This window comes from Kocuria sp. CPCC 205263 (assembly GCF_040981075.1).
GTDB lineage: Bacteria > Actinomycetota > Actinomycetes > Actinomycetales > Micrococcaceae > Kocuria > Kocuria rosea.
On the sequence record NZ_JAVKPV010000007.1, the window covers coordinates 110,717 to 167,228 of the forward strand.

Here is a 56,512-nt window from a genome sequence, read left to right on the forward strand (position 1 = left end):
TCGAGGTCGGCGTCCACCGCGTCGGCGAAGCGGCGCAGCAGCCGGGCGCGGTCGGCGGGGGCGACGGTCCGCCAGGTCTCGAAGGCCCGCCGGGCCCGTTCGATCGCCGCGTCCGTCTGCTCCAGGGACGTCAGCTCGACGGTGCCGACGACCTCCTCCGTGGCGGGGTCGATGATCTGCGTGGTGGTCATGGGATGCGGGTGTCCTCTCGCTGTGGAGCGTGCTCTGCCCGGCCGGTCCCCCCGGGGCGGTCCTGCCGGGCGCGGTCCTGCGCGTAGCCGTGGGCCACGCGGACGAACCCCTCGAAGAGCCTTGAGTCCTTCCGGTTCTCCTCGGGGTGGAACTGCACGCCGAGCGTCCAGCCGCCCCCGGTGGTCTCCACGGCCTCGACCGTCCCGTCCTCGGCGCGGGCGGTCACCGCCAGGCCCTCGGCCACCGTCTCCAGGGCCTGGTGGTGGTAGCACGGGGACCACGCCGTCTCGCCCAGCAGCTCGCGGCAGCGGCTGCCCGGCTCGGTGGCGAACTCGACCTCGCCGTACCGGCCCGGTCCGGGCTGGTAGCGCGCGGCGTTCTCGTTGACGTCCGGCAGGTGCTGGATCAGCGTGCCGCCGAGCGCCACGTTGAGGATCTGGGCGCCGCGGCAGATCGCGAACAGGGGTACCCCGCGCTCCAGTGCCGCCCGGGTCAGGGCGAGGTCGTGCTCGTCGCGGGAAGGCTGGGACGAGGTCAGCTCGTGCCGCTCGGCGCCGTAGAACCGCGGGTCCACGTCCACGCCGCCGATGACGACCAGCCCGTCCACGAGCTCGAGCACCCCCGGGTCCGTGCCCACCGGGGGCAGCAGCAGGGGCGTGCCCCCGGCCGCCGCGACGGCCTCCACGTAGGCGCCCGGGACGATCGCCGCCACGGAGTTCCAGACCCCCCAGGAGCCCTCCTGGTAGTAGGTGGTCAGGGCGATCCGCGGCCGGTACCCGGCGCCGTCCGGCTCAGAGGCGCTCGAAGCCACGGCGCAGCTCCCAGTCGGTGACGGCGGCCTCGAAGGCCGCCAGCTCCACGTCGGCGTAGTGCACGTAGTGCTCGACGACGTCCTCGCCGAACAGCTCCCGCGCGAGCTCCGAGCCGGCCAGCAGGTCCCGGGCCTCGCGCATGGTCGAGGGCACCACGGGGGCGTCGGACTCGTAGGCGTTGCCCTCGGTCATCGGCTCCAGCTCGAGCTCCTGCTCCACGCCGTGCAGCCCGGAGGCGAGCATCGCGGCCAGCGCCAGGTACGGGTTCACGTCCCCGCCGGGGAGCCGGTTCTCCATCCGGGCAGACTGCCCGCTGCCCACGAGGCGCACGGCGCAGGACCGGTTGTCCACGCCCCAGGCCACGGAGGTGGGGGCGAAGCTGCCCTCGACGAAGCGCTTGTACGAGTTGATGTTGGGGGCGTAGAACAGCGTGAACTCGCGCATGGTCCGCAGCACCCCGGCGATGAAGTGCTCGTAGGTGCGGGACCGGGCGTTCCGCTCGCGGTCCCAGAAGACCAGTTCGCCGTCCGGCCCGCGCAGGGACATGTGGATGTGGCAGGAGCTGCCCTCGCGCTCGTTGGGCTTGGCCATGAAGGTGATGGACTTCCCCTGCTGGTGGGCGATCTGCTTCGAGGCCAGCTTGTAGACCACGTGGTTGTCCGCGGTGACCATGCCCTCGTCGTAGCGGAACGCGATCTCGTGCTGGCCCAGGTTGCACTCGCCCTTCGCGGACTCCACGGTCAGCCCGGCCGCGTACATGGCGTTGCGGATCTCCCGCAGCAGAGGCTCGACCCGCTGGGAGCCCAGCACGGAGTAGTCCACGTTGTACTGGTTGGCCGGGACCAGGTTCCGGTAGCCGGCGTCCCAGGCGTCCTCGTAGCTCGTGTTGTAGACGCAGAACTCCAGCTCGGTGCCGGTGACCATGGTGAAGCCCATGTCCCGGGCGCGGTCGAGCTGGCGGCGCAGCATGGACCGCGGGGACATCGGGATGGGCTGCCCGCCGTGGCCGGTGAGGTCGCACTGGATGAGGACCTGGCCGGGGTTGTGCGGCATCAGCCGGATCGTGTCCAAGTCCATGGCGAACTCCATGTCCCCGTAGCCCGAGGACCAGCTGCTGATCGAGTACCCGCCCACGGTGTTCATCTCCGTGTCCACGGCCAGCAGGTAGTTGCAGCCCTCGGCGCCCTCGTCGAGCACCGAGTCGAGGAAGAACTGCGCGTGGTTGAGCTTGCCCTGGAGCCGGCCCTGCATGTCGGTGAAGGCCAGGACCACGGTGTCCACGAGTCCGTCGGCCACGTGCTGCCGCAGCTGCTCGACGGTGAGCATCCGGTCGTTGCGCGGGTGCTGGGGAGTCTCGGTCATGGGTCCGGTCCTTCGTCGCTGGGATCGCTGGGATCACTGGGGTGCTGAGGTCGCTGGGCGGGAAGTCGGGCGGGGCGGGGTCAGTGCAGGTCCGCCTCGGCGGTGCGGATCTGCGCGAACTCCTCCTCGGGGGCGTGGCCCACGAGGCGGTGGCGGCTGTAGAACCAGTAGTAGGCGAGGAAGACGACGAACACGAGGGCGGTGATGGACGCGGCGAGCACGTCGACCAGGAACGTGGCGACGACGGCCACGAGCGCCAGCACCAGGGCGATGCCGGTGGTGACCACGCCGCCCGGGGTGCGGTAGCCGCGCGGGAGGTCCGGCTCGCGCAGCCGCAGCACGATGTGGGAGAGGTTCAGCAGCACGTAGGAGACGGTGGCGCCGAAGACCGCGATGTTGATGAGCAGTCCGCCGTCGCCGGTCACGGCCGCGAGCACGAAGCCCACGGTGCCGGGCACGATGAGGGCGACCCACGGGGTTCTGCGCTTGCCGGTCAGCGAGAGGAAGCGGGGCAGGTACCCCGCCCGGGAGAGCGCGAACAGCTGCCGGGAGTACGCGAACATGATGGAGAAGAAGCTCGCGACCAACCCGGCCAGGCCCGCGTAGTTGACGATGTCCGCCATGACGCTGTCCGCCCCGGCGACCGTGCGGATGGCCTCCGGCAGCGGGTTGTCCGAGGTGCTCATCGCCTCCGACCCGGCCGCCCCGGGCACCAGGACCAGCATGAGCGCGCCGGAGACCAGCAGGAAGGCCATGGCCACGATGATCCCGCGCGGCATGTCCCGGCGGGGGTCGGCGGTCTCCTCGGCGGCCAGCGGCACGCCCTCGATCGCCAGGAAGAACCAGATCCCGTAGACCAGGGCCGCCATCGCCCCCGCGTAGCCCATGGGCAGGAACGCGCTCGCCCCCACGGCGTCGTTCGGGACGATGTCGAAGAGGTTGGCGGCGTCGAAGTGCGGCACGAGCGCGACGACGGTCACCCCCAGCGCGAGGACCGCGACCACGGTGATCCCGAACATCAGCTTGAGCGCCTCGCCCACCCCGTACATGTGGATGCCCATGAACACCAGGTAGGTCACGAGGTACACGGGCCAGGAGTTGGTGATCCCGAACAGGCCCAGCGCCTCGATGTAGCCGCCGATGAACGTGGCGATCGCCGCCGGGGCCACGGCGTACTCGATGAGCACGGCCATCCCGGTGGCGAAGCCGCCGAGAGGGCCGAGGGCCCGGCGGGCGAACCCGTACCCGGCGCCCGCCGTGGGGAGGGTCGAGGAGAGCTCGGCGAGGCCGAAGACCATGCAGGTGTACATGATGCCCATGAGCACGAAGGCGATGAGCAGCCCGCCCCACCCGCCCTCGGAGAGCCCGATGTTCCAGCCGGAGAAGTCCCCGGAGATGACGTAGGCGATGCCCAGGCCCGCGAGCAGGACCCACCCGGCGGCGCCGGAGCGGAGCTGGCGGTGCTGGAAGTACTCGTCGGTGCGGGTGGGCTGTGCTGAGGATTCGGGCATGGGACGATCCCTCCGGGATTCCACAAAGGTCTGAAAACAGACGTTTGGCGCGAGTGGTCACAGTCTGTGGGCTGTCCCGTGCCCCGTCAAGACCCCGCGGCGCGCCGCCGGGCGGCCGCCGGGCCGGGCACGGGACCGCGTCGCGGTGGAGCCGGCCCCCCGGATGCCGCAGAATGGTGGGCATGAACCAGACCACGTCCTCAGCCACTGACCGCCCCGGCCGCGCCCGCTCCTGGGCCCTCATCGCCATCACGGCGGGCTTCCTCGTCTCCGCCGCCCTGATCATCGCGGTGGGCGTGGTTGCCATCGATCTCACCCACTAGGACCTCGGCCGGCCGTCCCGGCCGGAGGCAGCGGCGCGCCGCCCGGACCGGGCGGCGCGCCGCTGCTGCTCGTGGCCCGGCCCGGCGCGGTGGGCGGGGTCCCGCCGGAGGCGGTCCCCGGGGACCGTGACACCATGGGCGCACGTCGCACCGCAGGGAGGAGCGCCACCGTGAGCGATCCCGTCCAGCACCCCCGCATCCGGCCCGTGCGCCAGGGCAACGCCTTCGAGGAGGCCGTGGAGCGGATCCTCGACTCGATCCGGCTCGGCCTGTTCCGCCGGGGCGAGCGGCTCCCGCCCGAGCGGGAGACCGCGGCGATGCTCGGCATCTCCCGCGCCACGCTCCGGGAGGCCCTGCACGAGCTCCAGGTCGCCGGGGTCCTGGAGGTGGTCCGGGGCCGGTACGGCGGGACCTTCGTGACCGGTCGCACCGCTCTGCCGGACGAGACCCTCCCCCCGGTGGACCCCGCGGACGTCGAGGACGTGCTCGTGTTCCGCGCGGTGGTCGAGCCCGCCGCGGCGGAGCTGGCCGCGGCGGCGTCCCTCAGCGCGGCCGCCCGGGAGCACCTGCTCGCGTGCCTGCGGCAGGTCGAGGAGAGCGCCCCGGAGGACTACCGCCCCGCCGACGCACGCTTCCACATCGCGGTGGCCGAGCTGGGCGGCTGTCCCAGCCTGGTCCGCGCCGTCGCGGAGGTGCGCTCGCGGGCCAGCGACCTGCTGGACCGGATCCCCGTCCTGCCGGTCAACCTCGAGCACTCCGACCGTCAGCACCGCGAGCTCACCGACGCCGTCCTGGCAGGTGACGCCCCCGCCGCCCGGGCCGCCTCCCTCGCGCACCTGGAGGGCACGGCCGCGCTGCTGCGCGGTTTCCTCGGGCACGCCGGGCAGTCCGACGACGACGCCCCCGGGGACGACCGCGGCCCGGTGTGACCCGCCGCCGTGCGAAGAACGGGCCGGCCTGCGGGACCGGTGCTTATACTCGTCCGCAGTGACACGGGGTGCCGGCGCCGCACGACGAGCCGGCTGAGATGACACCCGTCGAACCTGATCCAGTTAGGACTGGCGAAGGGATGTCCTGCCGGGACCGGCCGTGACCGGCCCGCGTCTCCTCGCCCTGACCCCAGGGAGACCCATGCAGATCGCAGAACAGATCGTCCTCGTCACCGGCGGAGCTCGAGGGCTGGGCCGCAGCGTCGTCGAGGCCTTCGCCGCCCAGGGCGCGAGGGTCGTGGTCAACTACCGCGCGTCCCGGAAGGCCGCGGAGGAGCTCGCGGAGCAGCACGGCCCGGACCGGGCCGTGGCGCTGGTTGCCGACGTCACCGACGCGGAGCAGGTCGCAGACATGCTCCGCGCGGCCCGGGAGCACTTCGGCTCCCCCGTCACCACCGTGGTCAACAACGCGCTGGCGGACTTCTCCTTCAACGGCGACGCCCGCTCCTCCGCGGAGGAGATCCGCTGGGAGGAGTTCCACGCCCAGTTCGCCGGCAGCGTCCGCGGGGCGCTCAACACCGTGCAGCAGGCCCTGCCCGGCATGCGGGAGCGGGGTTTCGGCCGGGTCGTCAACGTCGGCACCAACCTGTTCCAGAACCCCGTGGTCCCGTACCACGACTACACGGCGGCGAAGGCCGCGCTGCTGTCCCTGACCCGCACCCTCGCCAAGGACCTCGGCGCGCACAACGTCACGGTCAACATGGTCTCCGGAGGTCTGCTGCGCACCACCGACGCGAGCGCCGCCACCCCGGACGAGGTCTTCGACTACATCGCCTCCACCACGCCCCTGGGCCGGGTCACCACACCGGCCGAGTTCGCCGACGCCCTGCTGTTCTTCGCCTCGCCGTGGGCGCGCTCGGTCACCGGGCAGAACCTGGTGGTCGACGGCGGGCTGGTCCTCGACTGATGGGGGGCGCCGTGACCGCGCCGCGACAGCTGCACCTCAACGCCTTCCTCTTCGGCGCGGGCCATCACCAGGCGGCCTGGCGGCACCCGGACTCCCCACTGGAGCAGCTCGGGGACATCGCCCACTGGGAGCGCCTCGCCCGCACCGCCGAGCGCGGCCTCCTCGACGCCGTGTTCTTCGCCGACGGGCACAGCGCCGGTGACGTGGCGGACGGACCCCGGTGGTTCCTCGAACCGCTCACGGCCCTGTCCGCGATGGCGCGGGCCACGGAGCGGATCGGGCTGGTCAGCACGGTCTCGACGACCTTCTGGACGCCGTTCCACGCCGCCCGCCTGCTGGCCTCGCTCGACCACATCAGCCGCGGGCGGGCCGGCTGGAACGTGGTCACCTCCATGTTCGACGCCGAGGCGCGCAACCACGGCCTCCCAGGAATGCCACCGCACGCCCAGCGCTACGCGCGGGCGGCAGAGTTCATCGACGTGACCCATCGGCTGTGGGACTCGTGGTCCCACGACGCCCTGGTCGGCGACCGGCAGGGCCTGCACGCCGACCCCGAGCGGGTGCGCCGGATCGACCACGCCGGCGAGCACTTCCGCGTGGACGGTCCGCTGACCGTGCCGCGCCCGCCCCAGGGGCGTCCGGTCCTGTTCCAGGCGGGCGCCTCCGGGCCGGGCCGGGACCTCGCCGCCCGGCACGCCGAAGCGGTCTACGCCGTGGCCTACGACCTCGAGAGCGCGCGGGAGTACCGCACCGATCTGAGGCAGCGCGTCGCCGCGGCCGGACGGGACCCGGAGGGCGTGGCCGTCATGCCGGGCCTGGTCGCCTACGTGGGCTCCACGGAGGAGGAGGCCCGGGCCAAGCAGGCGGAGGTGGACGCCTTGCTGCCCTCGGAGCAGTCCCTGGCCCAGCTGTCCGCGTTCGTCCAGCAGGACTGCAGCGACTGGGCGCTGGACGCCCCGGTCCCGGAGCTGCCGCCGCTCGAGGGCTTCACCGGACCCCAGGGCCGGTACGCCACGATCCTGCGGATCGTGGCCGTCGAGCGGCCCACGGTGCGGCAGCTGCTGGGCCGGCTGGCCGCCGGGGGCGGGCACTGCACGGTGGTCGGCACCCCGGAGACCGTCGCGGACCGGATGGAGCGCTGGTTCCGCTCGGGCGCGTCCGACGGCTTCAACCTCATGCCGCCCCGGCTGCCGGACTCCCTCGACGACTTCGTGGACCACGTGGTCCCCGTCCTCCAGCGCCGAGGACTCTTCCGCACCCGGTACACCTCGTCCACGCTGCGCGGGCACCTGGGGCTGCCGCGGCCCGGCGGCGCTCAGTGACGTGCTGCGGCGCCTGTTGCGGCGGACGACCCCGGCGCCCCAGGATGGTCGGTCAGCACGTCGTGGACCGGTCGGCGCAGGCTGTAGGGGAGCTTCGGACCGTGGCCGAAGCGCACCGCCAGCTGAGCGCGCTCCTCGGTGAGACCGAGCCATGTCTCGAACCGGGGGCGCAGGCCGGGGCCTCGATCGGCTGATTGATGAAGGCCGTCCGGAGGTCGAGCGCTTCGGCCTGCGCCTGCGACTGGCCCGGATCGGGATCGAGCCCGGCGCCACCGTGAACGTCCACGGCTGCGTGTTGTGGCTCGACGCGGCCAGCGTCGCCAGCCGGACCAGTTCGTGCTCCGGGGACGCGTGCGGGTCCGGTCGCCGCAGCGTCGTCGCGGTGTGGTCGTACTCGCGTGCGGAACGCCCCGCCGGCCTCGCCCCGGAGCGGAAGCCGCGGGGCTGCTCGTCCTCGCGGGGGGCAGGCACGGGTCCGGAGGGGCGCTGGGCCAGTCGTTTGAGGTTGCGGAGCATCTCCTGGCTCATCACGAAGCTGATCGGCTCGACCAGGGCCCGGGAGGCGAACAGCCGCTCCTGCCTGGTGGGCCCGGCCGAGAAGCTCAGCCGCTCCACCAGCCGGGCCCCCCTCCGGGGCCGTCCGCAGGTGGAAGGACCACCTGCCGCCCGTGACGTGCGAGCCCTCCGTCGCGGGGCCCGGGGACGCGGCCAGCACGAGGTCCCGGCCCGGCTCGACGCGCATCACGGCCAGCGCGGCCTGCGGGGCGAGACGGATCTCGGGGACGGTCGAGAGATCCTGGTGCTCGGGCAGGATTCGGTCGGTGTTGCGCACCCGGCAGCCGATGAGGTTCTCGAAGCGTTCGAAGCTGTAAAGCCCCCGCGGCCCTGGTCGAGCTGGGCCAGCCACGGCCACACCCGCTCGGCGGGCGCGTCGACCGTGACGGCGTGGGTGACGGTCCAGGACGGGTCGGGGAACAGTTCGTCGCCGGTCCACGTCGAGGAGGTCTCCGCGGGTGTGGCTCCCCAGGACGTCCGGCGCCGCCGCAGCAGCGGGCCGGCCAGGATGTGCCCGGCCATCCGCACGGCGGCGAACAGGTTGCGCCCGCCGCGGTCGTCACCGAGGGACACGATCGGCACCACCGAGGAGGAACGGTCATGGGTCTACCCGGCCCCGGTGGGAACAGGCAGGTCCGGCCGGTCGTCGTCATGATCGCCGGTCTGGGCGCGGTGCTCGGCCTGGCCGCTCTCCGGTTCGTCCTCCCGGCGGGCACCCCGCCGATCCGGGCCGTGGGACCGTCCGGCACGACGAGGTCGGTCGCCGCGCTCGAGAAGGTGTCCGTCGGCGGCAGTGAGCAGTGGATCCTCGTCCGTTCCCGGGACCTTCGCAACCCGGTCGCCCTCTTCCTCCACGGAGGCCCCGGCACCTCGTAGCCGACGTCGAACCGGCGGAGCACCCGTGACCTCGAGAAGCACGTCACCGTCGTGAACTGGGATCAGCGCGGCGCCGGGAAGTCCTACGCGGCCATCGTCGACACCGGCAGGATGACCATCGGCCAGTTCGTTGAGGACACCGGCGAACTGACCCGGCGCCTGCTGGAGAGGTTCCACCAGGACCGGCTCGTGCTGGTCGGCTGGCAGCAGGCGGTCGTCACCCAGCGGCGCCTGCTGGGGCGCTTCGGCGGAGAGGTCCACGGCAGCCGGTCCGGGGCGCTGCGCCTGGTGCTGGGCGGCCTGCTCTTCTCCCGGGAGCACACCCTGGGCGACCGGATCGACCTCTTCCGGTGCGTCATGGGCTCCATGGAGCTGCTGTGGCCCGAGCTGCTCGAGGTGAACCTGCAGGAGACGGTCCCGGAGCTGGCGGTGCCGGTGTTCTTCGTGGAGGGACGGCACGACCACGAGTCCCCCGCGGAGCTCGCCGAGGAGTACCTCGACGCCCTGTCCGCACCCTCGAAGGAACTGGTGTGGTTCGAGCACTCCGCCCATCTGCCCCGTGCCGAGGAGAGGGACCGGTTCACCCGGTTCATGGTGGAGAAGGTCCTGCCCGTCGCCACGCGACACGCGCCACGCGCCACGACGGGCGGCGCCCCGACGGGGACGCCCCCCGGACCTGCCCCGGACGGACCGGAGCGTCAGACGAACAGCGCGGTCACCCGCGTGAGGGTCATCGTCACTCCGTAGGCGAGCGGGACCCCGACGAGGACCCAGCCCAGTGCCAGTCGTGCACGGCTCATGTCATGCCTCCTTCGGGGAGAGATCGGTGTCGGACGTGCGCGAGGACTCGGTGCCGGCCTTCCCTGAGGCCTCGGTGCCGGACGCCGCGGTCCGGCGCTCGGGCTCGTGGTACTTGGCGTCCACGGGCTTGACCAGGAGGTTGGCGACGAAGCCGACGACCAGCAGGCCGACCATGGTCAGCAGCGCCGGCTGGTACGCCTGCGCCGTGAGCTCCCCGGGGGTGCCCTGGGCGTCGAGGAACGCGTTGACGATGAGGGGTCCGGCGATGCCCGCGGCGGCCCACGCCGTGAGCAGGCGGCCGTGGATGGCCCCCACCTGGAAGGTCCCGAAGAGGTCCCGCAAATAGGCCGGCACCGTGGCGAAGCCGCCGCCGTAGAACGAGATGATGACGAAGGCCAGCAGCACGAACAGCAGCGTGGAGGTCGAGCCGAACAGCGCCAGCACGGTGTAGAGGACCGCCCCGACACCGAGGTAGACCATGTAGATGCGCTTGCGGCCCAGGACGTCCGAGGTGGTGGACCACACGAAGCGCCCGCCCATGTTGCCGATGGACAGCAGGCCCACGAAACCGCCGGCCACGGCCGCCGTCACGAGGGACGCGCCGTCCGCCTGGCGGAAGAAGTCCTGGATCATGGGGGCAGCCTGCTCGAGGATGCCGATGCCGGCCGTCACGTTGCAGAACAGCACGATCCACACCAGCCAGAACTGCCGGGTGCGGATGGCGTTGCGGGCCGAGACGTGGTTCTTGGTGACGAGGGCCTTCGACTGGACCTTCGAGGGGTCGAACCCCTCGGGCTTCCAGTCCTCGGCGGGAACCTTGATCGTGAACGCGCCGAAGAGCATGTAGGCGAGGTAGACGACCGCGAGGGTCAGGAACAGCTTGCCGACGGCGTTCCCGCTCGCCACCCAGCCCTCGGTGCCGGAGTTCGGGTCGTAGAAGTTGAGCAGGGCCGCGGAGAGGGGGCTGGCGATCAGCGCGCCGCCGCCGAAGCCCATGATCGCCATGCCCGTGGCGAGGCCGGGGCGGTCGGGGAACCACTTGATCAGCGTGGAGACGGGCGAGATGTAGCCGATTCCGAGGCCGATGCCGCCGATGACCCCGTAGCCCAGGTAGACGAGCCAGAGCTGCTCGGTGAAGATGCCGAGCGCGCCGACCAGGAACCCGCCGGACCACAGCAGCGCCGCGGTGAACATTGCCCGGCGCGGCCCGCCGGTGTCCACCCACGTGCCGAAGACGGCGGCGGACAGGCCCAGCATGACGATGGCGATGGAGAAGATGATGCCGATCTGAGTCAGGCTCGCGTCGAAGTGCGCCACCAGCGCGTTCTTGTACACGCTGGTGGCGTAGGCCTGACCGATGCACAGGTGCACCGCGAGGGCGGCCGGCGGTATGAGCCAGCGGTTGAATCCCGGTGGAGCCACCGAGTGCTGCCGATCAAGCCATCCCATGCCCCGACTCCTCATCTGGTGCGGACACTGCGCGAAGGGCGCGTCCGGGACGGAATTCGCACGGCCCGGCCCGGCACCCAAGGGTGAAGCATGTCACACGGACGGGAGAACTGGAAAGCAACCTGCCGACCGGCCGCGCCGGAGCGGGCCGCTCATCCTCCGCGCAGGGACCGCCACGCACGCCGCCAGAAGGCGAGGAAGCCCTTCTCCGCCACGACCTGCTCGAGCCGTTCGATCTGCCGGGTCTGGGCGCGGACCACGTCCAGGAGCTCGTGCGCGAGCTCCTCGGCGGTGTCCAGCCTCCGGTGCAGGGCGCCGGCATCCTCCGCCGCCGCCCGCCGCAGGTAGAGCGGCAGGCCGATCCCGTGCTCCGCGCTCCACTGCCTGAGGTGGCGCTCGCGCACCGCCGCCTCGCCCCGCGCCGCGGTGAACCCGTCGGTCCGGTCCCGCTGGGCGGTCGGGCGCGCGGGGAGCAGGCCCACGGTGAACGTCTCCAGGAAGCGGAGCACGAACTCCCAGCGCTCCGCGGCGCCGATGGTCTCGTCGTAGTCGCCCAGCACCCCGTGCACCGCGCGCCGGTACAGGAACGGCGCGTCGACCGCGGTGCGGTCGCCGTCCAGCACGTCGGTGAGGGTGAGTACCTCCCGGTCCGTCCGCACGAGATCCCGTCCCGGCCGGCCGGCCGGTACGTCTCGGCCGGCCCCGGGCGGATTCTCGGTAGGCACCACGACCCCGTCGTCGGTCACGAGGGGATCCTCGAGGTGGGCCACGCCCCGCTGCAGGAGTTCGGGCGGCCAGGGCTCCGAGCCGTCGTGCAGGACGACGAGCTCCGACCCCCCTGCCTGCAGCCCACGGTTGGCGGCCGCCGCGGCGCCGAGGGCCCTGCGGTGGTGGAGGACCGTCGCGCGCCCCGCGAGCTCGTCCCGGCGCGGCGCCAGGACCGCGTCCACCTCGGCGGAGTCCCCGCCGTCGTCCACGAGGACCAGTCGCCAGTCGGTGAACGTCTGCGACAGGAGGTCGTCGACGGCCCGGCCCAGGCGCGCCGGGGCGTCGTGGTGCCGCAGCAGGACCGCGACGGTGGGCCGCTCGGACGGCACCGCGGGAACGCTGTACCGGCGGCGGAGGGCACGCACCACCGGGGCACCGACCCCGCGCGGCGCCGCCACCGTTCCCACCGCGGGCCGGGGCTCCTGACCGCGGAGCGCCCCGGCCACGTCGTCCCACCACCGGGCCGCCGCTTCCCGGACCGCCGGCTCGGCGTCCGCCAGCGCGGCGCGCACCGCCCCCCGGTGCTCCACGGCCTCCGCCGCCCACTGCTGGAGGGCCGCGCGGGTGTCCCACGCCACGTCGCCGGGGGTGAGCAGCGCCGCCAGGGGCACGACGGCACCTTCCAGCCCCCAGCGGCTCAGCACGCCGTTCATGTCGTCCATGGAATATTTGTCCGGACCCACCGGGAGGACGACGGCCCGCGCCGCGAGGCCGAGGGCCGCACCGCGGGAGCAGGTGGTCAGGACCCAGTCCGCCCGGAGCGCCCCCGCGTCGGCCTCTCCCGGATCCGCGTGCACCCGGTGGACGTCGTCCGGCAGCAGCGCGGCCACGTCCGCCGCGAACTCCTCGTCGGCCGGGGCGCCCCCGCATGCCAGGAGGGTGACCGCTGCGCCCGTCCGGTGCACCAGGGCGTCCAGCAGGGCGGCGAGCACGGGGGCGACCTGCTCCGGTGGGAAGGGACCGGCCGGCAGCCGCACCGCGGCGAGGATCCGCGGCGGCCCCGCCGGCACCCCCGGCTCCCGCGGCTCCCGCGGCTCCTCCGCCGACCCGCCCAGCTGTTCCTGGCGCTCGGTTCGTCCGTCCGGATCCTCCGTCTCCGCGGTCGGCCTGTCCCGCTCCTCCTGCTCCCGCCCGGTCGGGGCGCCCCGCTCTCCTGGGCGACGTGTCGGCCCGTCCTGCTCGAGCGGTCGCGCCGGGGCGGCGGGACGCGGGAGGAGGAGCGCGTCCTCCCAGCCGACGCGCAGGCCGGGGTGCTCGGGGCACAGCCGGCGGGCCACCGCCAGGGACGTCTCGTCCCGCAGCCCCACGAGGGAGGCGACCGGGAGGAGCCGGCGCACGACCTCCTCCGGGACGGCATCGGGGTCGAGGGCCAGGCCGATGACGACGACCGGCCGGCCCGCCGCCGCAGCGGCCCTCGCCAGGTCGAGCCGGAGGAGCAGCCCGGTGTCGTCCACGGGAGCATCCACCCCGAGGCCGACCAGCAGGAGCGCCTCCGCCTCGGACCGCGGTGCGGGAACGCCGCCTGCGGGTCCGAACTCCCGGAGACTCTCCTCCCCGGCGGTCGTGAGCACCGGATCCGCCCCCGGATCGAGGAGCCGGGGGGCGAGGCCGCGCAGGGAGAGCTCCTCGAGGAGTCCGCGGAGCTCGCGAGCCGCTCCCGGCCGGAGGTCCTGCCCTCCCGATCCCGGGAGAACGTCGATGTGCATGACGGTACGGACCTTTCCTCGACCGGTGCGGGCTCCCCCATTCTTCCAGCCGCACCGCTTCCGCCGGCCCCGCGTGAGCAGGAGAGGACATCTCACCGCCCGGCCTCCGGCACGACCCGACGGGCGGCGTGCGGTGTGCGAAGTTGCAGGTCCGCACGGAATCGCCTTGCCCGCGCGCGGGCGGATCCGCCACTGTGGAGGAACACACTGCACCATCTCCGCCGGCGGCACCCGCCCGGAGGACCCCCTGCCCCGATGGCCCCCGCCACACCGCCGTATATTCCACAAAGGACATATGGGCGTTCGGCGCCGGTCCCGCCGCAGGACACGGCCCTCCCGCTGCCGGAGCGGACCGGCGATCCCCGGCCGCGGAGATCCCGCCCACCTCACAGCGGGAGACGTCGAGGAGCCCCACCATGTTGAACGCCGCCGTGATCAGCCCCCAGCCCATGACGCGCATCGCGATGCAGCGTGAGGCCGTCGAGCACCCCGAGCACGGCGTGCGCGTGAGCGCGGTGGCGGGCAGCGTCCCGGAGTTCCTGGCCGAGAACCCGGCCGAGGAGATGGTGGTCCTGCTGAGCCTGAACACCCTGGACGGCCGCAACCTCGTGCAGAACGTCACGGACCTCACCGCACAGGAGCACACCGTGGTGGTACTGGTGCCCCCGGACGACCTCGCCAGGGTCCGGTCCGCCTTCGCCTGCGGGGCCGCCGGCGCCGTGGGCAAGTGGGAGCCCATCCGGACCGTCTTCCGCACCATGCGGCTCTCCCGGCAGCTGGGCCACTTCGTGAGCGACGTGCTCCAGTCGGCTCTGGCCGAGCTGCCCAGCAGAGCTCCCGCGAAGCTCTCCGCCCGGGAGCGCCAGGTGCTCGCGCTCTACGTGGACGGACTCCAGGAGCAGGAGGTGGCCGCGCTGCTGGAGATCGCCGAGTCCACGGTGGAGGAGCACCTCAAGCGGATCCGCCGCAAGTACGCCGCGGTGGAGCGGCCGGCCCGCACCAAGCTCGAGCTCTACAAGCGGGCCATCGAGGACGGGATCATTCCCCCGGTGCTGCCGCTCGCCTGAGCGCCGGATCGGGCGTTCCCAGCGTCCACGGGCCGTCCCGTCCGGCCCACGCCCGGCCGAACGGTGCCCGGACAGGTGCGCCGGAATCGTTGTGCCCGGACCGTTGTGCCGAGCCGGGGACGCTCCTACCCTGGAGGCAGCACCACTGCGCGCTGTTCCGCATCCCCCCGCACCGGAACTCCAGCCCCGGCGGGGCCGAGCGCCCGGACCGCTCCGAGTCCGCCCGTGACCCTTCCGGCATCGCCGACGACGGTCCGCGCACCGCCGTCGAGCACGAGCAGCAGCCCGGGGGCGCGCGCCCCCGCCCACAGGAAGCCAGCCCCATGAATGCCGTGGACCGCGGGGAGCACGACCAGGAGATCGCCCGAGAGCTCGAGAAGCTGCGCACCCATCTCGCCGGGACGCTGGTCGAGCCCGACGACCCGCTCTACGACGAGGCGAGACGGGTCTGGAACGGCATGGTCGACGTGCGGCCCCGCGCGGTCGTGCAGGCCGGCGCCGTGTCCGACATCGACCCGGTGCTGGCCGCCGCGCAACACACGGACCTGCCGCTGGCGGTCCGCGGCGGCGGGCACAACGTGGCCGGCCACGGCACCGTGGAGGGCGGGCTCGTCCTGGACCTCGGCGCGCTGCGGCGGGTCGAGGTGGACCCGGGGACCCGGCGCGTGACCGTGGAGCCGGGCGCCACCCTGGCCGACGTCGACCGCGAGACCGTCCCGCACGGTCTCGCGGTGCCCCTCGGCGTGGTGAGCGCCACCGGGGTCGCGGGCCTGACCGTGGGCGGGGGCGTCGGCTGGCTGACGCGCAGCAACGGCCTGAGCCTCGACAACCTCGTGGACGCCGAGGTGATCACCGGGACCCGGGAGCACCTGCACGCCAACGCGGAGCACAACCCGGACCTGTTCTGGGGGATCCGCGGCGGCGGGGGGAACTTCGGCGTCGTGACCTCCTTCACGTTCCAGGCCAGGGAGCTGCCCGCGTCCGTGCTGGGCGGGAACCTGCTCTACCGGCGCGAGCACTGGCGCGCGGCCCTGCAGGCCTTCGCCCGCTGGACCGACGACCTGCCGGACGAGATGAACGGCATCATGTCGATCCTCCGGCTGCCGCCCAGCTTCGAGATGGGCGACGAGCCCTGGCTGATCATCGGCTTCGCCTGGATGTCGCCCGACCACGCCGAGGGCCTGCGCCTGGTCGACCGGCTGCGGGCCGACGCCCCGCCGGACGAGGAGGAGGTCGGCCCGGTGCAGTGGACCGAGTGGCAGTCGGCCATGGACGAGCTCTTCCCGAAGGGGGCCCGCGGCTACTGGAAGAACGCCTCGTTCTCCCGTCTCGACGACGAGGTGGTCGACGCCCTGCTCGGCGCGGCCTCGGAGATCACCTGGTTCGGCACGGGCATCGACATCCACCACATGGAGGGGTTCTTCGGGCGGGTGCCCGCCGGCGCCACCGCCTTCCCCAACCGGTCCGCGCGCTACTGGCTCAACGTCTACGGCTACTGGCCGGATGCCACCGACGACGCCCGCCTCACGGCGTTCGCCCGGAAGGCCCACGCCGCCGTGGAACCGTTCGCCGACGCCGGCCTCTACGTGAACTTCCTCGGTGCCGAGCACGGCCCCGTCACGCCCGAGACCGCGCGGCAGGCCTACGGGGAGCGGACGCACCGGCGTCTCGTCGAGCTGAAGAACCGCTACGACCCGGGCAACCTGTTCCGGCTCAACCACAACATCCTGCCGAGCGTCGCCTGACGGCAGGCGTGGTACGCCGGCCGCACGGGCGGCGCCGGGGGCAGCGGCCGAACGCCGGGGCACCCGCAGCGAGGCGTCAGGGCGCGCCGAGCAGCCGGAGCACGGCCGCCGCGACCGCCCCCAGCACCACCACCAGCAGGAACGGGGCCCGCAGCATCAGGGCCGCTCCCGCCACGAGCAGCGCGCCCAGCCGGGCGTCCAGCACCAGCTCCTGGCCGGAGCCGAACGCGTTCATGACCACGAGCGCGGCGAGCAGGCCCACGGTGACGGTGCCGGCCATGCGCCCGACGCGCGGGTCGTCCAGCACCCGGTCCGGCACGAGGTAGCCGACGAGCTTCAGGGCGTAGGCGAGCGCGCACGCCCCGAGCACCCATAACCACATGCTCACGCCCCCGCCTCCTTGGCGCCGGGGCCGGGCGCCGCGCCGGACGGGGCCGGTCCGGGACCGCGGGAGCGGCCCAGGAACGCCGCGACCACGGCGGCCACGAGGATCGGCAGGCCCGCCGGCAGCACCGGGATCGTCAGGGCCGTGACGAGGCCGCAGACCACCGCGACCGCCACGGGCTCCCGGGCGCTCAGCCGCGGCCACAGCAGGCCCAGGAACGCGGCCACCGCGGCGCCGTCCAGGCCCCACCGCGCGGGATCACCGAGGGCGTAGCCCAGCAGGGCGCCCAGCACGGTGAACAGGTTCCAGAGCACGAACACGCCCAGGCCCGCGGTCCAGAAGCCCCGCCGCTCCTCGACGGGGTGGACCTGGGAGGACGCGGCCGCGTTGGACTCGTCGATGGTCACGTGCGCGGCGAGGAGACGGCGCCAGCCCTGCGGGCGGACGAGGGCGTTCATGCTCATCCCGTAGACGGCGTTGCGGATCCCGAGCAGCGTGGCGGCGCCCAGTGCCGAGGCCCCGGCCCCTCCGCCCGAGACCACGCCGATGAAGGCGAACTGGGAGCCGCCCGTGAACATCAGCGCGGACAGGGCGACGGTCTGCCAGAAGGTCAGTCCCGCCGCCACGGACAGGGCGCCGAAGGAAATGCCGTACAGCCCCGTGGCCACGGACACGGACAGCCCGATCCGGACCGCCGGCGAGGACCGCCAGTCGACCGGAGCCGCGTGGCTCACGAGGCGCCTCCGGCCACGGCGGACGACCCACCCGTGCCCGCCCCGGCCGCACCCGGGGTCTCGGCCAGGGTCTCGGCCGGGCTCTCGTGCGGCGCCGCCGGGGCGCGGCGCCCCTGGGCGGCGTCGAGAGCGTCCAGGGCCTGGACGAGGGCGAGGTGGGTGAAGGTCTGCGGGAAGTTGCCGGTCATCCGCCGCTGCTCGGGCGACCACTCGGTGGAGAGCAGCCCGAGGTCGTTGGCGCGGGACAGCACGGAGTCCACGAGCTTCCGGGCGCTGTCCGGGCGGCCCGAGCGCGCGTACTGGGCGGCGAGCCACAGGGACGCGCCGAGGTGCGGGTTGTCCTGGCCAGGGAAGCCGTCCACCCCGATGACCCCGGCGTACGCGTCGGGGTCATCGGGGTCCACCGGGCCCAGGACGTTGCGGTAGCGGTGGATGAGCCCGCTGGGGTGCCGCAGCTCCTCCTCGATCCGCCGCACGGTGCCGAGCATCCGCTCGTCGTCGTAGGCCACGAACCCCACCTGCGGCAGCTGGAGGAGGGAGGCGTCCACGGTCTTCGCCCCGTAGTACTGCACGAAGGAGCCGACCTCGGGGTCGTAGCCGCTGGTCCAGATCTCCTCCGCGAGCGCGTCCCGCAGCTGCTCCCACAGCTGCGCGTCGCCGGGCAGGCCGTGCACGCGCACGGCGTCCACGCCGCACTGGAGCGCCGCCCACATCAGCACGCGAGAGTGCGTGTAGTACTGCCGCTCGCCGCGCATCTCCCAGAGGCCCTGGTCCGTGACCTCGTAGTTCTCCACGACCGAGCGCAGCATCGCCTGCTGCAGGGGCCAGGAGAGGTGGTCCTCCACGGCGCCGCGCCGGCGGAGCTTCTCGAACACCACCATGACGTGCCCCACGGCGTCCGCCTGGTGCTGGCCCGCGGCGCCGTTGCCCTCGCGGACCGGCCGGGAGCGCTCGTAGCCGGGCAGGTCGAGCTGGTGCTCGCGCCCGCGGCGCTCCCCCGCGACCCCGTAGATGTTCTGCAGGTCGTGCGGGTCGCCCGCCACGGCGCGCAGCAGCCAGTTGCGCAGCTGGGCGGCCTCGCGGTCGTGGTCGTGGTCGAGCATGACCTCGAGGGCCATCGCGGCGTCCCGCAGCCAGGCGAACCGGTGGTCCCAGTTGCGCTCCCCGCCCACCACGTCCGGCAGGGACGTGGTGGGGGCGGCCACGAGCCCGCCCGTCTCCTGGTGCATCAGCGCCCGCACCACGAGCAGCGAGCGCCGGACCACGTCCGAGCGCCGGGCCACGGCGTGGCCGCGGACCGGGACGATGTGCACCGGCTCGTCCTCCCCGACGGCCGGCGGGGAGTACAGCCCGGACCAGTCCTGCCACAGCTCCACGGTCCGGGTGAGCTGCTCGTTGACGTCGACCGGCGCCGGGGGCGTGCGGTGGGACGGGAAGTGCGTGAGGACGAAGTCCCGTGCCTGGCCGGCGGAGACGGTGAAGGTCCCGCGGTGGCGGCGCTCGTCGTCGTCGTCCGTGGACTCGGGGAGGGGCTCACCGCGCAGGACGAGGGCGTCCGGGCCGGCCATGGCCACGAGCATGGGGGGCGCGGGGTCGCCGCCGCCGGGGTCCTCCTCCCCCTCGAAGCGGCTGACCCAGGGGACCACGGCGCCGTAGCCGAAGCGCACCCGCAGCTCGTGGTACATCTCGACCTCGCCGGTGAGGCCCTCGACGCGGCGGACCACGTCCGTGCGGGAGGTCAGCGGGAGGAAGTCGGTCACGCGCACGGACCCCGAGTCGGTGACCCACACGGTCTGCAGCACGAACGTGTTCTCCACGTAGAACCGCTCGGCGACCTGGGCGCCGCTGTCCTCCTCGTCGAGGACCTCGCCGTCGGCCCCCTCCGCGACCGTGCACGCGGGGGCGAGCAGCCACCGCCCGTGATCGGGCTCCCCGAGCAGGGCGCCGAAGACCGAGGGGGAGTCGAACCGGGGCGCGCACAGCCAGTCGATGGACCCGGTGCGGGAGACGAGCGGACCCGTGCGCATGTTCGAGAGCAGGGCGTAGTCCTCGATCAGTGAAGCCATGCCTCAAGATTGGCACATCGCCGGGCCGCGGCGGACCGGCCGCTTGAGCTATACCCCCAAGGGGTATACAGTGGCTGCAGGACGACCGAGGAGGACCCATGACCCAGACCCCGCCGCACGGGTACACCCAGGACAAGGACGCGTATCTCAAGCGCCTGCGGCGCATCGAGGGCCAGGTCCGGGGCATCCACCGGATGGTCGAGGAGGACAAGTACTGCATCGACGTCCTCACCCAGATCTCCGCGATCCAGTCGGCCCTCAAGGCCGTGAGCCTGGGCCTGCTGGACGAGCACCTGAGCCACTGCGTCGTGGGCGCCGTCGAGGCCGCCCAGGAGTCCGGGGACGTCACGAGTGTCGACGACAAGCTCCAGGAGGCGTCCGCGGCCATCGCGCGCCTGCTCAAGAGCTGACCCACCCCGCTGAACCACCCCACCGAAACCCCGAGGAGCCCATCGTGCAGACCACCGTCAACGTTTCCGGAATGACCTGCGGCCACTGCGTCAGGTCCGTCACCGAGGAGCTCACCGAGCTGGAGGGCGTCGAGTCCGTCGACGTCGACCTCGTGGCCGGCGGGGTCTCCCCCGTGGTCGTGACGTCCACCCGCGAGCTGTCGGCGGCCGAGATCGAGGAGGCCGTCGAGGAAGCGGGGTACACCGTTGCCTGAGACCCGCACGCCCGTCCCCACCGAGGTCGCCGGGCCCCTGCGCACCCTCGAGCTCGAGATCACGGGCATGACGTGCTCCTCGTGCGTCAGCCGGGTCGAGAAGAAGCTGGGCAGGCTCGACGGCGTCGACGCCTCGGTCAACCTCGCCCTCGAGACCGCCACCGTCCACGTCCCCGCGGGCGTGAGCGACGAGCAGGTCGTCGAGACGGTCGAGAAGGCCGGGTACGGGGCCGTCCTCAAGAACGCGCCCGGGGTCGACGACGCCGGCGGTCCGGACGACTCCGACGCCATGACCCGGGTCGCCGGGCGCGAGGCGTCCTCGCTGCGCTCGCCCGAGTCCCTGCGCCGGCGCCTCCTCGCGGCGGCCGCGCTCTCCGTCCCGGTGTTCGTGATCTCGATGCTGCCCGGCTTCCAGTTCCCGCACTGGGGCTGGGTGGTCGCGGCCCTAAGCCTGCCGGTCCTGACGTGGGCGGCGTGGCCGTTCCACCGCTCGGCGGCGGTCAACGCCCGGCACCTGACCTCCACCATGGACACCCTCGTGTCCCTGGGCGTGTCCGCCGCGTACCTGTTCTCGCTGTGGAACCTGCTGCGCGAGCCCGGCATGACGGCCGGCGCGATGCTCGGCCACGCGATGGACATGAGCGGACACCAGCTCTACTTCGAGACCGGCGCCCTGGTCACCGCGTTCCTGCTGCTGGGCCGCTGGCTGGAGGCCCGGGCGAAGGCCCGCTCCGGCGAGGCGCTGCGCGCGCTGCTGGAGCTCGGCGCGAAGGACGCGGTGGTCCTGCGGGACGGCGTGGAGACGAGCGTGCCCGCGGAGCAGCTGTGCCCGGGGGACCTGGTCGTCGTGCGCCCCGGCGAGAAGATCGCCGCCGACGGCGTGGTCGTGGACGGCCGCTCGGCCGTGGACACGTCCCTGCTCACCGGCGAGTCCCTCCCGGTGGAGGTGGAGGTCGGCGACACCGTCACCGGCGCCACGATCAACACCAACGGCCGGCTGCTGGTCGAGGCGACCCGCGTGGGCGCCGACACCACCCTGGCCCAGATGGGCCGGATGGTGTCCCGGGCGCAGGCGAGCAAGGCCCCCGTGACCCGGCTGGCCGACCGGATCTCCGGGGTCTTCGTCCCGGTCGTCCTGGTGATCGCCCTGGCCACGCTGGCCGGTTGGCTCCTGCTGACCGGGGACGTGAACGCGTCCTTCGTGGCCGCGGTCTCCGTGCTCGTGATCGCCTGCCCCTGCGCCCTGGGCCTGGCCACCCCCACGGCCCTGCTCACCGGCACGGGGCGCGGCGCGCAGCTGGGCATCCTGATCAAGGGCGCCGAGGTGCTCGAGGACACCCGCACCGTGGACACCGTGGTGCTGGACAAGACGGGCACCGTCACGAGCGGGCAGCTCTCCGTGGCGGCCGTGACGCCCGTGTCCGGGTACTCCCGGGACCAGGTGCTGGACCTCGCGGCCACCGTGGAGCAGCACTCCGAGCACCCCATCGCGCGGGCGGTGGCCGCGGCCACCCCCCACCGGTTCCCGGTCTCCGGGTTCGTCTCGGCCCCCGGAGGCGGCGTCCGCGCGCACGTGGCGGACGGGATGCACTCCCGCTCGGTGGTGGTCGGGCGCACCACGTGGCTGTCCGAGAACGGCGTGCGCCTGGACGGCGCCCAGCTCGACGCCCTGCGCCGCGCCCAGGAGGGCGGGTTCACCACGATCCTCGTGGCCGTCGACGGGGCCCTCGTCGGCTTCGTCGACCTGCGCGACACCGTCAAGGACGACGCCCGCGAGGCGGTCGCCCGGCTCAAGGAGCTGGGCCTGCGCCCCATGCTGCTGACCGGCGACAACGAGCCCGTGGCCCGGGCCGTCGCCGCGGAGGCCGGCATCGCCGCCGAGGACGTCGTCGCCGACGTCAGCCCGGAGGGCAAGGTCGCGGTGGTCCGCGACCTCCAGGACGACGGCCGCGTGGTCGCCATGGTGGGCGACGGGGTCAACGACGCCGCGGCCCTGGCGCAGGCCAACCTCGGGATCGCGATGGGCGCCGGCACGGACGCGGCGATCGAGGCCGCGGACATCACGGTGGTGCGCAGCGACGTCGGGTCGGTGCCCACGGCCATCGCCCTGTCCCGCCGGACCCTGTCGATCATCAAGTCGAACCTGTTCTGGGCCTTCGCCTACAACACGGTGGCCATCCCCGTGGCCGCCGCGGGACTGCTCAACCCCGTGATCGCGGGGGCCGCCATGGCCTTCAGCTCCGTGTTCGTGGTGCTGAACTCCCTGCGGCTGCGGAGCTTCGGCCGCTGAGCCAGCCGGACGCGACGACGCCCCGGGAAGGACCCTTGGCCCTTCCCGGGGCGTCGTGCGTTCTGTCAGGCGCTGCTCCGGGGTCAGACGGAGCCCGGGTCGACCGGGCTCTCCTCGTCCTCCTCGAGCTCGGGCACCTCGGACTTGTGGTCCTCCTGGGCCACGTCCGTGGGGTCCTGGTCGGCGCCGTCCTTTTCCTGGTCGGCCATCCGCTGCTGGACCTTGCGCTCGAACTCCTCGTCGCCCTCGGTGGGCGGTTCCGCCTGCTGGCTCATGCTGGTTCCCGTCGTCCGGTCTCGAGCAGGGCGCGGGTTCGGGCCCTGCTGCTCAGGTGCCGTCCCAATCTACCCAGCGCCCGGCCGGACGCGACAGGGCTGTCCGCCGGAGCGGGTCCCTCCCGGGAGCGGGCGCGGAGCGCGCAGGGCCCCGAAAGAGCCGGATCCCCGCACGAGCGGGGGTCCGGCTCGTTCCGGGGCCTCATGCGGGCGGGATGCTCAGGCGCGCGGGGCGGGGCCGTCGTCGTCCGGGCCGTCCGCCGGGGCGGGGCCGTCGGCGGGGCGGCGGCCGAGGAGGTCCTCGCCCTCGGTGTCGGGCCGGACGCGCTGGCCGAACTCGGCCTCACCGGGGGGCCGCGCGGCGGCCTGCCGCCGGACCCGGGCCTCGGCGTAGAGCTTGGCCGAGGAGCGGTTGACGCCCGTGCCCGCGCCGAGGTGGGGGTCGTTGGGCTTCTCGACGATCATCAGCGTGGCGCTGATCACGAGCGTCACGATGAACGCGATGCCGGCGGCGATGAAGGCGAGGTCCAGGCGCAGGGGGTTGTCCGTGCCGCCGCTGGCGAAGATGCCCACGGCGACGAACGCGATCGCCGCGAGCACGGCGGACAGGATCAGGGGGCCCTTGACGTCGGCCCGGAAGCCGCCTCTCGAGCCCTTGCGCTGCACCACTGGTCCTCCTCGTGAGCTGATGTCCCCGGCGGGCCGGGGCCTGCCGTGCGGTAGCCCAGTCTACGCGGTCCCGGCGGGGGCCCGTCCCCGGCGGTCCTCGTGCCGGAGCGTGAGGGCGGCCAGCAGGTGGGTGACGCCGATGACCACCGCGGCGGCCCCCACCACCCCGAAGAGCGCCTTGGGGCCGAGGTCCACCACGAGGACGAGACCGGTGGCGGCGAGGACCGTGACCAGCCCGGCGATGGTCCAGTCGCGGCCCAGCGGGAAGGTCGTGCGGAACTTCAGCCCGAGCGCCAGCTCCGTGAGCCCGGCCAGGCCCATGATGGAGGCCGCGTAGACCACGAGCCACGCGGGGGTGTCGGCGCCGAGGATCGTGAAGACCCCGCCCAGGAGGTACAGCACACCGTAGGACTGCGGGATCTGCCGGGTGGGGCCCATGTCCACGTGGTCGTTGCCGTTGAGGCGCAGCTGCAGGAGCACGCTCGCCGCGCCCGTGAGCACGAGGTACAGCCCCACGCCCCAGGCCACCACGGGCAGCGTCGGCTCCTGCCAGAACACGGTCACGGCGCCGAACACCAGCGCCACGAGCGCGCGCAGCAGCGTGGGCGCGAACAGGTCGCGGTGGATGCCGGTGCTCGGGTGGGGGTTCACGGTGCGCCTTTCATCGGAGCGTGCTCGCGGGACGGCCTGACGGGGAGGCCCGCGGGGCACCGGCCAGTCTAGCGACCGCGTGCGTGGCCGGGCGCCGAGAGCACCCGGGCCAGGACCGCGAGGGCGTCCGGCAGGGCGTCCCCCTCCGGGGCGGCACCGGTGGCGCCGAAGCCGACGACGACGCCGCGGCGGCCGCCCCCCGCGCCGTGCGCCCAGTACGAGCCCAGCGCCGCCACCCGCACGCCCGCGGCCGCGGCCCGGTCCACCACGTCCTGCTCCGCCAGCGGAACCTCCCCGGTGAACTCGAGGACGGCGTGCAACCCCCCGTCCATGGGCACGGCCCGCACCCCGTGGACCCCGGCGAGGGCCGCGGTGAGCAGGTCCCGCCGGCGCCGGTACTCCCGCCGCATCCGGGCGGTGTGCCGGCGCAGGCCACCGTCGGCCAGGAAGCGGGCCATGGCGTCCTGGGCGACCGCGGAGGCCGGGTTGCCCAGGTCCGTGCGCAGCCGCAGCAGGTCCTCCCGGAGGGCGGGCGGGGCCAGCAGGTAGCCGACCCCCAGCCCGGGCGCGAGGACCTTGGTGAACGAGCCCAGCGTGGCCACGTGGCCGCCGGCACCGAGCAGCCGGCCAGGGGCGGGGGGCTCCGGCACGGCGCCCGGGGCGTGGTCGAGGGAGGACAGCGCGGGCAGCGGCTCGCCCACGTAGCGCAGCTCGGAGTCGTAGTCGTCCTCCACGATCAGCGCGTCGTGGGCGCGCGCCCAGCCGAGCAGCTCGAGCCGGCGGACGGCGGGCATCGACGCCCCGAGGGGGTACTGGTGGCTGGGGGTGACGATCACGGCGTCCGGGGGCCGCTCGATCTCCCACTCCCCCGGGCCGGCCCACGCCCCGGACGGCAGCCGGGCGGGGTCGAGGCCCTGGTCGTCGATCGGCACCGGCAGCACCTCGTGGCCGAGCCGCTCCGGCACCCGGCGCAGCGAGGGGTAGCCGGGGTCCTCGACGGCGACGCGCAGTCCGCGGCCCGCGTGGCCGCCGAGCACCGCGAGCAGCAGCTGGAGCCCGTCCCGCGCGCCCGCCGTGACGAAGAGGTCCTCGGGGTCCCGGACCACGCCGCGCATCAGCCGCAGGTGCTCGGCGATCTGCTCGCGCAGCGGCTCCGAGCCCTGGGGCGGGGGCGCCCCCGTGCCGGCGGCGGCCGCGGCGTCCCGCCACGCGGCGCGCCACTGCGGGGTGGCCAGCCGTCCGGTGTCGGGCCGGCCGGGCGTGAGGTCGATCATGGGCCGCTCCCGGGGCCGGCGCCGCGGCGCCGCGGCCGGGCGGGGGCCGGGCCGGGCCGCCGGGGGCTCCGTGCGGGAACGGGCCAGATCGGGGTGGACCACGGTGGCGCCGTTGGTCGCGTGCAGATAGCCCTCGCCGTGGAGCTGGTCGTAAGCGGTGACCACGGAACCGCGCGAGATCCCCAGCCGGGCGGCGAGCCCGCGCGTGGAGGGCAGCGCGTCCCCCGGCCGCAGGGCCCCGGAGACCACCAGCTCCCGCAGCTGCTGGACGAGCTGGGCAGGCAGCGGCGCGGGATCGGCCCGGTCCACGCGCACGGGCAGCTCGACGTCGTGGGGGTGCCGCACGGTCCGCTCCTCTCCCCGGAATTCCTGTGGTCCAACAGATTCTATCGATGGTGGACCTGTCGGTGGACCACTCACGGCCGCACGATGGACTGCATGACCGATCTGCAGACCGCCCATGCCCAGAACCCCGCCGGCGGCGCCACCCGCCCCGCCGCCTCGGACGCGACTCCGCTGACCGGCTCCCCGCTCGTCAAGCGCGGCCTCGCCGACATGCTCAAGGGCGGCGTCATCATGGACGTCGTCACCGCCGAGCAGGCCCGCATCGCCGAGGACGCCGGCGCCGTGGCCGTGATGGCCCTCGAGCGCGTGCCGGCCGACATCCGCGCGCAGGGCGGCGTGGCCCGCATGTCCGACCCCGACCTGATCGAGGGCATCCAGGCCGCCGTCTCCATCCCCGTCATGGCGAAGGTGCGCATCGGCCACTTCGTGGAGGCGCAGGTGCTCGAGCACCTGAAGGTCGACTACATCGACGAGTCCGAGGTCCTCTCCCCCGCCGACTACGTCAACCACATCGACAAGCAGCGCTTCACCGTCCCGTTCGTGTGCGGGGCCACCAACCTGGGCGAGGCCCTGCGCCGGCTCGCCGAGGGCGCCGCGATGATCCGCTCGAAGGGCGAGGCCGGCACCGGCGACGTCTCCGAGGCCACCAAGCACATCCGCACCATCCGCGGGCAGATCGCCGAGCTGCAGGCCCTCTACCGGATCTCCCCCGACGCCCTCTACGTGAAGGCGAAGGAACTCGCGGCCTCCTACGACATCGTCCTCGAGGTCGCCCGCACCGGGAAGCTGCCGGTCGTGCTGTTCACCGCCGGCGGCGTGGCCACCCCCGCGGACGCCGCCATGATGATGCAGCTCGGCGCCGACGGCGTGTTCGTGGGCTCCGGGATCTTCAAGTCCGGCAACCCCGCGGCCCGGGCGCAGGCCATCGTGAAGGCCACCGCCTACTTCGACGATCCCGAGAAGATCGCCGAGGCCTCCCGCGGGCTCGGCGAGGCGATGGTCGGCATCAACGTGGGCGACCTCCCGGCCCCGCACCGGCTCGCGGAGCGCGGCTGGTGAGTTCCGCGCCCCGCGTGGGCGTCCTCGCCCTCCAGGGCGGGGTCGCCGAGCACGCCGCGATGCTGCGGGAGCTGGGCGCCGAGCCCGTGCTCGTGAAGACGGCCGAGCAGCTCACCGGGCTGGACGCGATCGTCCTGCCCGGCGGGGAGTCCTCCACCGTGGACCGGCTGCTGCGCCTGTTCGGGCTGCGGGAGCCGCTGCGGGACGCCGTGCTCGGCGGCCTGCCCACGCTGGGCACGTGCGCCGGCCTCATCCTGCTCGCGTCCGGCATCGAGGACCCCGCCCCCGGCCAGCAGTCCCTCGAGGTCCTGGACGTCACCGTGGCCCGCAACGCGTTCGGACCCCAGACGGCGTCCGAGGAGGTCGTGCTCGCGTGGGGCCGCGGCGGGGACGTGGTGCGCGCGGCCTTCATCCGTGCCCCCGCGGTGACCCGCGTCGGCGAGGGCGTCGAGGTCCTCGCCCGGCACCGGGGCGAGGTGGTCGCGGTGGCGAGCGGCGCCGTCGTCGGCATCTCGTTCCATCCCGAGCTGACCGGGGAGACCACGGTGCACCGGCACCTGCTCTCCCTCGTGGCCGCCCGGCGCGGCCTCCCCGCCTGAGCCGCCCCGCCCCGTGCGGGGCGGCTCAGTAGCTGCCGGACGCCCCACCGCCGGTGAAGCCGCCGCCTCCGCCGAACGAGGAGCCGCCCTGTCCGTCCCCGCTCGTGCCTCCGCCCGAGCCGCCGGAGTACAGCCCCGGGTTGGCCAGGTAGAGCGGGAGCCACACGGCCGGGTTCGTGACGGCGTCCGGCTTGCGGTGGTGGTAGCGGTACGTCCGGTAGGCCGCGCGCTGCTCCTCGGTGAGCCGCAGCTCCGGGTCGCGCTGCCGGGCCGCCCGCAGCTCCTCGTCGGCGATGCGGCGCCGGCGGCGGAGGTCCGCGGCGATCCACCACGCCACCAGCACGCCGACCAGGCCGAAGCCGCCCGCGACCCAGCCGAACAGGGCCCAGTCGAAGGGCTCCTGCGGCGGCTGCCCGCCCTGCGCGTAGACGTGGATCTGCTCGACGGCCTCGCCGAGTCCCTGCGCGTAGCGCTCGTCCGCGAAGGCCGGCGCCAGCACGTCCTCCACCACGCGTTCCGCCTCGTCGTCCGAGAACCGCTCGCGCACCCCGTCCGCGGTCTCGATGCGCAGCTCCCGGTCCCCGGTGGCGGCGACCACGAGCACGCCGTTGTCCGTCCCGGCGTCGCCCACCTCCCAGGCGGTGGCGACCTCGCGGGCGTAGTCCTCGATCGAGCCGGTCGCCTCCTCCACGGTGAGCACGGCGATGCGAGCGGCGTCCGTGCCGGCTCCGCGGTCCTCGATCAGGGCGTCGAGCTCCTGCTCCTGCGCGTCCGTCAGGACGCCGGCGGAGTCCAGGACGTTGGACCCGGCCGGCCGGGCGGGGACCTCCACCGGGTCCGCCGTCCCGCCCGAACACCCGGTGAGCGCGGCGAGGGCCAGGGCGGTCGCGGCGAGTGCTCTGCGGTCCACGGTGTGCTCCCGTCCGTCCGCGGGCGCTCCGCGGGCTCCTCCCCAGGATGGCCCGGCGGCACCGGTCGGCGGATCCGCCCGCAGGAGGAGCCCCCGGTCCTGGACGGCCGGGGGCTCCTCCTGCGGGCGGACCGGGTCAGCTCTTCCGGCGGGTCGGGACCACCATCACGGGGCCCTCGCCCTCCTGCAGCACGGCCTGGGAGACGGAGCCCATGAGCAGCCCGCGGAACCCGCCGTAGCCGCGGCTGCCGACCACCACGAGCTCCGCCGACCGCCCGGCCTCCACGAGCTGGTCCGCCGGCTGGCCGGAGAAGACGAACGTCTCGACGTCCAGCTCCGGGTGGTCCTCCCGGACCGACTCCGCCACCTGGTCCACGAGGGACTGTGCGGGCTCGGTGAGCTGCTCGCGCACGGCCCGGTCCAGGTCCGCGGAGCCCGTCGGCATGCTCATGGCTTCCGGCACCACGGTGACCAGCGCCAGGCCCGCGCCGTGCCGTGCGGCGTACCGCCCGGCCGCCAGAACGGCCGGGTTGTCCCGGCCGAGCCGGTCCACGCCGACCACCACGCGGCCCGCGAAGGGGCCGGTCGCCCCGCGGGCGCCTCGTGCCCCCGGGTCCCAGCGGTCCGGGAGGACGATCACGGGGCACTTCGCGTGCGCCGCCGCCGCGGCCGTGACCGATCCGAGGCGGCCGCGCACCCCGCGCCGGCCCCGGCGGCCGAGCACCAAGGACGCGGCGTCCTCCGACTCGTGCACCAGCACCCCGGCCGCGTCACCGCGCTCGACGACTGCGACCGCGGTGACGCCGGCGTCCCGGGCCCGGGTGACGGCGGCGGCGGCGACCTTGTCCGCCTCCTCCTCGATCGCCTCCAGGAACGGCCCGTAGAGACTGGGGTCCACGGCGACGGGCCGGCCCATGGAGACCACCACCCTGAGCTCGCCGGCGAGGGTGCCGGCCTCCTGGATCGCCCAGTCCAGGGCCCGTTCGCTGTTCTCGGAGCCGTCGTAGCCGACGACGATCTGTTCCGTCACGGGGTGCCGCCTCCTGGTCTCGCCGTGGGGGTGGGGTGCTCAGGAGCGGTGCGCGGGCACCACCATGACCGGGCCGGTGGCGTTCTCCAGCACCGCTTGGGAGACCGAGCCGAGCAGCAGCCCCCGGAAGCCGCCGATGCCGCGGGAGCCCACCACGACCATGTCCGCGGAGTGCGTGGCGTTCATCAGGATGCGGGCGGGTCGGCCCACGAAGATGTGGTGCTCGACCGTCAGCCCGGGGTGCTGCGCGGCGATCTCGTCGGAGATCTGGGTGAGCTTCTGGTCCGCCTCGTGGAAGTACCGGGCCTGGTTGAACTCGTCCTGGAACCAGGAGGGCGTGCCGGACAGGGCCCCGTTCACGGAGACCAGCGCCAGGGCCTTGCCGTGCTCCTGGGCGTAGGCCACGGCCTTGCCCAGCGCCGGGCTGCGGGAGCCGAGGGCGTCCAGGCCCACGACCACCCGGCCGGTGAAGTCGATCTGGTCGGCCTTGACCGGCCCGTCGGCCTCGAGCGCGAAGTCGCCCGCGCTGCCGCCGCGCCGCTCGGGGTGCCGTTCGGGGCTCCGGCTCTCGGCGGCCTCGGGGACGATGATCACCGGGCACTTCGCGTGCGCGGCGACCGCCGCGGACACCGAGCCCAGCCGGCCGCGCAGCGCGCCGCCGCGACCGCGCTTGCCCATCACCACGAGCGCGGCCTCGCCCGACTGCTCCACGACGGCCTTGGCGGCGTCCCCGCCCGCCTCCACGACCTCGACGGGCAGTCCCGCCTGCTCCACGGTCTGCCGGGCCTCGGCCAGGTGGCCGGCGTTCTCCTTCATCACGGCCTCGGTGAACCGCATCTCGAGGCCGGGGTCCCCGACCCCGATGACCGGGTAGGCGCCGAGCAGGCGCACGGTCAGGTCCTGGGCGCGGGCCTCCTCGAGGGCACGCTCGAGCGCGTGGCGGGCCTGGTCGGATCCGTCGATGCCGACGAGCACGACGTTGTGCTCGGAGTCGGCGGTGGGCTGGTTCTCTGCGCGAGGATCACTGTTCATGTCTGCATCGTAGGTGATCCACCCCACAACACCGGGTGCGCTCAGGGTTGTTACCATGCGTTCCGGAGCAGCCAGGAGTCGCCGCGGGCCCGCAGCCCCAGGGTCAGGGCCCGGGCGCCCAGGTAGCCGCCGGCGTAGGCGGTCCACAGCCACACGAACCCCCCGGCGCCCGCCCCGGCGGAGTGCGCCACGAGCAGCAGCAACGGGGCGTAGACCGCCAGGTTGAGCACCCCGGCCACCGCGAGGTAGCGCGCGTCGCCGGCGCCGATGAGCACCCCGTCCAGGACGAAGACGTACGCGGCCAGCGGCTGGCCGACCGCCACCACCAGCAGGGCCGCCGCGAACAGGGCCTGCACCGCGGGATCGGGGCTGAGCAGGAACCCCAGTCGCGTGCCGATCAGGGCCACGAGGAGGCCCGTGACCACGCCGAAGCCGAGCCCCCACAGGACCAGCCGGTTCATGAGGGTCCGGACCGCCCGCCGCTGCACGGGATCGGTCACGTCCCGCGCCCCCATGTCCCGGCCCAGCAGTGCCTGCGCCGCGATGGCGAGGGCGTCGAGGGCGTAGGCCAGGAAGTTGAAGAACGTCATCACGAGCTGGTGCGCGGCGAGGTTCTGGGCGCCCTGTCCCGTGACCACCAGGACGGTCGCGAGGATCGCGACCCGCAGGGACACGGTGCGCAGCATGAGCCAGGAGCCCACCGTGAGGTGCGAGCGCAGCCGGGGCCACGTGGTCGCGGGCCCCACGCCGTGCTCGCGGGCGAGCCGGCGGAGGATCCGCAGGTACGCCAGCGCCATGGCCCACTGCACGGCGCTCGTGCCGATCGCCGCGCCGGCCACCCCCAGGTCCGCCCCGTGCACGAGCAGGAGGTTGAGCCCCGCGTTGGCCGCGGCCCCGACCCCGGCGATGAGCAGCGGGGTCCTGGTGTCCTGGAGGCCGCGGAGCACACCGGTGGCCGCGAGCACCAGGAGCATGGCGGTCAGTCCGGGCAGGGACCAGTGCAGGTAGACGACGGCGTGCTCCAGGACCTCGCCGCGCGCGCCCATCAGCGCCAGCAGCGGCCGGCCCAGCGCCCAGCCCGCCGCGGACAGGAGCAGGCCGAACCCCGCGGCCACCCACAGCCCGTCCCGGCCCACCGCCACGGCCTCCTGGAGCCGGCCCGCCCCGAGGTGCCGGGCCACCGCAGGGGTGGCGCTGTAGGCGAGGAAGACCATGAGCCCCACGACCGTCTGCAGGACGGCCGCGGCCACGCCCACGCCGGCGAGCTGGGGGGTGCCGAGGTGGCCGACGATCGCGGAGTCCGCCAGCAGGAACAGCGGCTCGGCCACGAGCGCCCCGAAGGCGGGGACGGCCAGGGCCAGGATCTGCCGGTTGAGGCCGCGGGGGCGGGAGGTCGTCGTCACCGGTCCAGGCTACCGACGACCTCCCGCCCCCGCGGCGCACCCCCGGACGGGATGCGGTCCGGGAGCAGCGGTGCTCAGAAGGGGTAGTGCGGGACGTCCGGGCTGATCGTGATCCACTGCGTCTCGGTGAACGCGTCGATGTTGGCGGTCGGTCCGCCGAACCGGGAGCCGGTGCCGGAGGCGCCCATGCCGCCGAAGGGGGCGTTGGCCTCGTCGGCGACCGTCATCTCGTTGATGTGGATCTTGCCGGAGCGGATTCTGTCGGCGATCTTCATGGCCTCGCCGACGTCCCCGACGATGGACACCGAGAGCCCGTACTCGGAGGCGTTGGCGAACTCCACCGCCTCCTCCGCGCTGGACACCTTCATCACGGGCGCCACCGGCCCGAAGATCTCGTCCTTCCAGGCCGTCATCTCGTGGGTCAGCTCGGAGAGCACCGTGGGCCGGTAGAACAGGCCCTCGTGGGACCCCCCGGCCACCACCCGGGCGCCGGCGATGGCGGTCTCCTGCACGATCGCGTCGATGGCCTTGAGCTGGCGCTCGTCGATGATCGGGCCGAGGTGCACGGGTCCGCCGGAGGGGTCCCCGACCACCAGGGCCTCCGCCTTCGCCGCGAGCTTGTCCACGTACTCGTCGTGCAGGTCCTCGTGCACCAGGTGGCGCCCGGTGGTCATGCAGATCTGTCCCTGGTGGAAGAAGGAGCCCATCGCCCCGACCCCCGCGGCCAGGTCCACGTCCGCGCCGGGCAGGACGATGACCACGTTGTTGCCGCCCAGCTCGAGGTGGGCGCGCTTGAGGTGCTGCGCCGCCGCGGCGCCCACGTGCCGGCCGGCGGCCGTGGACCCGGTGAAGGACACGACGTTCACGTGCGGGGCCTCGACCGTGGCGGCTCCGACGTCACCGCCGCCGGGCAGCAGCTGCAGGACGCCGGGCGGCAGCCCGGCCTCCTCGAAGACGCGCATGATGAGCGCGCCGCCGGTGACCGAGGTGCGGGGGTCCGGCTTGAGCAGCACCGCGTTGCCCAGGGCCAGGGCGGGGGCCACGGAGCGGATCGAGAGGATCAGCGGGAAGTTGAACGGCGAGATCACGGAGACCACCCCGACCGGCACCCGGCGGGACAGCGACCAGTGCGGGGCGTCGGAGGGCAGGTACTCCCCGTGCGGGTGGCTCGGCAGCGCCGAGGACTCGTAGCACTCCGCGGCCGCGACCGAGGCCTCCAGCCCGGCCTTGGGCTGGATCGCCCCGGTCTCCCGGACCACCCAGTCCATGACCTCCTCGGCGTGCTCCTCGAACAGCAGGCCGGCGCGGCGCAGCACCGCGGCGCGCTCGGAGGGCTTCAGCGCCGTCCACTCCTTCTGGGCCGCCGCGGCCTTCTCGGCCGCCTCGTACACGTCCTCGGGGGAAGCGAGGCCGATCTGCCCCAGCGTCTCGTCCGTCGACGGGTTCGTGACGTCCTCGGTGCCGCCGCGGCCGTCGCGCCATCCGTTGACGTAGATCTTTCCGGTCCACACCGATGTGTCCAGCAGTGCCATGGGTCGAACTCCTCGGGTTCCGGCCGCGGGTCGGACCGCCGGACGGCGGGGTGACCCACGGCACACGTGCAGTGCGGATTATTCTGCGCCTTCCTGGGAACGCGCACGGAACGCCGCGCGGGCGCCGTCACAGCCCCCGGAGGCGGTCCATCTCCCGGCGGTCCTTCTTGGTGGGCCGCCCGGTGCCCCGGTCCCGCCGCGGGACCGCGGCGTGCAGCGCCGGGGGCGGGGGCGGGCTGTGGTCGACGTAGGCCTTCGCGGCGACCGGCGCCCCGACGCGCTTGGTCAGCAGCTGCACCACCTCCAGGACCTGTTCGTGACCGGGACGGCGCACGGCCACCCGCTGGCCGGGCCGCACCGGCTGGGCGGCCTTGACCGAGGTGCCGTCGATCTTCACGTGGCCGGCACGGCACGCGGCCGTGGCGGCGGAGCGGGTCTTGAACACGCGCACCGCCCACAGCCACACGTCCACGCGCACGCTCGCGGGGGCCTGCGGCGCGGTCATCGCGCGCCCCGGTCGCTGCGGCGCTGGTCCTCGGTGCGGGTCATGGGGCCATTGTGCCGAATCCGCCGAGCACGGCCGACGCCGGACGGCTCCGCCGCGGCCGCCCGGGCGCGCCGCACCGGAGGTGTCGCCCGGAGTGGGGACAATGAATTGACTACCGACCAGTGGTGTGCAACATCCCGGCAACGCGCGAACACCTACACTGAGGCACATTCACCGGCGGGCCGCGCACCGGGCACGACGCCGTGCAGCCGGCGGCGGCCCGCCACCTCCCGAGGGAAGGACAGATCCATGAAGAGCAGGTTCCACGGGGCAGCGACCCTGTCCGTGCTGGCCGTCTCCGCGCTGGCCCTGAGCGCGTGCACGAGCACCGGAGGGGGCGAGGAGGCCGCCGGCGAGGGCGAGCTGAGCCTGATCAGCTCCGGCACCCTCACGGTCTGCTCGGACATCCCCTACGCCCCCTTCGAGTACGTCGAGAACGGCGAGACCGTGGGCTTCGACATCGACCTGGTCGACCGGATCGCGCAGGACCTCGGCGTGGAGTCGAACGTCATCACCACGCCCTTCGAGGCCATCGAGACGGGCTCCGCGCTGGACACCGACCAGTGCGACCTCGCCGCGTCCGGCATGACGATCACCGAGGAGCGCGAGTCGGTGATGGACTTCTCGGAGCCGTACCTCGACGACAACCTCGCCCTCCTGGTCGCGCCCGGCTCGGACATCCGCTCCGTGGCGGACATCGCGGGCAAGCGCATCGGCGTGCAGCAGGCCACCACCGGGGAGGCCTACGCCCAGGACAACGGGGCGGACGTGGTCCAGTACGAGACCTCCTCGCTGATGATCCAGGGGCTCAACACCGACGACGTCGAGGCCGCGCTCGGCAACATCTCCGTGACCGGCCCCGCGATCGAGGACAACCCCGAGCTGCAGCTGGTCGAGGAGATCGAGACCGGGGAGCAGCTGGGCCTGGCGGTCAAGACCGGCAACACGGCCCTGCTGGACCAGGTCAACGAGACGCTGGCGGCCATGCAGGAGGACGGCTCCCTCGAGGAGCTCGAGGCCGAGTGGCTGGGCGCCGACGAGGCGGCAGGGTCCGCGAGCCCGGAGCCGGCCGCGAGCTGACCCGTCGTCGCCCCCGGCCCACGGGGGTGACGAGCAGCACGGACGCCGTGGCCCGCGCGAAGCGGACCACGGCGCCGTCGTCCGTAGGCTGGAGCCGGGCGGACGCCCCCGCGCATTCCGCCTCGCCACGACGACAGGGGAAGCTCCCGTGACCACCGACTCCGGCCTCGAGCTGCAGCACGTCCATCCCGGCGTCCGTCCGCAGGACGACCTGTACCGCCACGTCAACGGCGGCTGGATCGAGGCGCACGAGCTGCCGGACGACCGCGCGTTCGACGGCGCCTCCGCGATCCTCACCGACCGGAACACGCAGCGGGTGCACGAGATCGTGCAGGAGGCGCCCGCCGGGTCGCGGATGGGGGCGCTGTACCGGTCCTTCCTCGACGAGGCGCAGATCGAGCGCCGCGGCCTGGCCGCCCTGGCCCCGGACCTCGCGGTGCTCGACGCCGCCCGGGGCCGGGAGGGGCTCGCCCGCGCCTCGGCCGCCCTGCACCGCACGGGCGTGGACGGGCCGCTGTCCTTCTTCGTGGAGAACGACTCCCGGGACTCCTCCCGCTACTCCTTCTTCCTGCGCCAGGACGGGCTGTCCCTGCCCACGGACAGCTACTACACGGACCCGCAGCACGAGCGGCTGCGCACGGCGTTCACCGCCCACGTCGCGGCGATGCTCGAGCTCGCGGGCCTGCCGGTCCGCTGGGGCGTGCCCGCCGGGGACGCCGCGGCGACCGTGCTCGCCATGGAGACGCAGCTCGCCGCCGCCCACTGGGACACCGTCTCCGCACGGGACGTCGAGGAGATGTACAACCCCGTGGACGTGGCCGGCCTGGAGGCCATGGCGCCCGGCTTCCCGTGGACGGCGTGGCTCGAGGGCACCGCCCCGGAGCGCGGCGCGGAGATCTTCGACCGGGTCATCGTGCGCCAGCCATCCTTCGTGGCGCAGCTGGGCCGGCTGTGGCAGGAGTGGTCCGAGGAGCAGATCCGGATCTGGCAGTCGTGGCGGATCGTGTCCAAGCGCGCCCCGTTCCTGCCCCGGCCGTTCGTCGAGGAGAACTTCCGCTTCTACAGCACCGCCCTGTCCGGGATCACCCGCCCCCGCGAGCGCTGGAAGCGGGCCGAGTTCCTGGTCACCCGGATCCTCGGCGACGACGTGGCGCGCGAGTACGTGGCCCGGTGGTTCCCGCCGGCGCACAAGGCCCGGGTGGAGCAGCTCGTGGCGCACCTGCTGGCCGCGTACCGGGAGCGGATCTCGCGGCTCGAGTGGATGTCGGAGGCCACCCGGGCCCGCGCCCTGGAGAAGCTGTCCACGTTCACGGTCAAGGTCGGCTACCCGGGAACCTGGCGGGACTACTCCTCCCTGGAGCCGGACCCCGAGGACCTGCTCGGCAACGTCCGGGCGGGGCTGGCGCTGGAGCACGACCGCACCGTCGGGAAGATGGGCACCCCCGTGGACCGCGGTGAGTGGTTCCTCTACCCCCACTGGGTCAACGCCTACTTCCACCCCGTGCTCAACGAGGTGGTCTTCCCCGCCGGGATCCTGCAGCCGCCGTTCTTCGACATCGAGGCCGACGACGCCGTGTGCTACGGCGCGATCGGCTCCGTGATCGGCCACGAGATCGGCCACGGCTTCGACGACCAGGGCGCCAAGTACGACGCCCGGGGCCACCTGGAGAACTGGTGGACGGACGAGGACCGGGCGGAGTTCGCCCGGCGCACCGCCGCGCTCGTCGCCCAGTACGACGGCTGCACGCCGCGCGGGCTGGACCCGGCCCGGCACCGCGTCAGCGGGGCCTTCACGGTGGGCGAGAACATCGGGGACCTGGGCGGGCTGGAGATCGCCCTGGTGGCCTACCGGATGTCCCTGGCCGAGCGGGGCCTGGACCAGGACAGCGCGCCGGTGCTCGACGGCCTGACCGGCGCGGAGCGCTTCTTCTACGCCTACGCGGCGCTGTGGCGCTCGACCGCCCGGGAGCAGGAGCTGGTCAACCGGCTGGCCACCGACCCGCACGCCCCGGACGAGTTCCGCTGCAACCGGGTGGTGCAGAACATGTTCGCGTTCCACGACACCTTCGGCACCCGCCCCGGCGACGGCCTGTGGCTGCCCCCGGAGGAGCGCGTCAACATCTGGTGACCGGCCCCTACCCCGCCGCGGGACGGCATGTTCGGGGTCGGCCGGGCAGCGGTGGGGTGCGCGGGGGTGCTGTGCGGCGGGAGCCGGTGGCCTCGAAGGCCGCGGCCAGGCGCAGCAGCGCGTTGTCGTCCCACGCACGTCCGGCGAGGGTGAGGCCCACGGGCATCCCGGTGTCGGCCATCGTGCCCATCGGCACGGTGACGGTGGGGATGCCGAGGTGCCGGGGCACGAGGTTGCCGTTGGCCACCCACACGCCGTTGCGCCAGGCCGCTTCCGCGGAGGCCGGGTCCACGTCGGCGTCAGCGGGACCGACGTCGGCGACCGCCGGGAACACGATCGCGTCCAGGCCGAGCCCGTCCATCCACTGCTCCAGGTCGATCCGGCGGGTCTCCTCCAGCCCGGCCAGCCCGTCGGCCAGGTGCGGGATCTCGGTCAGGACGGGCACCCCGTGGGCTCGCACGAAGTCCGGGTAGTCGGCGATGTCGTCGTCGAAGCCGTCGTACTGGTCGGGCAGGGCGCCGGGCGGGTGCGGGAAGATGCGGGACCCGTCCACCTCGGCGAGGTCGTGGAGGGCGGGGTCGCCGTTGGCGTCGAGGAAGTCGTGCCACGCCCAGGCCGAGAGGTCCACGATCTCCCGGTGCAGGTACGCCGGGCTCACCAGTCCGCGGGTTGCGATGGTGGGCGCGCCGGGCCGGTCGCCCTCGTAGTTGGACACGACAGGGAAGTCGACCTCGACCACCTCGGCGCCGGCGGCCTCGAGGTCTCGGCGGGCGGCCTCCCACAGCGCGATGACGGAGGGGCGGGTCTCGATCCGCCGCCCGGTCGACCCGCCGACGCCGGGATGGGCGGCAGTGCCGGCCTCGGGATCGGCGTTGACGTACATCCGCGGCACCCCCAGCCGGGTGCCTGCCAGGACACCGGCGGCCGCGGCGGCGTCGGGCACCGCGAGGGCCGGGTAGGAGCCCGGGCGCACGGCCGAGGCGGGCGGGATCTCGATCCAGGGCTGGACCCGCCAGAAGTCGCCGCGGGTCTCGGGGTCGTCGGCGACGACCACGTCGAGGACCTCGAGCAGATCGGCCACGGTGCGGGTGTGCGGGACCACGACGTCCATCGTGGGCACCAGCGGCCAGTTCCCGCGCACCGAGATCATCCCGCGGGAGGGGGTGTAGGCGCACAGGGCGTTGTTGGAGGCCGGGGCCCGGCCCGAGGACCAGGTCTCCTCGGCCAGCCCGAACGTCGCGAAGCTGGCGGCCGTGGCGGTACCGGAGCCGTTGGACGAGCCGGAGGCGAAGGCCGCGGTGAGGTAGGCACCGTTGTAGGGGCTCTGGGCCCGGCCGTAGAGTCCGCGCTGCATGCCGCCGTTGGCCATCGGAGGCATGTTGGTCAGCCCGAGCAGCACCGCGCCGGCCGCGCGCAGCCGGCCGATCGTGAACGCGTCCTGCTGGGCCACGAGGTGCTCGAACGCCGGTGAGCCGGCCGCCACGGTGAGCCCCCGGACCCGGTAGCTGTCCTTGGCGGTGTACGGGATCCCGTCCAGCGGTCCCAGCACCGCTCCGCGGGCCCGGCGCGCGTCGGAGGCGCGCGCCTCGGCCAGGGCCTCGGGGTTGTCCACGACCACGGCGTTCAGGCCCGGCCCGCTCCGGTCATAGGCGGCGATGCGGGCCAGGTAGGCGGTCACCAGCTCCTCGCTGGTCGTCCGGCCGGTCTCCAGGGCGGCGCGCAGCCCGGCGATGTCCGCCTCGACGACGTCGAACCCGCTGCCGTTCCCGGTATCGGGCCTGCGGTCCAGTTCGTTGCCGAACGCGCTCATCGGTGACCCTCCTCGCCCGTGGCGGGCCGGTGGGCGGCCGGCTGCTGCTGGGTGATGCAGTGGATGCCGCCGCCGAAGGCGAAGATGTCGCGGGCGTCGACCAGTTCGACGGCCCGGCCGGGATAGACCTGGGCGAGGATCTTCGCGGCGACGGCGTCGTGCGGGTCGTCGAAGGCGCACAGGACGACCACGCCGTTGGCGACGTAGTGGTTGATGTAGGAGAAGTCGACGAACCCGTCCCCGGCCTCGAGCACGGTGGGGGCGGGGACGTCGACGACGCGCAGCCGGCGCCCCTTCGCGTCGGTGGCGGTTTCCAGCACCGCACGGATCTGCCGGGACACCTCGAAGTCGGGGTGGGCCGGATCGTCCTGGCGGTGCACCAGGACGGTGCCGGGCCCGGCGAAGGCGGCGACGATGTCCACGTGGCCGCGGGTGCCGAACTCGTCGTAGTCGCGGGTGAGCCCCCGGGGCAGCCAGATGGCCCGGGTGGTGCCCAGGCGGGCGTGGATCTCGGCCTCCACCTGCTCCTTGGTGGCCCCGGGGTTGCGACCGGGATCCAGCTGCACGGTCTCGGTGAGCAGGACGGTGCCCTCCCCGTCGACGTGGAACCCGCCTCCCTCGTTCACGAGGGTGCTGGGCCGCACGTCCGCGCCGGCCTGGGCGGCGACGAAGCGGCCCAGGTGCCGGTCGTGGCCCCAGGAGGCCCACTCCTGGGCGCCCCAGCCGTTGAACACCCAGTCCACGGCGACCACCTCCCCGTCGGGGTCGTGGGCGAAGGTGGGACCGGAGTCGCGCAGCCAGGCGTCGTCGAGCGGGGCCGCGACCACGTCGACCCGGTCCCCCAGCGCGGTGCGGGCGACGTCCGCGTCGGCGGGGGCCGCCACCACGGTGACGGGCTCGTGGCGGGCGATGGTCCGCGCCACGGTCGCCCAGGCGCGTCGCGCGCGGGCGAGGGTCTCGCTGCCGGCGGGGCCGAAGGTGTCGTTGGGGGTCGGGAAGGCCATCCAGGTGCGCTCGTGCGGGACCCACTCCGCGGGCATCACGGTGGTCTCCGCGCCGGGGGTCGTCGTCGGTGTGGTGTCGGCAGGGTGCATGGTCGGTGCTCCTCGGGTCGTGCTGCTGACAGGGGCCGGGGACGTCACGGCGTGACGTCCCCGTCGAAGCGGACGCGGCCGCCGACCACGGTCAGCCGCGCACGGTTGGCCAGCAGCTGGGTCGGTCCGACGGCAAAGGGGTCGGTGTCCAGGACGGTGAAGTCGGCGAGGTGGCCGGCGCGGATCCGGCCCTGCCGGTCCTCGGCCCGGCACGAGAAGGCGGCGTCCCGGGTGACGTGGCACAGGGCGTCGGCCAGGTCCAGGGCATAGCGGGGCAGGTTGGGCGGCAGGGACGGGTCCAGCGCCGACCTCCGGGTCGTGGCGACGTACAGGTTGGGCAGCGGCTGGTGGGGCGCGGTGGGCGCGTCGGTGCTCATGGCCAGCGTGGCGCCGGCGTCGCGGAACTCGGTCCACGGGTAGGCGCGGTCGACACGGTCGTCGTCCAGCACGGCGCGCCAGTGCTGCTGGATCGCCGGGTCGGCGTGGACGGGCTGCACGGAGGCGACCACGCCCAGCGCGGCCAGGCGGCGCACGTTGGTCTCGGTGACCGTCTCGAGGTGCTCGATCCGGTGGCGGCGGTCCCGGGGGCCGTTGACGCGGTGGGCCTCCTCGAGGGCGTCCAGGGCGATGTCCGAGGCCTCGTCGCCGATGGCGTGCAGGGCGATCTGGAGTCCTGCGGCGTCGGCGGCGACCACCACGGGGATCAACGACTCCCGGTCCCAGATGGGCCCGCACACGCTGCCGTCCGCGTAGGGCTCCTTCATCGCCGCGGTGCAGCTGTCGATCACCCCGTCCACGATGATCTTGATCCCGCAGATCTGCAGCCAGGCACCCGAGAGCTCCTCGGCGAGCTCGCGGGCCCGTGCGACCTGGGCGAGGTTCTCCGCCTCTGCGCCCCTGCGTTCCACCAGCCAGTGCCCCTTGACCCGCAGCGGGAGCGTGCCTCCGTGCCGGTGCAGGGCGCGGCGGAAGGCGGCGAGCTCGTCGTCCTGGACGGCCATGTCCACCGCCCCGGTGACGCCGACGGCGAGGTAGTGCCCGAACGCCGACTCCAGCTGGGCATCGCGCTCGGCGTCGGTGGCCGTCCGGGCGAGGGCCGGCCACACGATCTGCTGAGCGGCGGTCTCCAGGAGGAGGCCGTCGGCCGCTCCGGTGACAGGGTCTCGGCCGATCCGCCCGCCGATGGGATGCGGGGTCCCGTCGTCGATGCCGAGCTCCTCCAGCGCGGCGGTGTTCGCCCACACCGCGTGCAGGTCGTTGGCGTCCAGGTAGACGGGGCGGTCCGGCACGGCCTCGTCGAGCATCCGCCGGTCCGGGGCCGTCCCCCCCAGGGCACTGTGGAGCCACCCTGCCCCGAGAATCCTGGGCGCTCCGGGGTCGTCCTCCACCGCCCGGCGCAGCCGCCGCTGGATCTCGGCGAGGTCCGCGGCGTCGCGCAGCGCGACCTTCTGCAGGGACTGGCCGGTCATCAGCAGGTGGGTGTGGGCGTCGATGATCCCGGGGAGGACGAAACCACCGCCCAGGTCGACCTCGGCGGCGCCGGGTCCGGCGGCCTCCCGCGCGGACACCTCGCTGCCGACGTGGAGGAAGTGCGACCCGTCGACGACGAAGGCCTCGGCGCCGGCGCCGTCGGCGGTGAAGACGGTGGCGTGGGTGTAGAGGGTGCGTACGGGCACGGTGCAGCTCTCCGATCGGTGGAAGGAGGACATCAGACGATCGCCGCCTGGGGGAATCCGGTCTCGGGAACCTGCCGGGCGGCGGCCTCGGTACGGACGGAGATGCGGGAGACGGCGAGGAAGGGGATCAGCAGGGCGAACGTCATCCCGGCCAGCACCACTCCCAGGGTGGTGTAGCCGGCGGCGGCCGAGACGGAGGTCCCGAAGACGGGAGCGAAGGCGGAGCCGACGAGATAGATCCCGAGCAGGGGCGCCGACCACTTGCCGGAGGCGTCGAGGGCCGCGGCGACGGCCACGATGTAGACGAAGGCCGCCGCATAGATGCTGTTCCACGCGATCACGACCACCATGTACCACCCCGGGTCCGTCACGGTGCCGGCCAGGAGCTTGAGCGCTCCACCCGCCACGAGCACGACGGCCAGCGGCACCGTCCGCCCCAGGCGGGGCCCGAGGAAGCCCACCGCGGCGGTGGCGAGCAGCCCGCCCAGGGTGGAGAGGCTCAGCACCAGCCCCATCCCGGTCTCGTCGAGGCGCGCCTGCTCGGCGCCCATCGTGGCGGCGACGGCCCACAGGGAGTCCTCGCTCAACGCCCAGAGCGCGAAGCTCAGCAGCAGGCCGAGGCCCGCGGACGTCGTCGTGCGCGCAGGCCTGCCGGTCCGGACGGAGGAGGAGCCGCCGGCCGGTGGGGCGACCGGTGCCGGCCGTTCGGGCAACCATCCCGTGGTGAGGAGGGCGGCCAGGGCAAGTCCGGCGAGCAGTCCGAAGGCGCTGCCCGTACCCGCCCCCAGCAGGGGGATCGCGAGGAGGACCACCGACACGACACCGCGGTTGACGAAGCCGTTGATCCCGGACGCGCGGTCGGGGTTGCGCAGCGCGCCCAGCGCCGCCCCACCGGCCGACACGGCCCCACCGGCGCCCAGTCCGCCGAGCACCACCCCGGCGACGACCACCGGCACGGAGGGAGCGAACGCCGCCGCGCCGAAGCCCAGCGCGGTCAGCAGCAACCCCGCACGGGCCACGACGTAGCGTCCGCCACGGGCAGTCCAGCGGGAGGTGGCCAGGCAGGAGGCCGCACAGGCCAGCAGGGAGGCGGTCATCAAGGTCCCCGCCGCGGTGACGGAGAGCCCGGGCCCCCCGGTGAGCGCCACGATCATCACCGGGACGAGGTTGGCGGTCATGAAACCCACCACACTGATGCCGAAGACGGACACGGCGCGGGTCGCGGTCAGCGGCACACGGCCGGAGGCCGGGGACTCGGCGCTGTTTTCGGACATGGTCTTCCCCTCGTGCTCAGGATGTGAGTGCCACCACATAAAATGAAAGGCTTTCATTAGTATGGGGGGGCCGACCGCGCACCACAAGAGTTTGGTGAAAGGCTTTCAGTAATTTTCTCGTCCGGTCTGCGCCCGCACTCCGGCGACGAACACGTCCAGGCCGAAGGCGAAGGCCGCCTCCGCGCGCTCCTCGACGGAGCCGAGACCCTCGATGGCCCGGCTGAGGGCGGGGAACCGGCCCTCCGGCGGCGCCCAGACGACCTCCGGCGCCGTCAGGTCGAGCGCGGACCCCAGGGCCAGGTAGTCGATCGCGGAGATCGCCGGGACGACGGCGTCCCGCGCGAGCCCGGCCCGCTCCAGGACGACGGCCATGTCCTCGTAGATCCCGATCACCCCGAGGTCCTGGACGGTCTGCGTGATGAGGTGGGGAACCAGGCGGGGGTGGGCGACCATGCAGTCTCGATAGCCCCGCACGAGAGCTCGCAGCGCCTCCTCCCACGACAGTTTCTCGAGGTCCACCGGAGCAGGGGCACCGAACACCCGGCCGCGCATCAGTTCGACGATGTGCTCCCGGTTGTCGATGTGGTTGTACAGCGCCGACTGGCTGACTCCCAAGCGACTGGCGACCTTGGGGAAGCTGAAGTCCCCCGTCTCGTCCACGAGCGCGAGTGCGGCGGTGACGATGGCGTCGACCGACAGGAGCGGTGAGCGTGGACGTGCCATGGCGAACTCCTCGGACGGTGCGGATGCTGTCGAATCTATCGAGGATCCGCCCGGCGGGGACGCGCCTCGGCGTCCACGACGGACGGGCCGGTGGCCGGGGCACCTGCCCCGGCCACCGGCCCGCTCTCCCCGGTCCGGCCGTCCGCCCCTCAGTCGAGGACCGGCAGCTCGGTGGTCTCGAAGCGCTCGCGGAAGAACGAAGGGTTGCGCCGGTACTGGACGAGCATCACGGCGACCCCGAGCAGGAGCATGCCCACGCCGAGGACGAACACGAGCCCGACCCCGCCGATCGCCGAGCCGGAGCCGTACTCCGGGTCCATGGAGTCGTAGGAGGTCTGGACGAAGAAGACCAGCAGCAGGATCCCGCCGAGCAGCGGCGCCAGGAACTTCGTCAGGAACCCCGTGGCGGTGCGGAAGGCCTCGCCGCGGAAGTACCACACGCAGGCCAGGGCGGTGACGCCGTAGTAGAAGCAGACCATCATGCCCAGGGTGGTGATGGTGTCCCACAGGACGTTCTCGGAGACCACTCGCATCACCGCGTAGAACACCGAGGCGATGACGGCCGCCGCGATCGTGGCGTAGCCCGGGGACTGGAAGCGCGAGGTGATCCGGGCGTACTTCGCCGGCAGCGCCCCGTAGTGGCCCATCGCGAGCATGGTGCGCGCCGGGGAGATCATCGTGGACTGCAGCGACGCGGCGGAGGAGGACAGCACCGCCAGGGACATGAGGATCGCAAAGGGACCCATCACCGGACCGGCGAGTGCCGCGAAGACGTTCTCCTGGATCTCCGCGTTGCCCAGGCCGAGCTCGGCGCCGCCCGTGCCGGAGTAGGACAGCACGGCGAGCGAGACGGCCATGTAGAGGGCGACGATGACGAGGATGGTCGCGATGGCCGAGCGGCCGGGACCGGTGGTGGAGTCCTTGCTCTCCTCGTTGAGGGTGAGCACCACGTCCCAGCCCCAGTAGATGAACACGGACAGGGACACGCCCGCGGCGAACGCGGAGAAGGACTCCACGCCGAAGGGGTTGAACCACTCGGCGCGCACGGCGAGGCCCTCGAAGGCGGTGCCGCCGCCCACGTGGCCGAAGGCCGCGGCGGCGAACCACAGCAGGACGAGCAGCTGGAAGACCACGAGGACGTACTGCACCACCTTGGTGGCCTCCATGCCGCGGTAGGAGATCCACGCCGCGAGCGCCACGAACGCGAGGCAGGTGGCCACGTTGACGGGCACGTTGCGGGTCAGCTCCGCGATGGCGTCGTTGCCGGTGATCTGGGCGAGGGCCAGGTAGAAGAAGTCCACGGCGATGCCGGCCAGGTTGGAGAGCACCAGGATGGTGGCGGCGAGCAGACCCCAGCTGCCCATCCACCCGATCCACGGGCCGAAGGCCTTCGAGACCCAGGTGAAGGTGGTGCCTGAGTCGGGCATGGCCCGATTGAGCTGCCGGTACCCCATGGCCACGAGCAGCATCGGGACGAAGCCGACCAGCAGGATGGCCGGGAGGTGGGTCCCCACCGCAGCGGCGGTGGGCCCGAGGGCTCCGGAGAGTGTGTAGGCGGGCGCGATGGTGGACACGCCGATGACCACGGAGCCCAGCAGGCCCACCGAGCCCTTGCTGAGTCCCTTCTCGTGACGCGTGCTCTGCTGCTCGACGAGCGGTGCGGTGCTCATGACGCGGTCTCCTTCTCGGTCCGGGCGTGGGCGGGGTCCGTGGCCGGCCGTGGGACCACGACCATCGGGACCGGGACGTGCTTGAGCAGCCGTGCTGCGGTGGTGCCCAGGAAGGTCTGCCGCCCCTGGGCCAGGCGGGACGAGCCGATGAGCAGGAGGCCGCCGGGAGCCCAGTCGACGTCCTGCGCGGCCTTCTCGAGGGTCCGCCCGGAGGCGACCCGCACGGTCACGAGCCCGGTCCGGCGGGCCTCGGCCGCTGCGGCCTCCAGGTGCTCCTCGACGCGCCGGCGGGCCTGCTCGGTGGCGCCCGGGTCCGCGGCCTCGCCCTCGAGGAACGAGAGGAGCTCCAACTCCAGGCCGGAGCGCTCGACCGCCTCGGCGGCCTCCCGGATGACCTGGTGCGCCCCGGGGCGGGTGCCCACGGCGGCGTAGACCCGGGTCAGCGGCTCGTCCCCGGGATACCGGCGCGGGGCGAGCGCCACGGGGACCGGCGAGCTGTGCAGCAGCGCGTTCACCACCGAGCCCAGGGTGAAGCGGCCGCCGCCCGTCCCGGCGCCGACCACGATCATCGCGGCCCCCAGCTCGGTGGCGGCCTCGACCAGGCCGGTGGGCACGGACCGTGTCTCCCGCACGTGGGTGCGGGCCGTGATCCCCTCGGGCACCAGGGCGGCGGCCTCGCGCAGCCACTGGTGGGCCTGCCGGCGGAGCACGGAAGAGATGTCCCCCACCGGCGGGTAGACCTGCTGGTACGGGTCGTCCGCGCGCAGCACCAGGACGATCTCGAGCTCGGCGCCCACGTCGCGCGCGAGCGCGGCGCCCAGCCGCACGGCGTCCCGGCTGCGCCGGTCGCCGCTGTAGCCGACCGCGTAGCGCGGCACCCCGGCGGTGGTCATCGCTCCGCGCCCGTCAGCGAGCCGGCGCCGAGGACCTCGGCCGCGGCGAGCCGGCCCTGCCGCAGGGCGCCGTCGACGTGCTGGTAGCCCTCGGCCGCGAGGTCGGAGCAGGCCCAGCGGATCGGGCCCACCGGGGTGCGCTGGTGGGCGCCGTAGCGGTGCAGGCCGCCGAGGTCGTAGCTGGCGGCGTAGGCGCCGCGGGTCCACTCCTCGGAGCCGAAGTCGGACTCGTAGTAGACCACCGGGTGCAGGGCCTCCTCCCCCAGGTAGTGGGAGAGGGACTCGAGGATCAGCCGGCGGCGCTCCTCGGCGGGCAGGCCGAAGAGCTCGTCGGCCCGCTCGTCCGAGACGAAGCCGACCAGGGTGCCGCGCGGGTCCCCGTGGTTGGTGTTGTCGTAGACCTCCTGGGAGAGCTCGTGGGCGCCGAAGCCGGTGCCGGAGAGGCCCTTGTCCCGCCAGAAGGGCGTCTCGTAGACGGCGTGCACCTTGATCACGAGGCCCAGCGACTGGTGCTGGTGCATCTGGTGCTGCAGCCGCGGCAGGGGCGGCTCGAAGGAGATCCGGGAGTAGAGGTTGGGCGGGACGGCCACGACCACGTCCTCCGCCCGCACCGTGAGCCGGTCGGACCACACGGTCACCGGGGTGCCCGGGACGTGCTCGGCGTAGGTCCCGCCGTCACCGGCCCAGCGGATCGTGCGCACCGGGGTGTCCAGGAAGACGACGTCCTCGCCCAGCTCCGCCGCCATGGTCTCCGAGACGGACTGCATGCCGCCGACCACGCGCCGGTCGAGGATGAAGTCCTCGTCCACGAGGTTCGAGAAGGACCCGGCGGAGGCGGCCATGAGCACGGCCTGCAGCGCGGAGAACGCGTGCGCGGGCTTGGTGAGCATCCCGCCGGCCACGAAGATCCCGATGTTGCTGCAGGCGGCCTCGTCGTCGGAGTGCTGCCGCAGCCAGTGGTGGAAGGAGATGGTGTCCAGCTCCCGGGCCGCCGGGTGCGCCCACGGCTCGGTGGCGCCGATCTCGGCCACGAGCCCGTCCAGGAGCCCGACGAGCTTCTCCATCTCGGCGATCGTGGACTCCCCCGCCGGGAACATCGAGCCGGTGTAGGTGTGGCGGGTCCCGTCCGGCGCCAGGTAGACGGACTCGCCCTCGCGGTGGCGCTGGAAGGTCTCCAGGCCGAGCTCGTCGACCAGCGCCAGCAGCTCGGTCTGGTCGGGGGAGATCCACTGCCCGCCGATCTCCAGGAACGCGCCGTCCACGGTCTTCGACCAGGTCCGCCCGCCCACGCGGTCGCGGGCCTCGAGGACCGCCACGGTCCGCCCGGCGGCCACGAGCGTGCGGGCGGCCATGAGCCCGGCGGGGCCGGCCCCCACGACGACGACGTCGCGCTCGATCGCGGTCTCGCTGCCCAGGGTGCGTTGATCGGTCACTGTGCTCTCCTTCACACTAAAATGAATTAGATTCATTAAATGGGCTCCGACCCGTGCTCGTCAAGAGCCGTCACCAACTCGTTGCACCTAGACTCAGGAGGAAGCGCCACATGCCCCGACCGCAGGAGGATCTGCTCATGGCTCCCGTCGGCCCAGCCCCTCGGCGTCGCGGTCGCCCGCGCCATCCGGTGCTCTCCGAGGAGCGGATCACCAAGGCCGCGATCAAGATCGTGGCCACCCGGGGCTACCGGCACCTGACGATGACCGAGCTCGCGCGGGAGCTGAAGGTCTCCACCTCGGCCCTGTACAACCACACGCCGTCGAAGCGCGAGGTGCTGATCCGGGTCCAGGACGCGATCAACCAGGGCATCGACTGCTCCGCCTTCGGCACCGTCCCGTGGGACCAGGCCCTCAAGAGCTGGGCGCGGTCCTACCGGGACTGCTACGCCCAGCACACGGCCATGATCCCGATCATGGCCGTCCAGCCGGTCGCCGACTCACCGCACACCCTGCAGATGTACGAGACCGTGGCCTCCGGGCTCGCGGACGCGGGCTGGGAGCGCGCCAGCATCGTGGACGTGATCGTCTCGATCGAGTCGCTCGTCTTCGGCGCCGCGTACGACGCGACGGCGCCCGCCGACATCTTCGACCCCGGGGAGCGCGCGGACCTCGCTCCGGTGTTCGCCGACGCCGTGCAGGCGCGGCCGGCGGACGCCACCGCCGCGGCGGACGCGGCCTTCGACGCGGCCCTCACCGCCATGCTGGAGGGCTTCCGGCTGCGCCTGGCGGCCGCCCGGGACCGGGCCGGCCGGCAGGACGGATCCGCCGGTCAGGACTGAGCCCCGGCCGCGCCGGCTCAGGCGTCCAGGGCGTGCATCACGTGCTTGACCTGGGTGTACTCCTCGACCGAGTAGAGCGAGAGGTCCTTGCCGTAGCCGGAGTCCTTGAACCCGCCGTGCGGCATCTCGGAGACCAGCATGACGTGGGTGTTGACCCATACGCACCCGAACTCGAGCTCGCGGGAGACCCGCATGGCCGTGCCGTGGTCGGTGGTCCACACGCTCGAGGCGAGGGCGTAGTCGACGTCGTTGGCCAGCTCGAGCGCCTCCTCCTCCGTGGCGAAGGGCTGCACGGTGAGCACCGGGCCGAAGGTCTCCTCCTGGACGAGGGCGTCGTCCTGGCGCACCCCGGACACCACGGTGGGCTCGAAGAAGTAGCCGGGGGAGCCCGCCACCGGCTTCCCGCCGGTGACCACGCTCGCGTGCTCGGGCAGCTCGGCGAGCTTGCGGCACACGTCCTCGAAGTGGCGGGCGTTGTTGAGCGGGCCGTAGAAGTTCTTGGACTCGTCCGGGTCGCCCGTCACGATGTCCCGGGCGGCCGCGGCGAGCAGGCGCACGAACTCGTCGTGGGCGCTGTCCTGGACCAGGACGCGCGTCACCGCGGTGCAGTCCTGGCCGGCGTTGAAGGTGCCGAACTCCACGAGCGCCTTCGCCGCGGCGGGCAGGTCGGCGTCCGCGAAGACGACCGCCGGCGCCTTGCCGCCCAGCTCCAGGTGCCCGCGCGTCAGGTTCTGCGCTGCGGCGAGGGCCACGGCACGGCCGGCACGGACGGACCCGGTGATCGAGACCATGGCCGGGGTCCGGTGCCCGGTCATGAGCGCGCCCGTGGAGCCGTCCCCGAGCAGCACGTTGACCACGCCGGCCGGGAAGATCCCGTCGATGAGCCGGGCCAGGGCGAGGGTGGACTCGGGAGTGGTGTCCGAGGGCTTGAGGACCACCGTGTTGCCGGCGGCCAGCGCGGGGCCGAGCTTCCAGATCGCCATCAGCAGCGGGTAGTTCCACGGCGTCACCTGCGCCACGACGCCGACCGGCTCGCGCCGCACGTAGGAGGTGTGCCCGCCCAGGTACTCCGCCGCGGCCTTGCCCTCGAGGGTCCGGGCGGCGCCGGCGAAGAAGCGCAGGTTGTCGGCGCCGGCGGCGACCTCCTCGTCGGCGATCATCTGCCGCGGCTGGCCGGTGTTGCGGTACTGGGCCTCGACGAGCTCGTCGCTGTGCGCCTCGAGCGCGTCCGCGAGCCGGAGCAGCAGGAGCTGCCGCTCGCTCGGCGTGGTGCGCTTCCAGCTCCGGAACGCCGCGCGGGCGGCGGCGAAGGCCCGGTCCACGTCCGTGGCGTCGGAGACCGGGGAGACGGCGACCGTGGTGCCGGTGGTGGGGTCGACCACGTCGATCCGGCCGGTGCCGTGGGCGTCGACGAAGGCGCCGTCGACGTAGTTCTGCAGGACGTCGCTCATGGTGGTTCCTCTCTGCGGGCGAGAACGCGGTGCCTGCCACTCTAAATGATCACTGTTCATTTTAGTAGGGTCCGGTGTGACCGGGACCACCGACGACGGCGGACCCCCGCGCCCGAGGATGCTCGGTCGCGGGGGTCCGCCGCTGCGTGGGACTGCCGGGGGATCAGGCCTTCTGCACGGTGATCGACCACTCGGCCGCACCGCGCTTGCTGAACTGCGTGACGGGGTAGCCGTTCTCGGCCGCCCAGCGCGGGATGGCCTCGGTGCCCTGCGTGCAGTCGAAGTTGATGACGAGCTCGTCGCCGGCGGGCATCTCGGCCATCGCGGCCTTCGCCTCGACCACGGGGAACGGGCAGACGAGACCGTCGGTCTCGAGGATGTGCTGTGCCATGTGCGGTGCCTCCTGGGGTTGGGGGTCGGTCGGGATCAGACGCCGGCCGGGACGCGGCCCGGGGCGGCGGACTTCTTGCGGGGGGCGATGAAGAGCTTGGCGGCCGCGCCGGTGCCGAGGATCATGACGGCGAAGCTGACCCAGCCCTGCCACTCGAACGCGGCGGTGGCGACCAGGGCGTTGCCGATGGTGCACCCTCCGGCCCACGCCGCACCGACGCCCATGAGGGCGCCGCCGCCGATGGAGCGCACGATCGTCTGCGCGTCGGGGACGCGGATCTTGAACTCGCCCGAGCCCTTGGCCGCGATGAACGAGCCGATCAGGATGCCCAGGACCAGGAACACGCCCCAGTCGACGAGCTCGACGTCGCCCGTGGCCAGGTAGCTCGTGATGTTGGCGGACGGGGTGGTGATGCCGAGACCCGACTCGCGGCCGGTGGCCCAGCTGGCGGGCCACGCGATGATCGCGATGAGGCCGATCACCACGGCGGTCGCGAACGGGTTCCACGCCTTCTCGAACAGCAGGTGGTTCAGGCCGGTCTTCTCCGGCGGGAGCGTGGCCATCTTCATCCGCGGCTTGGTGAGGTGGTGGCGGGCCCACACTCCGGCGACGCCGACCAGGGCGAGCACGAGCACCCACGGGGAGATGCCGAGGGTCTCGTGGATCGAGCCCTGGGTCCCGACCGTGACGCCGCGCATGGTCTCGGTGGTCCCGGCCAGCGGGCCGTACTTGGAGATGGTCGCGAACAGCGCGTAGAAGATGAGCGCGAACCAGGAGCCGACGAGACCCTCGGAGGCGCGGTAGTAGGTGCCGGTGGCGCAGCCGCCGGCGAGGACGATGCCGAAGCCGAAGACGAAGCCGCCGACGATCGTGGCCAGCCACGGGAAGGCCGAGGCCTCGAGGGTGATGACGCCGAGGGCATTCAGCACCCAGATGCCGACCGCCTGGACGGCGATGGCCACGAAGAAGGCGGACAGCCACCACGTGTTCTTCGCGATCCAGACGTCGCGGAACGCGCCGGTGACGCAGAAACGGCCGCGCTGGAGAACGAACCCGAGGGCGGCGCCGATGATGAGACCTGAGATGAGCACCTGAGGACCATATATTTTCCGGGACAAGCATTTCCAAGACCTCGTCATGCGCCGTAGCATAGTGATGCAGGACTCACCGCATTGTGACGCTCCATGGCCTCGCCGCCCGGCGCGGACGGGAGGGCGTCCGGACGGAGCGCAGATGAGACGACCCCGGCCCGACGTCCCCGGCCCCGGCCAGGAGTCCGTGTGGGACTATCCGCGGCCGCCCCGGACGGAGCCCGCCCGGGAGCACGTGGAGGTGTGGCTGGGCGGCGAGCGCATCGCCTCCACCACGGCCGCGCTGCGGGTGCTCGAGACCAGCCACCCGCCCACCTACTACCTGCCCCGCGATGCCTTTGCCGAGGGCAGCCTGGTCCCGTGCGAGGAGAGCTCGTGGTGCGAGTGGAAGGGTGCGGCGGCGTACTTCGACGTCCGGGGCGGGGACCGCACCGCTTTACGGGCGGCCTGGGCCTACCCCTCCCCCGCGCCCGGCTTCGAGTCCCTGCGCGGGCACGTGGCCCTGATGCCCGGACTGATGGACCGGTGCCTCGTCGCCGGGGAGCAGGTGCCCCCGCAGGAGGGCGGGTTCTACGGAGGCTGGATCACCTCGCGGGTGGTGGGCCCGTTCAAGGGCGCTCCGGGTACCCGGGGCTGGTGAGCCCCGGGTACCCGCCGGCCGGGGCGTCGGACTCCTCGGCGGGCTCCTCGTAGGGGCGCAGCCGGATGAGGGCCAGGGCCGCGAGGGCGACGACCACCGCCACGCCGAGGTAGAGCTGCGTGGGGGTCCAGCCGGTGTCCAGCAGCGCGCCGACCGCGATCGGGGCCAGGATCGCCCCGGCGCGCCCGACCCCGATGCCCCAGCCCACGCCGGTGGTCCGGATGCCGGGCTCGTAGGTCATGGGCGCCACGGTGTAGAGCCCGGCGATGCAGCCGTTGATGAGCATGCCGACCACCACGCCGCTGGAGAACGCCAGCAGGGGCACGGACGTGGTGGTGATGAACAGCACGAGGGTCACGGCGGAGAGCACCGTGAAGGCCATCAAGGTCAGCCGCTCGTCCCACTTGGTGGTCAGCGCCCCGTAGAGCAGGGACCCGAAGGTGCCGCCCATCGTGAGCATGAGCCCGCCGATGATGCCCTGCTGCTCGGTCATCCCGGTCTCCACGAGGAGCCGGGGCGTCCAGGAGTTCGCGAAGTAGAAGCCGAACATGATGACGAAGAAGGCCGCCCACAGCAGGAGGGTCGCGGTGCGGTAGCGGCCGCTGAGCAGCAGGCCCACGCTGCTCCGCCGCTCGCCGGCACCGGCCGGGACGGGGCCGAGCTCGACCTCCCCCTCGAGGCGCAGGCGCCGGGCGATGCGGTCGAGCTTCTGCACGGCGCCAGCGGGCCGCCGGGTGCGGAGGTAGTCCACGGACTCGGGCAGCACGGCCAGCACGAGCGCGATCGCCACGAGGGTGAGCAAGCCGCCGGTGAGGAACACGGAGCGCCAGCCGAAGGCGGGGATCAGCTGGGTCGCGCCCATGCCGCCGAGGGTGGCGCCCACGCCGTAGCCCGCGGTGAAGATGCTCACGGCCATGCCGCGGTGGCGGGCGCTGGCGTACTCGCTGGTGATCACCGTGGCGGAGGCGAGGATGCCGCCCACGCCCAGGCCGGTGACGACGCGCCACAGCCCGAGCTCGAGCACGGACCCGGCCGTGGTGGACAGGAACAGGCCGAGGGCGTTGACGGCGAGGGCCAGCACGAGGATCCTCCGCCGGCCGTACCGGTCCGCGAAGGGCCCGAGGACGAGGGAGCCCACGGCCATGCCGATGAGCCCGGCGCTGAGCAGCCAGCCCAGCTGGGAGCCGGAGAGCCCGAACTCCTCGGTCACGGAGGTGGCCGTGAACGCCATGGCGAGCACGTCGTAGCCGTCGAGGGCGTTGAGGAACGTGGTCACCGCGATGATGAGCCACTGGTACGACGACATCCTGGATGCGTCGATCTGGTGTCGGATGTCCATGGGGAGCCTCTCAGGGGACGTCGATGGTGAGGACGGCGGCCGGGCGCTCGCCGGGATCGGCCGCCGGTGCGGCGGAGACCACCCGCGAGACGCAGCAGCACATGGACGTGCCGGTCTGCTTCTGCCGGTCCGAGTAGAACACGTCGCGGTGGTCGATCCGCCCGGCCAGGCCGAGGACCTTGACCTGGCAGAGCCCGCACTCGCCCTTGCGGCAGTCGGACATCATGTCGAGGCCCTCCCGCTCGAGGGCCTCGAGCAGGGACTCGTCGGGGCCGACGACGGTCTCGGCGCCCAGCCGGGGGACGCGGACCACGAACGGCTCAGCCTCGAACCAGCCGCTGTTGCCGAAGGTCTCGTAGCGCAGGTTCGTGGGGTCCAGCTCCCGCCCGGCCCAGGCGCGGCGCACCGCGTCCATGAGCCGGATGGGGCCGCACATGTAGAGCTCGGCGCCCTCCGGCACGCCGGCCACGAGGGCCGGGACGTCGAGCGGGCCGCCCTCGTCGTCGACGTGCGCCTCGAGCCGCTCCCCGTGCAGGGCGCGCAGGTCGTCGAGGTAGGCCATGGCGGCGCGGGAGCGGGCGACGTAGACGAGACGGTAGTCCGCGCCGAGCCGGCGCAGCAGCGCCGCCATCCCGGCGATCGCGGTGATGCCGATGCCGCCTGCCAGCAGGACGTAGGACGGGGCCCCCACGCGCAGCGGGAAGTTCTGCAGCGGCTGGGTGATCTCGAGGACCCGCCCGGGCTCGAGGCCGTGCATGAACACGGAGCCGCCGCGGGAGGTGGGGGTGCGGAAGACGCTGACGGCGAGCTGCGCGCCGTCGTCGTCGGCGTCGACCACGGAGTAGGAGCGCACCTGCTGCTCGCCGTGGACGAGGACGCGGACGTCCACGTGCTCGCCCGGCCGCACCGGGCAGGGCTGGTCGGGACGCAGGACGACGCGCCGGATGCCGGCGGCGACGTCCTCGACGGCGACGACGGCGGCGCGCTGCCAGACCTCGTGCTGGGAATCGGCCACGGCCCCTCCTCAGGCCCCGGTGGGAGCGGTCGGGGCGGCGGTGGGGCGGCCCTCGGCCTCGAGCGCCCGCTCGAGGAGGCGGCGCACCCACATCCCGCCCATGTCGATGTTGAGGTTGTAGAACTCGTGCTCGGGGTTGGCGTCGATGGCCGCCTGCTGGGCCTGCAGCATGGCCTCGTCCTCGCCGAACACCCCGTGCACGCCGTTGCGCAGCTCGGTGGTGATGAGCTGGCTCTCCAGGCGGTAGTTGCGCATGAAGGCCCAGAAGTAGTGGCAGGAGCGGTCCGTCTCCGGGGTGATCGTGTTCATCACGTAGCCGTTGACCCCGCGGGAGCGGTCCCCCTCCGGGGCCCCGGTCCCGGCCTCGGCGACGCCGACGTCGATGCAGATGGTGGAGGGGAAGGTGTAGTGGATGATCTGCCAGCGGTCCACCTTGCCCTCGAAGCCCGGGAACTTGTCCCGCATGTTCTTGAGCCAGAAGGGCGGGGCGTCGATGTTGCGCATCCAGCGGGTCACGGTCACGGAGCGCTCGTCGTGGGTGGTCTCGAACTCCGACTCGGACAGCTCGTCCTGGCCGATGCTGGAGGAGTGCACGAACTCCTCGTGGGTGAGGTCCATGAGGTTGTCCAGGACGAGCTGGTAGTTGCAGGGGGCGTGGATGGTCTCGCCGTCGCCGGCCCACTCCGGGCTGTCCATCTGGTGCATGTCGGGCAGCAGGGCGGGGTCCGCCCGCGTGGGGTCGCCGAGCCAGACCCACACGTAGCGGTAGCGCTCGAGCACCGGGTAGGAGGGCACGGTGGCGGAGGGGTTCAGCGTCTCCTGGGCGGGCATCGAGGTGCACCGCCCCGCGGCGTTGTAGCGCAGCCCGTGGTACGGGCACTGGATCTCGTCGCGGCCCACGAGCCGGCCCTGGGACAGCGGGGCGAGCCGGTGCCAGCAGGCGTCCGCCAGGGCCACGGGACGGCCGTCCTCGGTCCGGTACAGGGCCAGCGGACGTCCCGCCACGGTGCGGGAGAGGATGCCCTTGGCGGTGATCTCGTGGTCCCACCCGGCCACGTACCAGGCGTCGAGCGGGTGGGACAGGAGCTTGGCGGTGGAGGTGGTCCTCGTGGCGGCGACGGTCATGGTGCGGTCCTCTGCTGGGCGGTCCGGGGCGAGCACGATCCACTCACTATCTCCATAGATAGTCCGTGGCGCAGGACACACAATACCTATGCCCATAGTGAGTGGCAAGGGTGACGGGCACGGCTCCCGGCTAGGCTCAGCAGGACGACCCCTGCTGCGACGGAAGGAACCGCCCGTGAGCCTCCGCTCGGCCCTGCTGGCACTGCTCTCCTCGGGGCCGCTGACGGGCTACGACGTGGTCAAGCAGTTCAGCTCCTCCGTGGGCCACGTGTGGCACGCCCCCGACTCGCAGATCTACCCGGAGCTGCGCAAGATGCACGCGGAGGGGCTGCTCACGAGCCGCCCCGTCCCGTGGGGCTCGCGCGGGGCCACCAAGACGGAGTACTCGATCACGCCCGAGGGCGAGCGCGCCCTGCGGCAGTGGCAGGACCAGCCGCTCGGCTACGTCCGGGAGCGGGACCCCGCCCACCTGCGGGCCGCCTACTTCGAGTGGGCCTCCCCCGGCGCTGCGGCCGCGCAGCTGCACGCCCACATCGAGCACTACCGGGACCAGCGCGCGCAGGCCCTCCAGCAGATCAGGGCGCTCCAGGACCGCACGAGCCCCACGCTGGCGCGCCGCCTGTCGGCCAACCCCGAGGAGCAGTGGGAGCGGATCACCCGGTTCAAGGTCTTCGCCTACGAGGGACAGGTGGCCCGCGCCGACCAGGAGATCGCCTGGGCCGAGCGCGGCCTGCGGCTGCTCGAGGAGCTGGGCGAGCTGGGCGGGTCCGGGGAGCCCGGCACCGCCTGAGGTCCGGCGGGCCACCGGGCCCCGGGCCGCCCCGGGTCGTGGGGTCCAGGACCGCCCGGGTCGCCGCGTGACGCACCCGCGCCGCGGCCGGCACCGTTCCGGGTCCCGTTCCCGCCCGGCGCACCGGCCGGTGCGTAGGCTGGGCGGACCCCCCTGCCCCCGGCCCCAGGACAGACCATGACCCGTTCGCCGCTGCCCCG

53 protein-coding genes and 1 riboswitch (2 of these 54 cut by a window edge) are annotated in these 56,512 nt (G+C 73.5%); of the genes, 19 read left to right on the forward strand and 34 right to left on the reverse strand.

Annotated elements, in window-relative coordinates; genetic code table 11:
- From RF647_RS12905 to eat, 4 genes are all read right to left on the reverse strand, one after another.
- A protein-coding gene (locus tag RF647_RS12905) for an aldehyde dehydrogenase (RefSeq protein ID WP_368812051.1) crosses the window boundary here: on the reverse strand, positions 1–191 show its start. It extends 1,171 nt beyond the left edge of the window; 191 of the gene's 1,362 nt are visible here — the first part of the coding sequence; the start codon lies at positions 189–191; its stop codon lies beyond the left edge, outside the window.
- Positions 188–1,003: a gamma-glutamyl-gamma-aminobutyrate hydrolase family protein gene (locus RF647_RS12910; RefSeq protein WP_368812052.1), complete on the reverse strand. Its 816-nt coding sequence runs from the start codon at positions 1,001–1,003 to the stop codon at positions 188–190. The genes RF647_RS12905 and RF647_RS12910 overlap by 4 nt, the downstream gene beginning before the upstream one ends.
- Positions 984–2,366, reverse strand: coding sequence for a glutamine synthetase family protein (locus RF647_RS12915; protein WP_368812053.1), 1,383 nt, complete (start codon positions 2,364–2,366; stop codon positions 984–986). Before RF647_RS12915 ends, RF647_RS12910 begins: the two co-directional genes overlap by 20 nt.
- A gap of 80 nt (positions 2,367–2,446) precedes the next feature.
- The gene (gene eat, locus RF647_RS12920) at positions 2,447–3,877 is read right to left on the reverse strand and encodes an ethanolamine permease (protein WP_368812054.1); all 1,431 of its coding nucleotides are present in this window, start codon (positions 3,875–3,877) and stop codon (positions 2,447–2,449) included.
- A 182-nt stretch (positions 3,878–4,059) separates the two neighbouring features.
- On the opposite strand from eat, the gene RF647_RS12925 reads away from it, so the two are divergent.
- The 4 genes from RF647_RS12925 to RF647_RS12940 all read left to right on the forward strand — a co-directional run bounded on the left by RF647_RS12925 (position 4,060) and on the right by RF647_RS12940 (position 7,418).
- Positions 4,060–4,200 (forward strand): hypothetical protein, encoded by a 141-nt coding sequence (locus RF647_RS12925; RefSeq protein WP_154676740.1) that lies wholly within the window; start codon positions 4,060–4,062, stop codon positions 4,198–4,200.
- Positions 4,201–4,370: 170 nt separating this feature from the next.
- Positions 4,371–5,129 (forward strand): FadR/GntR family transcriptional regulator, encoded by a 759-nt coding sequence (locus RF647_RS12930; protein WP_035925421.1) that lies wholly within the window; start codon positions 4,371–4,373, stop codon positions 5,127–5,129.
- Positions 5,130–5,183: 54 nt separating this feature from the next.
- A riboswitch (TPP riboswitch) is annotated at positions 5,184–5,287 on the forward strand.
- A 44-nt stretch (positions 5,288–5,331) separates the two neighbouring features.
- Complete coding sequence (locus RF647_RS12935; protein WP_368812055.1) at positions 5,332–6,096, forward strand: 3-oxoacyl-ACP reductase; 765 nt, start codon at positions 5,332–5,334, stop codon at positions 6,094–6,096.
- Positions 6,097–6,107: 11 nt separating this feature from the next.
- Positions 6,108–7,418 (forward strand): LLM class flavin-dependent oxidoreductase, encoded by a 1,311-nt coding sequence (locus RF647_RS12940; RefSeq protein WP_368812056.1) that lies wholly within the window; start codon positions 6,108–6,110, stop codon positions 7,416–7,418.
- A 741-nt stretch (positions 7,419–8,159) separates the two neighbouring features.
- Here RF647_RS12940 and RF647_RS12945 read toward each other — a convergent pair.
- Positions 8,160–8,546, reverse strand: coding sequence for a hypothetical protein (locus RF647_RS12945; RefSeq protein WP_368812057.1), 387 nt, complete (start codon positions 8,544–8,546; stop codon positions 8,160–8,162).
- 27 nt (positions 8,547–8,573) lie between these two features.
- On the opposite strand from RF647_RS12945, the gene RF647_RS12950 reads away from it, so the two are divergent.
- Together RF647_RS12950 and RF647_RS12955 are read left to right on the forward strand one after the other, a co-directional pair.
- On the forward strand, positions 8,574–8,849 hold the full coding sequence (locus RF647_RS12950) for a hypothetical protein (protein ID WP_368812058.1): 276 nt from the start codon (positions 8,574–8,576) through the stop codon (positions 8,847–8,849).
- A 51-nt stretch (positions 8,850–8,900) separates the two neighbouring features.
- A complete protein-coding gene (locus RF647_RS12955) occupies positions 8,901–9,596 on the forward strand; it encodes an alpha/beta fold hydrolase (RefSeq protein WP_368812059.1) in 696 nt (231 codons plus the stop codon).
- 54 nt (positions 9,597–9,650) lie between these two features.
- Here RF647_RS12955 and RF647_RS12960 read toward each other — a convergent pair whose 3' ends face one another.
- Positions 9,651–11,099 (reverse strand): OFA family MFS transporter, encoded by a 1,449-nt coding sequence (locus RF647_RS12960; protein WP_368812060.1) that lies wholly within the window; start codon positions 11,097–11,099, stop codon positions 9,651–9,653.
- Between the two features lie 152 nt (positions 11,100–11,251).
- The gene (locus tag RF647_RS12965; protein WP_368812061.1) at positions 11,252–13,573 is read right to left on the reverse strand and encodes a glycosyltransferase; all 2,322 of its coding nucleotides are present in this window, start codon (positions 13,571–13,573) and stop codon (positions 11,252–11,254) included.
- 416 nt (positions 13,574–13,989) lie between these two features.
- On the opposite strand from RF647_RS12965, the gene RF647_RS12970 reads away from it, so the two are divergent.
- Together RF647_RS12970 and RF647_RS12975 are read left to right on the forward strand one after the other, a co-directional pair.
- A complete protein-coding gene (locus RF647_RS12970; RefSeq protein WP_368812062.1) occupies positions 13,990–14,640 on the forward strand; it encodes a response regulator transcription factor in 651 nt (216 codons plus the stop codon).
- 323 nt (positions 14,641–14,963) lie between these two features.
- Entirely contained in the window at positions 14,964–16,385 is a 1,422-nt protein-coding gene (locus tag RF647_RS12975; protein ID WP_368812063.1) for an FAD-binding oxidoreductase, read from the forward strand.
- Positions 16,386–16,461: 76 nt separating this feature from the next.
- On the opposite strand, the gene RF647_RS12980 is transcribed toward RF647_RS12975, so the two are convergent.
- From RF647_RS12980 to RF647_RS12990, 3 genes are read right to left on the reverse strand one after another with little or no spacing between them, the layout of a single operon-like run.
- Positions 16,462–16,773, reverse strand: a complete 312-nt coding sequence (locus RF647_RS12980; protein WP_368812064.1) for an AzlD domain-containing protein — start codon at positions 16,771–16,773, stop codon at positions 16,462–16,464.
- Positions 16,770–17,504 (reverse strand): AzlC family ABC transporter permease, encoded by a 735-nt coding sequence (locus tag RF647_RS12985; protein WP_368812065.1) that lies wholly within the window; start codon positions 17,502–17,504, stop codon positions 16,770–16,772. Before RF647_RS12985 ends, RF647_RS12980 begins: the two co-directional genes overlap by 4 nt.
- Positions 17,501–19,570 (reverse strand): glycoside hydrolase family 15 protein, encoded by a 2,070-nt coding sequence (locus RF647_RS12990; protein WP_368812066.1) that lies wholly within the window; start codon positions 19,568–19,570, stop codon positions 17,501–17,503. Before RF647_RS12990 ends, RF647_RS12985 begins: the two co-directional genes overlap by 4 nt.
- A gap of 98 nt (positions 19,571–19,668) precedes the next feature.
- On the opposite strand from RF647_RS12990, the gene RF647_RS12995 reads away from it, so the two are divergent.
- From RF647_RS12995 to RF647_RS13005, 3 genes are all read left to right on the forward strand, one after another.
- Positions 19,669–19,980, forward strand: coding sequence for a metal-sensitive transcriptional regulator (locus RF647_RS12995; RefSeq protein WP_017832956.1), 312 nt, complete (start codon positions 19,669–19,671; stop codon positions 19,978–19,980).
- Positions 19,981–20,024: 44 nt separating this feature from the next.
- Positions 20,025–20,234 carry a heavy-metal-associated domain-containing protein gene (locus RF647_RS13000; RefSeq protein ID WP_017832955.1) on the forward strand — a complete coding sequence of 70 codons (210 nt, stop codon included), beginning with the start codon at positions 20,025–20,027 and terminating at the stop codon, positions 20,232–20,234.
- A gap of 67 nt (positions 20,235–20,301) precedes the next feature.
- A complete protein-coding gene (locus tag RF647_RS13005) occupies positions 20,302–22,524 on the forward strand; it encodes a heavy metal translocating P-type ATPase (RefSeq protein ID WP_368812146.1) in 2,223 nt (740 codons plus the stop codon).
- Between the two features lie 83 nt (positions 22,525–22,607).
- On the opposite strand, the gene RF647_RS13010 is transcribed toward RF647_RS13005, so the two are convergent.
- The 4 genes from RF647_RS13010 to RF647_RS13025 all read right to left on the reverse strand — a co-directional run bounded on the left by RF647_RS13010 (position 22,608) and on the right by RF647_RS13025 (position 25,738).
- Positions 22,608–22,799, reverse strand: a complete 192-nt coding sequence (locus RF647_RS13010; RefSeq protein ID WP_368812067.1) for a hypothetical protein — start codon at positions 22,797–22,799, stop codon at positions 22,608–22,610.
- A 219-nt stretch (positions 22,800–23,018) separates the two neighbouring features.
- On the reverse strand, positions 23,019–23,468 hold the full coding sequence (locus tag RF647_RS13015) for a hypothetical protein (protein WP_368812068.1): 450 nt from the start codon (positions 23,466–23,468) through the stop codon (positions 23,019–23,021).
- A 60-nt stretch (positions 23,469–23,528) separates the two neighbouring features.
- Positions 23,529–24,119: a DUF308 domain-containing protein gene (locus tag RF647_RS13020; protein ID WP_368812069.1), complete on the reverse strand. Its 591-nt coding sequence runs from the start codon at positions 24,117–24,119 to the stop codon at positions 23,529–23,531.
- 68 nt (positions 24,120–24,187) lie between these two features.
- Positions 24,188–25,738, reverse strand: a complete 1,551-nt coding sequence (locus tag RF647_RS13025; RefSeq protein WP_368812070.1) for a PLP-dependent aminotransferase family protein — start codon at positions 25,736–25,738, stop codon at positions 24,188–24,190.
- Between the two features lie 93 nt (positions 25,739–25,831).
- On the opposite strand from RF647_RS13025, the gene pdxS reads away from it, so the two are divergent.
- Together pdxS and pdxT are read left to right on the forward strand one after the other, a co-directional pair.
- Entirely contained in the window at positions 25,832–26,797 is a 966-nt protein-coding gene (gene pdxS / locus RF647_RS13030) for a pyridoxal 5'-phosphate synthase lyase subunit PdxS (protein WP_368812071.1), read from the forward strand.
- Positions 26,794–27,396, forward strand: coding sequence for a pyridoxal 5'-phosphate synthase glutaminase subunit PdxT (gene pdxT / locus RF647_RS13035; protein WP_368812072.1), 603 nt, complete (start codon positions 26,794–26,796; stop codon positions 27,394–27,396). Before pdxS ends, pdxT begins: the two co-directional genes overlap by 4 nt.
- A gap of 25 nt (positions 27,397–27,421) precedes the next feature.
- Here the strand turns inward: pdxT and RF647_RS13040 are convergent, their stop codons facing one another.
- The 6 genes from RF647_RS13040 to RF647_RS13065 all read right to left on the reverse strand — a co-directional run bounded on the left by RF647_RS13040 (position 27,422) and on the right by RF647_RS13065 (position 33,808).
- Positions 27,422–28,306 (reverse strand): YgcG family protein, encoded by an 885-nt coding sequence (locus RF647_RS13040; protein ID WP_368812073.1) that lies wholly within the window; start codon positions 28,304–28,306, stop codon positions 27,422–27,424.
- A gap of 136 nt (positions 28,307–28,442) precedes the next feature.
- Positions 28,443–29,336: a universal stress protein gene (locus tag RF647_RS13045; RefSeq protein ID WP_368812074.1), complete on the reverse strand. Its 894-nt coding sequence runs from the start codon at positions 29,334–29,336 to the stop codon at positions 28,443–28,445.
- Between the two features lie 39 nt (positions 29,337–29,375).
- A complete protein-coding gene (locus tag RF647_RS13050; RefSeq protein WP_368812075.1) occupies positions 29,376–30,368 on the reverse strand; it encodes a universal stress protein in 993 nt (330 codons plus the stop codon).
- Between the two features lie 50 nt (positions 30,369–30,418).
- Entirely contained in the window at positions 30,419–31,771 is a 1,353-nt protein-coding gene (locus RF647_RS13055) for an MATE family efflux transporter (RefSeq protein WP_368812076.1), read from the reverse strand.
- A 74-nt stretch (positions 31,772–31,845) separates the two neighbouring features.
- Entirely contained in the window at positions 31,846–33,303 is a 1,458-nt protein-coding gene (locus tag RF647_RS13060) for a benzaldehyde dehydrogenase (protein WP_368812077.1), read from the reverse strand.
- 127 nt (positions 33,304–33,430) lie between these two features.
- Positions 33,431–33,808 carry an RNA-binding S4 domain-containing protein gene (locus RF647_RS13065; protein ID WP_017832942.1) on the reverse strand — a complete coding sequence of 126 codons (378 nt, stop codon included), beginning with the start codon at positions 33,806–33,808 and terminating at the stop codon, positions 33,431–33,433.
- Between the two features lie 291 nt (positions 33,809–34,099).
- Here RF647_RS13065 and RF647_RS13070 point away from each other — a divergent pair, with 291 nt between their 5' ends.
- Positions 34,100–34,930, forward strand: a complete 831-nt coding sequence (locus RF647_RS13070; RefSeq protein ID WP_109243038.1) for an ABC transporter substrate-binding protein — start codon at positions 34,100–34,102, stop codon at positions 34,928–34,930.
- Positions 34,931–35,078: 148 nt separating this feature from the next.
- Positions 35,079–37,058 carry a M13 family metallopeptidase gene (locus RF647_RS13075; protein ID WP_368812078.1) on the forward strand — a complete coding sequence of 660 codons (1,980 nt, stop codon included), beginning with the start codon at positions 35,079–35,081 and terminating at the stop codon, positions 37,056–37,058.
- 7 nt (positions 37,059–37,065) lie between these two features.
- Here RF647_RS13075 and RF647_RS13080 read toward each other — a convergent pair whose 3' ends face one another.
- From RF647_RS13080 to RF647_RS13115, 8 genes are all read right to left on the reverse strand, one after another.
- Positions 37,066–38,868: an amidase gene (locus RF647_RS13080; protein WP_368812079.1), complete on the reverse strand. Its 1,803-nt coding sequence runs from the start codon at positions 38,866–38,868 to the stop codon at positions 37,066–37,068.
- Complete coding sequence (locus tag RF647_RS13085; RefSeq protein WP_368812080.1) at positions 38,865–39,962, reverse strand: agmatine/peptidylarginine deiminase; 1,098 nt, start codon at positions 39,960–39,962, stop codon at positions 38,865–38,867. Before RF647_RS13085 ends, RF647_RS13080 begins: the two co-directional genes overlap by 4 nt.
- A gap of 44 nt (positions 39,963–40,006) precedes the next feature.
- On the reverse strand, positions 40,007–41,638 hold the full coding sequence (locus tag RF647_RS13090; RefSeq protein ID WP_368812081.1) for an amidohydrolase: 1,632 nt from the start codon (positions 41,636–41,638) through the stop codon (positions 40,007–40,009).
- 32 nt (positions 41,639–41,670) lie between these two features.
- Complete coding sequence (locus RF647_RS13095; protein WP_368812082.1) at positions 41,671–42,912, reverse strand: MFS transporter; 1,242 nt, start codon at positions 42,910–42,912, stop codon at positions 41,671–41,673.
- Between the two features lie 105 nt (positions 42,913–43,017).
- Positions 43,018–43,635 (reverse strand): TetR/AcrR family transcriptional regulator C-terminal domain-containing protein, encoded by a 618-nt coding sequence (locus tag RF647_RS13100; protein ID WP_368812083.1) that lies wholly within the window; start codon positions 43,633–43,635, stop codon positions 43,018–43,020.
- Positions 43,636–43,784: 149 nt separating this feature from the next.
- Positions 43,785–45,305, reverse strand: a complete 1,521-nt coding sequence (locus RF647_RS13105) for an APC family permease (protein WP_368812084.1) — start codon at positions 45,303–45,305, stop codon at positions 43,785–43,787.
- Positions 45,302–46,198: a universal stress protein gene (locus RF647_RS13110; RefSeq protein WP_368812085.1), complete on the reverse strand. Its 897-nt coding sequence runs from the start codon at positions 46,196–46,198 to the stop codon at positions 45,302–45,304. The genes RF647_RS13105 and RF647_RS13110 overlap by 4 nt, the downstream gene beginning before the upstream one ends.
- A complete protein-coding gene (locus tag RF647_RS13115; RefSeq protein ID WP_368812086.1) occupies positions 46,195–47,631 on the reverse strand; it encodes a flavin monoamine oxidase family protein in 1,437 nt (478 codons plus the stop codon). Before RF647_RS13115 ends, RF647_RS13110 begins: the two co-directional genes overlap by 4 nt.
- A gap of 110 nt (positions 47,632–47,741) precedes the next feature.
- Here RF647_RS13115 and RF647_RS13120 point away from each other — a divergent pair, with 110 nt between their 5' ends.
- A complete protein-coding gene (locus RF647_RS13120) occupies positions 47,742–48,470 on the forward strand; it encodes a TetR/AcrR family transcriptional regulator (RefSeq protein WP_368812087.1) in 729 nt (242 codons plus the stop codon).
- Positions 48,471–48,487: 17 nt separating this feature from the next.
- On the opposite strand, the gene RF647_RS13125 is transcribed toward RF647_RS13120, so the two are convergent.
- From RF647_RS13125 to RF647_RS13135, 3 genes are all read right to left on the reverse strand, one after another.
- Positions 48,488–49,921: an aminobutyraldehyde dehydrogenase gene (locus RF647_RS13125; RefSeq protein ID WP_368812088.1), complete on the reverse strand. Its 1,434-nt coding sequence runs from the start codon at positions 49,919–49,921 to the stop codon at positions 48,488–48,490.
- Between the two features lie 163 nt (positions 49,922–50,084).
- Positions 50,085–50,312, reverse strand: a complete 228-nt coding sequence (locus RF647_RS13130; protein WP_017833997.1) for a sulfurtransferase TusA family protein — start codon at positions 50,310–50,312, stop codon at positions 50,085–50,087.
- Positions 50,313–50,347: 35 nt separating this feature from the next.
- A complete protein-coding gene (locus RF647_RS13135) occupies positions 50,348–51,403 on the reverse strand; it encodes a YeeE/YedE family protein (RefSeq protein ID WP_368812089.1) in 1,056 nt (351 codons plus the stop codon).
- A 142-nt stretch (positions 51,404–51,545) separates the two neighbouring features.
- On the opposite strand from RF647_RS13135, the gene RF647_RS13140 reads away from it, so the two are divergent.
- Positions 51,546–52,043, forward strand: coding sequence for a DUF427 domain-containing protein (locus RF647_RS13140; RefSeq protein ID WP_368812090.1), 498 nt, complete (start codon positions 51,546–51,548; stop codon positions 52,041–52,043).
- Here RF647_RS13140 and RF647_RS13145 read toward each other — a convergent pair.
- Genes RF647_RS13145 through RF647_RS13155 form a run of 3 tightly spaced genes read right to left on the reverse strand, consistent with a single transcriptional unit; the run spans position 52,012 to position 55,522 of the window.
- Positions 52,012–53,382: an MFS transporter gene (locus RF647_RS13145; protein ID WP_368812091.1), complete on the reverse strand. Its 1,371-nt coding sequence runs from the start codon at positions 53,380–53,382 to the stop codon at positions 52,012–52,014. The two genes, RF647_RS13140 and RF647_RS13145, sit on opposite strands and share 32 nt — an antisense overlap.
- Before the next feature lie 10 nt (positions 53,383–53,392).
- Positions 53,393–54,397 carry a 2Fe-2S iron-sulfur cluster-binding protein gene (locus RF647_RS13150; RefSeq protein WP_368812092.1) on the reverse strand — a complete coding sequence of 335 codons (1,005 nt, stop codon included), beginning with the start codon at positions 54,395–54,397 and terminating at the stop codon, positions 53,393–53,395.
- Between the two features lie 9 nt (positions 54,398–54,406).
- Positions 54,407–55,522: a Rieske 2Fe-2S domain-containing protein gene (locus RF647_RS13155; protein ID WP_368812093.1), complete on the reverse strand. Its 1,116-nt coding sequence runs from the start codon at positions 55,520–55,522 to the stop codon at positions 54,407–54,409.
- Between the two features lie 175 nt (positions 55,523–55,697).
- On the opposite strand from RF647_RS13155, the gene RF647_RS13160 reads away from it, so the two are divergent.
- Complete coding sequence (locus tag RF647_RS13160; RefSeq protein WP_368812094.1) at positions 55,698–56,312, forward strand: PadR family transcriptional regulator; 615 nt, start codon at positions 55,698–55,700, stop codon at positions 56,310–56,312.
- Positions 56,313–56,489: 177 nt separating this feature from the next.
- Positions 56,490–56,512, forward strand: the beginning of a protein-coding gene (locus tag RF647_RS13165) for a hypothetical protein (RefSeq protein ID WP_368812095.1). 937 nt of this gene lie beyond the right edge of the window; only the first 23 of its 960 coding nucleotides appear in the window; it begins with the start codon at positions 56,490–56,492; its stop codon lies off the right edge, out of view.

What these genes read in the sequence shown, in the direction of transcription:
- RF647_RS12915 (WP_368812053.1), bottom strand. Translation starts at nt 2,366, where the DNA reads ATGACCGAGACTCCCCAGCACCCGCGCAACGACCGGATGCTCACCGTC.
- eat (WP_368812054.1), bottom strand. Translation starts at nt 3,877, where the DNA reads ATGCCCGAATCCTCAGCACAGCCCACCCGCACCGACGAGTACTTCCAG.
- RF647_RS12925 (WP_154676740.1), top strand. Translation starts at nt 4,060, where the DNA reads ATGAACCAGACCACGTCCTCAGCCACTGACCGCCCCGGCCGCGCCCGC.
- RF647_RS12935 (WP_368812055.1), top strand. Translation starts at nt 5,332, where the DNA reads ATGCAGATCGCAGAACAGATCGTCCTCGTCACCGGCGGAGCTCGAGGG.
- RF647_RS12950 (WP_368812058.1), top strand. Translation starts at nt 8,574, where the DNA reads ATGGGTCTACCCGGCCCCGGTGGGAACAGGCAGGTCCGGCCGGTCGTC.
- RF647_RS12960 (WP_368812060.1), bottom strand. Translation starts at nt 11,099, where the DNA reads ATGGGATGGCTTGATCGGCAGCACTCGGTGGCTCCACCGGGATTCAAC.
- RF647_RS12965 (WP_368812061.1), bottom strand. Translation starts at nt 13,573, where the DNA reads ATGCACATCGACGTTCTCCCGGGATCGGGAGGGCAGGACCTCCGGCCG.
- RF647_RS12970 (WP_368812062.1), top strand. Translation starts at nt 13,990, where the DNA reads ATGTTGAACGCCGCCGTGATCAGCCCCCAGCCCATGACGCGCATCGCG.
- RF647_RS12975 (WP_368812063.1), top strand. Translation starts at nt 14,964, where the DNA reads ATGAATGCCGTGGACCGCGGGGAGCACGACCAGGAGATCGCCCGAGAG.
- RF647_RS12990 (WP_368812066.1), bottom strand. Translation starts at nt 19,570, where the DNA reads ATGGCTTCACTGATCGAGGACTACGCCCTGCTCTCGAACATGCGCACG.
- RF647_RS12995 (WP_017832956.1), top strand. Translation starts at nt 19,669, where the DNA reads ATGACCCAGACCCCGCCGCACGGGTACACCCAGGACAAGGACGCGTAT.
- RF647_RS13005 (WP_368812146.1), top strand. Translation starts at nt 20,302, where the DNA reads ATGACGTGCTCCTCGTGCGTCAGCCGGGTCGAGAAGAAGCTGGGCAGG.
- RF647_RS13010 (WP_368812067.1), bottom strand. Translation starts at nt 22,799, where the DNA reads ATGAGCCAGCAGGCGGAACCGCCCACCGAGGGCGACGAGGAGTTCGAG.
- pdxS (WP_368812071.1), top strand. Translation starts at nt 25,832, where the DNA reads ATGACCGATCTGCAGACCGCCCATGCCCAGAACCCCGCCGGCGGCGCC.
- RF647_RS13050 (WP_368812075.1), bottom strand. Translation starts at nt 30,368, where the DNA reads ATGAACAGTGATCCTCGCGCAGAGAACCAGCCCACCGCCGACTCCGAG.
- RF647_RS13060 (WP_368812077.1), bottom strand. Translation starts at nt 33,303, where the DNA reads ATGGCACTGCTGGACACATCGGTGTGGACCGGAAAGATCTACGTCAAC.
- RF647_RS13065 (WP_017832942.1), bottom strand. Translation starts at nt 33,808, where the DNA reads ATGACCGCGCCGCAGGCCCCCGCGAGCGTGCGCGTGGACGTGTGGCTG.
- RF647_RS13070 (WP_109243038.1), top strand. Translation starts at nt 34,100, where the DNA reads ATGAAGAGCAGGTTCCACGGGGCAGCGACCCTGTCCGTGCTGGCCGTC.
- RF647_RS13080 (WP_368812079.1), bottom strand. Translation starts at nt 38,868, where the DNA reads ATGAGCGCGTTCGGCAACGAACTGGACCGCAGGCCCGATACCGGGAAC.
- RF647_RS13085 (WP_368812080.1), bottom strand. Translation starts at nt 39,962, where the DNA reads ATGCACCCTGCCGACACCACACCGACGACGACCCCCGGCGCGGAGACC.
- RF647_RS13095 (WP_368812082.1), bottom strand. Translation starts at nt 42,912, where the DNA reads ATGTCCGAAAACAGCGCCGAGTCCCCGGCCTCCGGCCGTGTGCCGCTG.
- RF647_RS13100 (WP_368812083.1), bottom strand. Translation starts at nt 43,635, where the DNA reads ATGGCACGTCCACGCTCACCGCTCCTGTCGGTCGACGCCATCGTCACC.
- RF647_RS13105 (WP_368812084.1), bottom strand. Translation starts at nt 45,305, where the DNA reads ATGAGCACCGCACCGCTCGTCGAGCAGCAGAGCACGCGTCACGAGAAG.
- RF647_RS13110 (WP_368812085.1), bottom strand. Translation starts at nt 46,198, where the DNA reads ATGACCACCGCCGGGGTGCCGCGCTACGCGGTCGGCTACAGCGGCGAC.
- RF647_RS13120 (WP_368812087.1), top strand. Translation starts at nt 47,742, where the DNA reads ATGCCCCGACCGCAGGAGGATCTGCTCATGGCTCCCGTCGGCCCAGCC.
- RF647_RS13125 (WP_368812088.1), bottom strand. Translation starts at nt 49,921, where the DNA reads ATGAGCGACGTCCTGCAGAACTACGTCGACGGCGCCTTCGTCGACGCC.
- RF647_RS13130 (WP_017833997.1), bottom strand. Translation starts at nt 50,312, where the DNA reads ATGGCACAGCACATCCTCGAGACCGACGGTCTCGTCTGCCCGTTCCCC.
- RF647_RS13140 (WP_368812090.1), top strand. Translation starts at nt 51,546, where the DNA reads ATGAGACGACCCCGGCCCGACGTCCCCGGCCCCGGCCAGGAGTCCGTG.
- RF647_RS13145 (WP_368812091.1), bottom strand. Translation starts at nt 53,382, where the DNA reads ATGGACATCCGACACCAGATCGACGCATCCAGGATGTCGTCGTACCAG.
- RF647_RS13155 (WP_368812093.1), bottom strand. Translation starts at nt 55,522, where the DNA reads ATGACCGTCGCCGCCACGAGGACCACCTCCACCGCCAAGCTCCTGTCC.